This window comes from Cephaloticoccus capnophilus, assembly GCF_001580045.1.
GTDB classification, from domain to species: Bacteria; Verrucomicrobiota; Verrucomicrobiia; order Opitutales; family Opitutaceae; genus Cephaloticoccus; species Cephaloticoccus capnophilus.
Window position 1 is genome coordinate 57,101 of the sequence record NZ_LSZP01000059.1, and the last position, 41,364, is coordinate 98,464.

Annotated in this window: 33 protein-coding genes and 1 tRNA gene; 23 read left to right on the forward strand and 11 right to left on the reverse strand. The window is 60.9% G+C overall.

Features of this window, described 5'->3' with window-relative positions; genetic code table 11:
• Positions 1-85 precede the first annotated feature (85 nt).
• Complete coding sequence (locus tag AXK12_RS07500) at positions 86-1,216, reverse strand: TerC family protein (protein ID WP_231863593.1); 1,131 nt, start codon at positions 1,214-1,216, stop codon at positions 86-88.
• Here AXK12_RS07500 and mgtE point away from each other — a divergent pair.
• From mgtE to AXK12_RS07520, 4 genes are all read left to right on the forward strand, one after another.
• Positions 1,216-2,610 carry a magnesium transporter gene (mgtE, locus tag AXK12_RS07505; RefSeq protein WP_068713043.1) on the forward strand — a complete coding sequence of 465 codons (1,395 nt, stop codon included), beginning with the start codon at positions 1,216-1,218 and terminating at the stop codon, positions 2,608-2,610. The two genes, AXK12_RS07500 and mgtE, sit on opposite strands and share 1 nt — an antisense overlap.
• Positions 2,611-2,724: 114 nt before the next feature.
• The gene (locus AXK12_RS07510; RefSeq protein ID WP_068713045.1) at positions 2,725-4,596 is read left to right on the forward strand and encodes an ABC transporter ATP-binding protein; all 1,872 of its coding nucleotides are present in this window, start codon (positions 2,725-2,727) and stop codon (positions 4,594-4,596) included.
• Positions 4,593-6,470 carry an ABC transporter ATP-binding protein gene (locus tag AXK12_RS07515; RefSeq protein WP_068713047.1) on the forward strand — a complete coding sequence of 626 codons (1,878 nt, stop codon included), beginning with the start codon at positions 4,593-4,595 and terminating at the stop codon, positions 6,468-6,470. The genes AXK12_RS07510 and AXK12_RS07515 overlap by 4 nt, the downstream gene beginning before the upstream one ends.
• 320 nt (positions 6,471-6,790) lie before the next feature.
• Positions 6,791-7,024, forward strand: coding sequence for an SWIB/MDM2 domain-containing protein (locus AXK12_RS07520; protein WP_197457022.1), 234 nt, complete (start codon positions 6,791-6,793; stop codon positions 7,022-7,024).
• Positions 7,025-7,305: 281 nt separating this feature from the next.
• On the opposite strand, the gene AXK12_RS07525 is transcribed toward AXK12_RS07520, so the two are convergent.
• The 3 genes from AXK12_RS07525 to AXK12_RS07535 form a co-directional block, all read right to left on the reverse strand.
• Complete coding sequence (locus AXK12_RS07525; RefSeq protein WP_068713051.1) at positions 7,306-7,980, reverse strand: hypothetical protein; 675 nt, start codon at positions 7,978-7,980, stop codon at positions 7,306-7,308.
• A gap of 90 nt (positions 7,981-8,070) precedes the next feature.
• Positions 8,071-9,381: a M48 family metallopeptidase gene (locus AXK12_RS07530; RefSeq protein ID WP_068713053.1), complete on the reverse strand. Its 1,311-nt coding sequence runs from the start codon at positions 9,379-9,381 to the stop codon at positions 8,071-8,073.
• 407 nt (positions 9,382-9,788) lie between these two features.
• Complete coding sequence (locus AXK12_RS07535; protein WP_231863594.1) at positions 9,789-11,909, reverse strand: protein-disulfide reductase DsbD family protein; 2,121 nt, start codon at positions 11,907-11,909, stop codon at positions 9,789-9,791.
• Between the two features lie 205 nt (positions 11,910-12,114).
• On the opposite strand from AXK12_RS07535, the gene guaA reads away from it, so the two are divergent.
• From guaA to hisH, 6 genes are all read left to right on the forward strand, one after another.
• Positions 12,115-13,656 (forward strand): glutamine-hydrolyzing GMP synthase, encoded by a 1,542-nt coding sequence (gene guaA, locus AXK12_RS07540; protein WP_068713107.1) that lies wholly within the window; start codon positions 12,115-12,117, stop codon positions 13,654-13,656.
• An 80-nt stretch (positions 13,657-13,736) separates the two neighbouring features.
• Positions 13,737-14,498: a hypothetical protein gene (locus AXK12_RS07545; protein ID WP_068713057.1), complete on the forward strand. Its 762-nt coding sequence runs from the start codon at positions 13,737-13,739 to the stop codon at positions 14,496-14,498.
• A 230-nt stretch (positions 14,499-14,728) separates the two neighbouring features.
• The gene (gene hisD / locus AXK12_RS07550) at positions 14,729-16,036 is read left to right on the forward strand and encodes a histidinol dehydrogenase (protein WP_068713059.1); all 1,308 of its coding nucleotides are present in this window, start codon (positions 14,729-14,731) and stop codon (positions 16,034-16,036) included.
• Positions 16,037-16,048: 12 nt separating this feature from the next.
• Complete coding sequence (locus tag AXK12_RS07555) at positions 16,049-17,266, forward strand: pyridoxal phosphate-dependent aminotransferase (protein WP_231863595.1); 1,218 nt, start codon at positions 16,049-16,051, stop codon at positions 17,264-17,266.
• Positions 17,248-17,844, forward strand: a complete 597-nt coding sequence (gene hisB / locus AXK12_RS07560) for an imidazoleglycerol-phosphate dehydratase HisB (protein WP_068713061.1) — start codon at positions 17,248-17,250, stop codon at positions 17,842-17,844. Before AXK12_RS07555 ends, hisB begins: the two co-directional genes overlap by 19 nt.
• A gap of 5 nt (positions 17,845-17,849) precedes the next feature.
• On the forward strand, positions 17,850-18,644 hold the full coding sequence (gene hisH / locus AXK12_RS07565) for an imidazole glycerol phosphate synthase subunit HisH (protein ID WP_068713064.1): 795 nt from the start codon (positions 17,850-17,852) through the stop codon (positions 18,642-18,644).
• Between the two features lie 89 nt (positions 18,645-18,733).
• On the opposite strand, the gene AXK12_RS07570 is transcribed toward hisH, so the two are convergent.
• Both AXK12_RS07570 and AXK12_RS07575 read right to left on the reverse strand, forming a co-directional pair.
• On the reverse strand, positions 18,734-19,705 hold the full coding sequence (locus tag AXK12_RS07570; protein ID WP_068713067.1) for a tyrosine-type recombinase/integrase: 972 nt from the start codon (positions 19,703-19,705) through the stop codon (positions 18,734-18,736).
• On the reverse strand, positions 19,677-20,405 hold the full coding sequence (locus AXK12_RS07575; protein WP_068713070.1) for a MazG family protein: 729 nt from the start codon (positions 20,403-20,405) through the stop codon (positions 19,677-19,679). The genes AXK12_RS07570 and AXK12_RS07575 overlap by 29 nt, the downstream gene beginning before the upstream one ends.
• Positions 20,406-20,592: 187 nt before the next feature.
• Here AXK12_RS07575 and trpC point away from each other — a divergent pair, with 187 nt between their 5' ends.
• The 3 genes from trpC (at position 20,593) to AXK12_RS07590 (ending at position 23,013) form a co-directional block, all read left to right on the forward strand.
• Positions 20,593-21,396 (forward strand): indole-3-glycerol phosphate synthase TrpC, encoded by an 804-nt coding sequence (gene trpC, locus AXK12_RS07580; RefSeq protein WP_068713072.1) that lies wholly within the window; start codon positions 20,593-20,595, stop codon positions 21,394-21,396.
• A 44-nt stretch (positions 21,397-21,440) separates the two neighbouring features.
• Positions 21,441-22,304: a 16S rRNA (adenine(1518)-N(6)/adenine(1519)-N(6))-dimethyltransferase RsmA gene (gene rsmA, locus AXK12_RS07585; RefSeq protein WP_068713074.1), complete on the forward strand. Its 864-nt coding sequence runs from the start codon at positions 21,441-21,443 to the stop codon at positions 22,302-22,304.
• A gap of 94 nt (positions 22,305-22,398) precedes the next feature.
• Positions 22,399-23,013, forward strand: coding sequence for a hypothetical protein (locus AXK12_RS07590; RefSeq protein WP_231863596.1), 615 nt, complete (start codon positions 22,399-22,401; stop codon positions 23,011-23,013).
• Between the two features lie 117 nt (positions 23,014-23,130).
• Here the strand turns inward: AXK12_RS07590 and AXK12_RS07595 are convergent, their stop codons facing one another.
• Together AXK12_RS07595 and xylB are read right to left on the reverse strand one after the other, a co-directional pair.
• On the reverse strand, positions 23,131-24,681 hold the full coding sequence (locus AXK12_RS07595; protein WP_082782736.1) for an alpha-glucosidase/alpha-galactosidase: 1,551 nt from the start codon (positions 24,679-24,681) through the stop codon (positions 23,131-23,133).
• 95 nt (positions 24,682-24,776) lie between these two features.
• Positions 24,777-26,324 (reverse strand): xylulokinase, encoded by a 1,548-nt coding sequence (xylB, locus tag AXK12_RS07600; RefSeq protein WP_068713078.1) that lies wholly within the window; start codon positions 26,322-26,324, stop codon positions 24,777-24,779.
• Between the two features lie 227 nt (positions 26,325-26,551).
• Here xylB and AXK12_RS07605 point away from each other — a divergent pair, with 227 nt between their 5' ends.
• From AXK12_RS07605 to AXK12_RS07615, 3 genes are all read left to right on the forward strand, one after another.
• Positions 26,552-28,780 (forward strand): NADP-dependent isocitrate dehydrogenase, encoded by a 2,229-nt coding sequence (locus tag AXK12_RS07605; RefSeq protein WP_068713080.1) that lies wholly within the window; start codon positions 26,552-26,554, stop codon positions 28,778-28,780.
• Positions 28,777-29,070 carry a DUF3817 domain-containing protein gene (locus AXK12_RS07610; RefSeq protein ID WP_068713082.1) on the forward strand — a complete coding sequence of 98 codons (294 nt, stop codon included), beginning with the start codon at positions 28,777-28,779 and terminating at the stop codon, positions 29,068-29,070. Before AXK12_RS07605 ends, AXK12_RS07610 begins: the two co-directional genes overlap by 4 nt.
• A gap of 101 nt (positions 29,071-29,171) precedes the next feature.
• Positions 29,172-29,255 (forward strand) — tRNA-Leu (locus AXK12_RS07615).
• Positions 29,256-29,314: 59 nt separating this feature from the next.
• Here AXK12_RS07615 and ptsP read toward each other — a convergent pair.
• Entirely contained in the window at positions 29,315-31,117 is a 1,803-nt protein-coding gene (ptsP, locus tag AXK12_RS07620; RefSeq protein WP_068713084.1) for a phosphoenolpyruvate--protein phosphotransferase, read from the reverse strand.
• Positions 31,118-31,229: 112 nt separating this feature from the next.
• The gene (gene ispE / locus AXK12_RS07625) at positions 31,230-32,201 is read right to left on the reverse strand and encodes a 4-(cytidine 5'-diphospho)-2-C-methyl-D-erythritol kinase (protein WP_068713113.1); all 972 of its coding nucleotides are present in this window, start codon (positions 32,199-32,201) and stop codon (positions 31,230-31,232) included.
• A gap of 93 nt (positions 32,202-32,294) precedes the next feature.
• Between ispE and pyrF the strand changes: the two genes are divergently transcribed.
• From pyrF to AXK12_RS07645, 4 genes are read left to right on the forward strand one after another with little or no spacing between them, the layout of a single operon-like run.
• Positions 32,295-33,032, forward strand: a complete 738-nt coding sequence (gene pyrF / locus AXK12_RS07630) for an orotidine-5'-phosphate decarboxylase (protein WP_068713086.1) — start codon at positions 32,295-32,297, stop codon at positions 33,030-33,032.
• Positions 33,029-33,712, forward strand: coding sequence for a 2-C-methyl-D-erythritol 4-phosphate cytidylyltransferase (gene ispD, locus AXK12_RS07635; RefSeq protein ID WP_068713088.1), 684 nt, complete (start codon positions 33,029-33,031; stop codon positions 33,710-33,712). The genes pyrF and ispD overlap by 4 nt, the downstream gene beginning before the upstream one ends.
• Before the next feature lie 4 nt (positions 33,713-33,716).
• Positions 33,717-34,268 carry a 2-C-methyl-D-erythritol 2,4-cyclodiphosphate synthase gene (gene ispF / locus AXK12_RS07640; RefSeq protein WP_068713090.1) on the forward strand — a complete coding sequence of 184 codons (552 nt, stop codon included), beginning with the start codon at positions 33,717-33,719 and terminating at the stop codon, positions 34,266-34,268.
• A gap of 8 nt (positions 34,269-34,276) precedes the next feature.
• On the forward strand, positions 34,277-35,890 hold the full coding sequence (locus AXK12_RS07645) for a peptide ABC transporter substrate-binding protein (protein ID WP_068713091.1): 1,614 nt from the start codon (positions 34,277-34,279) through the stop codon (positions 35,888-35,890).
• 40 nt (positions 35,891-35,930) lie between these two features.
• Here the strand turns inward: AXK12_RS07645 and hemN are convergent, their stop codons facing one another.
• A complete protein-coding gene (gene hemN / locus AXK12_RS07650) occupies positions 35,931-37,355 on the reverse strand; it encodes an oxygen-independent coproporphyrinogen III oxidase (RefSeq protein ID WP_068713093.1) in 1,425 nt (474 codons plus the stop codon).
• A 154-nt stretch (positions 37,356-37,509) separates the two neighbouring features.
• On the opposite strand from hemN, the gene AXK12_RS07655 reads away from it, so the two are divergent.
• The 3 genes from AXK12_RS07655 to AXK12_RS08610 all read left to right on the forward strand — a co-directional run.
• The gene (locus AXK12_RS07655; protein WP_068713095.1) at positions 37,510-39,261 is read left to right on the forward strand and encodes a SulP family inorganic anion transporter; all 1,752 of its coding nucleotides are present in this window, start codon (positions 37,510-37,512) and stop codon (positions 39,259-39,261) included.
• Between the two features lie 109 nt (positions 39,262-39,370).
• Entirely contained in the window at positions 39,371-40,861 is a 1,491-nt protein-coding gene (gene melA, locus AXK12_RS07660; protein WP_068713097.1) for an alpha-galactosidase, read from the forward strand.
• 311 nt (positions 40,862-41,172) lie between these two features.
• Positions 41,173-41,364 (forward strand): family 4 glycosyl hydrolase (locus AXK12_RS08610; protein WP_484481985.1); only part of this gene is annotated, 192 nt, incomplete at its 3' end.

A 41,364-nucleotide genomic window follows, 5' to 3' on the forward strand; every position in this document is an offset into this window, starting at 1 on the left:
CATCGATCCGTGAAAACGAATTAGCGATGCGTGAGGACATAGCGGCATCGGCGGGCCGCCTTGCTTCGTGCGTTTCAGTCCGAGGTTACGGCTTCCGCTCCGGTATCAGTAGCGAAGCGACAATTGCCGTGCCGAGGACGCTGGCGATTACGGTGAGCGAGGCACCGATCCCGATATGAATATCAGCCATCTCTATAAGCATTTTTACGCCGATGAAGCACAGCACGAGGGCGAGTCCGACTTTTAGGTAACGGAACAGCTCCATGATGCCGTTTAGCGCAAAGTAGAGCGAGCGCAGACCCAAGATAGCAAAAACATTGGAGGTGAGCGCGATGAAGCCGTCGCGCGTAATCGCTAAGACTGCCGGGAGCGAATCGAGTGCGAAAACGAGGTCGCTCGTTTCGATAACGATCAGGACAACAAAGAGCGAGGTCGCTACGCGTCGCAGCTTGCGGCTGCCACCCGCCTCTTCACTGCGTTTCTCTTTTATGAAAAACTGCCCGTCGTGTGGCTTGTCGCTGATCGGAAAGAAGCGGCGAAAGAGTTTTACCGTAAAACTGTGCTCGGGGTTGACGTCGGCCTCGGCCTTGCTGGGTAGGGCCATTTTGATGCCCGTATAAATGAGGAAGGCTCCGAAGAGGTAGAGCACCCAGTGGAAGCGCGCGATGATACTCACGCCGACCAAGATAAACACCGCGCGCATGACGACGGCTCCGACGATCCCCCAGAAGAGCACGCGGTGTTGGTAACGCGTCGCAACCTTGAAGGAGGTAAAGACGAGGATGAACACGAACACGTTGTCTATGCTCAGCGAGAGCTCGATGAGGTAAGCCGCCAGAAACTCCTGCGCGGCGGCTGCACCGCGCCACCACCAGATTAGGCCGTTAAACGCCAGTGCCAGCGTCACCCACACCGCGCACCAGCCGAGTGCCTCCTTCATTTTTACCTCGTGTGCCTTGCGCTGAAAAACCCCGAGGTCGATTGCCAGCATCGCTGAGATAAACAGGAAAAATCCGCCCCAAGCCCACCAAGGTAGGGCGGGGAGAGGATCCACGATTGCGAAAAAAGGAATGGCCGATTCGACGGCAGTGCTAGGCATCACAGGCATGAGTGCGGCCAGTGTGGGTGTGCGGATTCTGCCTTCGAGCGTTTTATTTTTGGCGTAGGTTTTGAGGACTCGCCAAAACGGGTTTTCGTTTGGCAGCGTCGCTCCCAATGTCAGGTTCTGGAAACACTGCCGAGCTAAGAAACCAGTTAATCGCGCTGCTGCGCGCACACGACACGGCGGGCCTGCGCGCGACGCTCAAACCTTGGTTGCCCGTCGACCTCGCCCCAATCATCGGCGACTTGCCCGTAGAGCTGCTTGCGCAACTTTTCCGCACGACCTCGCGCGATCTCGCGGCGGCCACTTTTCCTTATTTGGAGCACGAGTCGCAGCGGCATTTGCTCAAACTGATGACGCCCGAGCAGAGCGCGGCCCTGCTCAATGCGCTGCCGCCTGACGACCGCACGGCCTTTCTCGACGACCTGCCGCTGGAGCATGCGATGCAGCTGCTCTCCCTGCTCACGCCTGACGAGCGCGAAATCGCCAAGGCCCTACTCGCCTATCCCGAGCACAGTGTGGGCCGAATGATGACGCTCGACTACGTGGCGGTGCGGCCCGAGTGGAGCGTTTCCGAGGCGCTCGACTACATTCGCACGCACGGCTACGACCGCGAGACGCTCAACGTCGTTTACGTGGTCGATGAGCACGGGCGGCTTATCGACGACGTGCGCGTGCGGCGCTTCCTTCTCTGCACGTCCGACCAGTCCGTGCGTGATTTGATGGATGGTAATTTCTCCGCGCTCTCGCCCTACGATGACCGCGAGACCGCACTTGAAGTCTTTCGCAAATACGACCGCGTAGCCCTTCCTGTGGTGGGTGAGGGGAGAAAACTCATGGGCATCGTCACGGTCGACGACATGCTCGACGTCGCCGAAGAAGAGGCCACCGAGGACATCCAAAAGCTCGGCGGTAGTGCCGCCTTCGACGAGCCCTACACGACCACTCCTTATGTGCAGATGCTGCGTAAGCGCGCGCCCTGGCTCGCGCTGCTCTTAGTCGGCGAGATGTTTACGGCGACGGCGATGGGCTACTTCGAGGAAGAGCTTTCCCGTGCGGTCGTCCTCGCGCTGTTTATCCCGCTTGTTATCAGCGCAGGTGGAAATGCCGGCTCGCAGGCGGCGACACTCATTATCCGCGCGCTCGCGCTGGGTGAGTTTACGCTGCGCGAATGGTGGCGGGTGATGTATCGCGAATTGTTCGTAGGCGCATCCCTGGGCGTGATTTTGGGAACGATTGGGTTTTGCCGAGTCGCACTCTGGGAGCTCGCCTCACCCGGGATTTACGGCGAGCACACGATGCTGATCGGGGTGACGCTCGGCGTCGCGCTTTCGGGCATTGTCCTTTGGGGGTCGCTCGTGGGGTCGATGTTCCCGCTGCTGCTCAAACGCATCGGGCTCGACCCAGCCACATCGAGTGCGCCCTTCGTGGCGACGATGGTCGATGTGACGGGACTCGTGATTTACTTCAGCGTGGCCTTTGTCGTTCTGCGCGGCACGCTCCTGTAGCGCGAGCAAGTGTTGTGAGCTTGCTGCGTCCTGCCGGGTGGTTTTGTGCATCATCACTTTTGCCTAAAAAAACCGTGCAGTGCCCACAGCGGACACTATTTTCCGTCCCCAATCATGGCTGAGCCCGCCCCAAGCAACGCCGCTCCTCCGCTCAAAAACAGCGCGCTCATTCGGCGGCTCTTCGGTTTGGCTTGGGCTTACCGCTTGCACTGTGTGCGGGTGCTTTTTTTGCAACTGGTCTTGCTCACGATCGGGATTGCGGGGCTTTCGTTCACGGGGCTGGGGATCGACTACATCCGCTCGCATGTGGAGGGCGTTTCTTTTGATGCGACGGTGTTCGGACTTGTGCCACCGGCAGCATGGCCGCCGCTGTATGTGCTCGCTGCGCTCGCGTGTGGGGTTTTGCTGCTCGCGCTTGCCCGCGCCGTCCTAAACTTCCTTTACGCGGTCTCTATCAACAGGCTCGTGCAACAAAAGCTCGTCGTCGATTTGCGCGCTGAGGTTTACGATAAGCTCCAGCGGCTATCCTTCCGGTTTTTCGACGCAAACAACACAGGCTCGATCATCACGCGCGTCACGGGCGACGTGCAGGCGGTGCGGATGTTTGTCGATCAGGTGCTGATGCAGAGCGTGATCATGGTGATCTCGCTCACGGTTTACGTGGCCTACATGGTGCATCTGCACGTGGGGCTTACGCTGGCCTGTCTGGCGACGACGCCGCTGCTCGCGTGGCTCTCCACTTGGTTTTCAAAAAAAATCGAGCCCGAGTATCGGCTCAATCGCACGCTCTTCGAGCGCATGATCCAGAGTTTTTCCGAGAGCATCCAAGGGATAGGAGTGACCAAGGGCTTCGGACGTGAGGCTGAGGATCGCGAGCGTTTCGGCCGCGCTAACCGCGCCGTCTACGAGCAGCAGCGCGGGATTTTTTGGAAGGTGAGCCTCTTCTCTCCTGCCGTGGGCGCACTGACGCGGATCAACATGGTCGTCCTCCTCGGCTACGGCGGCTGGCTCGTGATCGATGGGCAACTCCCACTCGGCACGGGGCTAATCGTTTTTGCCGGACTGCTTGAGCAATTTTCCGGCCAAGTGAACAGCGTGGCGACGCTCGTAAACAGCGTGCAGCAATCCCTTATTGGTGCACGCCGTGTGTTCGAAATCTTGGACTCACCTGTCGAGGTGCAAAGCGCGCCCGATGCCGTGCGCTGCGGACGGCTGCGCGGCGCGGTGTGCTTCGAGCGGGTGAGTTTTGCCTACACAGGCATCACGCCGGTGCTGCGCGATATCGACCTCGAAGTCGCCCCTGGCCAATGTGTCGCGATCCTCGGCCCCACTGGCGCGGGTAAGAGCGTGCTGATGAGCCTCATCCCGCGCTTTTTCGACCCAGTCTCGGGACGGCTCCTCATCGATGGACTCGACGCGCGCGACCTGCATCTCGACGACTTGCGGCGCAACATCGGGCTCGTTTTTCAAGAGAGCTTTTTGTTTTCCAACACTGTCGCCGCGAACATCGCCTTTGGCTGTCCGGATGCGACGAGCGCGCAAATCGAGAAAGCCGCCAAAATCGCTGCTGCGCACGACTTCATCATGGCCCTGCCTCAAGGCTACGACACGGTCCTCGGCGAGAGCGGCAGTGGCCTCTCCGGCGGGCAACGCCAGCGCTTGGCAATCGCGCGGGCCGTCCTCCTCGAGCCGTCAATCTTGCTTCTCGACGACCCGACTGCCGCGATCGATAGCGAGACCGAGCACGAGATTTTTGAGGCACTCGACCGGGCGATTGCAGGGCGCACGACGTTCATTGTTGCGCACCGGTTGAGCACGCTGCGTCGCGCGGATTTCATTATCGTGATGGAGGAGGGGCGCATCGTGCAGCGCGGCACGCACGCCGAGTTGATGCGCCAACCCGGGGCTTACCGTCGCGTCGCCCAACTCCAACTAATCGACGGCGCCGCTTTGCACGAAGAGGCAGAGGGGAGGGGATTGGTATGAGCACTGCGAAAACCAAAGTGGCGGAAAGCGCGCAAACGCCGCCACCGCCCGCGAAAGAAGCCCTTACGCTCAACGATACTGACCACGAAAACGAGGTGCAGTTTAAGCCGCTGGAGTGGGGCTTGATTCGGCGACTTTTTGGCTATGCGAAACCGGTTAAGGGCAAGGTCGCTTGGCTCGTAGCGCTCACGCTCACGCGCTCCGTGCAATTGCCCATGATTACTTGGGCAGTCAGCCTCATCATCTCGGGCCCGATCGCCGGACACGATACGCAGATGCTGCTTTGGGCCTTGCTCGGCTACCTCGTGCTCGCACTCAGTACGGACGGGATTTTTCACTTCCGCATGCGCTTCGCGCTCGAAGTCGGCGAGTCGGTCGTTAGCGGCTTGCGCACCGAGATTTTTGAGAAAGTGCAACGCCAGCCGATGGGCTTTTTCCATCGCGTGAAGCTGGGCCGCGTCCTCGGGCGGGTGACGAGCGACGTCGAGTCGCTGCGCGTGGGAATCCAAGATGTGCTCTTCGTCACTATCACGCAAGGTGGCCAGCTTATCGTCGCCGCCATCATTATGGCGTTTTGCGACTTCGTGCTTTTCCTCGTTGTGGTGGGCATGGCACCGATCCTCTGGGGCGTGAACCGGCACTTCCGCATGCGGCTGAGTAGCGAGTCGCGCGCCGCGAGCGAGAGCTTTAGCCGCGTGACTGCGACGCTCGCCGAATCGGTCAACGGGATTCGGGTGACCCAAGGCTTCGTCCGCCAGGAAACCAATGCCGGCCTCTTCCGCAATCTGCTCAACACCCATTCGCGCTTCAACTTGGCCCTCGCTCGCACCTCGGCGATTCTCATCCCGATGCTGGAGCTCAACAGCCAGTTCTTCATCGCGATTCTGCTCATGGTCGGTGGCTGGCGCACCTTTCACGACTTGATGACGATCGCCGACCTCATCCAGTTTTTCTTCCTCGCTAACCTCTTCTTCTCGCCGCTCGCCACCCTCGGAGCCCAATACAACAACGCCCTCGTTGCGATGGCCGGAGCCGAGCGCGTCTTCTGGCTGATCGACCACAAGCCCGACTGGGAAGATGCGCCAGATGCGCAGCCCTTACCCGACCCGCGCGGGCAGGGTGCGGCGATTACCCGAGGCGCGCGCGTCGAGTTTCGCAACGTCACCTTTGGCTACGATCCGCAGAAACCGGTGCTCCACGACATCAACTTTACCGCTGAGCCCGGCCAAACTATCGGCCTCGTCGGTCACACCGGTAGCGGCAAAAGCTCGATCATCGGCCTCGTTGCCAAGTTCTACCTGCCCACGGCGGGCGAGGTCTTTGTCGACGCGCACGAAGTCCGCACGATCACGAGCCACTCGCTGCACCAGCAAATGGGCATCGTCCAGCAGCAGAACTTCCTCTTTACCGGCACGGTATTGGAAAACATCCGCATGAGTCGCCCCGAGGCGAGCGATGACGAAGTGCGCGAAGCCGCTCGCCGGCTCGACTGCCTAGACATCTTTGAGGCCTTGCCTGACGGACTTTTAACCGAAGTCGGCGAGCGCGGAAGCGGCCTATCCGTTGGCCAGCGGCAACTCATCTGCTTCACTCGTGCGCTGCTCGCTGACCCGCGCATCGTTATCCTTGATGAGGCGACCAGCTCCATCGATGCGATGACGGAGGCACGGCTGCAAACCGCCCTCGTCGAGCTTCTGCGCGGACGCACCAGCTTTATCGTGGCGCACCGGCTCAGCACGATCCGCCACGCCGATCAAGTGCTCGTCCTCGACCAAGGCCGCATCGTCGAGCGCGGCCGGCACGAAGAACTCGTCGCGCTCGGTGGCCGCTACAACGAGCTCTACTCCCAGTTCGTCCAAACGGCGGGGGACTAAGGGGCAGCGACCACGAACCAAAGCGCGCACCTCGCCGTTCACGGCGAGGTCAAGCGAGGCCATCGTCATATGGAGCCGAAGGCTCCCCTAGCTTGTGGAGGAGAAGCTCCGACCGCAGGGTCGGAGTTCTTCACTGAGGCGAGCCACCAACGCTCGCTCGCCAAAATAGAAGGGGCACTGCCCCCCAGATTTTCCTAGGCAAGCGCGGAAGGCTGCGCCTAGATAAGGCGTTGCTTTCAGAGGAAAGCGCACCCTAACTAAAAATTCCTATGGCAAAAAAAACTGCACCTGCACCCGCCCGTAAAGCTAACGCCGCTTTCATGAAGCCCGTCACTCCAGACGCAGCGCTCGCCGCTGTTGTCGGCTCTGCTCCGCTTCCCCGCACAGAGCTCACCAAGAAGCTCTGGGATTACATTAAGAAGAACGGGCTCCAAAACCCGAAGGCCAAAACCGAGATTATCGCCGACGACAAGCTGAAGGCCGTCTTCAATGGTAAGGCCAAGGTCACCATGTTCGAGATGACCAAGCTGGTCTCCGGCCACGTCTCTGCCTAACACGCGCTTTCCTCCCAGCGGAAACTTTTCCCCTTTTTAAAATAAAACGCCCGCACGGGATTTCCCGTGCGGGCGTTTTGGTATCTAGATGCGTTTTACTAGCGAGCGGCTCGCGTCGGCTCGGTGAAGGGGTGAGCCCTTCAATCTCGCGGCGCACTTGTTGGCGACCAGTGCGCGAGGGCCTGTTTCCGTTTCAACCGCGAGCCGCTGCGCGGCGCAACGCCGCGTTTGGTTCTGGGGCGACTGGGCCTTTCCGATCAGCGCCCGAACGGGAAGGCAGCTTAAGCCTGCCCTAGCTCGGCGAGGCGGTCTAGTGCGTAGGATTGGGCGCGGTATTGGCCGATAAGATTCGCGACTTTCTTCGACGAGGGCGATAGGCCCACCGCGGCCGCGAAGACTTGGTTTTTCTTGGGCTTATACTTTAGCCCGTGAGGCTTTTTCGCCGGCCACTCGAAGGGCTTGCCCGGTGTGAGGTCGAAGCTCACCTGCGCCGCGATGGTGATAAACCCGTAGTAGGTCGTTACGTTGACCAGGTAGTTATCGACCTGTGCCCACGGAGTCAGCGTTTCGCAGCCGCGAAACTGCACTCCGGCCAGCGAGAGCGTGAAGAGTGGCGTCTTCCAATACCGGATAATTTTATAGCTTCCGTAGAGCATCAGCCCGCCGAGGCCCAAGCTGATTATGACGACTGTGATTTCGCCTGAAGAGAAAGAACCGTTATGAAGGGCCACTTGGAAGACGCCGAGTCCGATAGACAAAAGAAGTCCTCCCACTAGCAGGAGCAGCAGTGAGGTGAAAATGCTGCGGGCGTAGACGGGCGTCGTCTCGGGGAGCGTTTCCTTGAGGATTTCGTGCAGCGCAGCGGTTTCTTTCGCAGCACTGGCTTGCGCTTGCTGAGTGTAGTCTTGCTCAAGGCTGCCGAGCAGGCTGCCGGGGGCTTGTTCGTTGGAGGGCATGGGTTTTGTGGTGCTTGTTTGTGTGTCTGAAAAAAGCGAGAGAAGGGCGGGGGAGCGCGCGTAGGCCTGTGTCTGGCACGGCGGCCGCACTCAACGCAGCCCGAGTTCTTCCAGCAGTCCGCTGGGCTCGCGACTGCTGGCGGAGAGCACGAGGTCGGCGTTGAGCGCGACGCCGAGTGCTTCGATTCGTTGTTGGGTGGGCGGGTGGCTTTCGCGCGGGTGCGGTTGGCTTTCCTCCAAGTGCTTGAGTGGGTCGAGTTCCGGTGCTTGGGCGACTGCCTCGAGTACGCTTGCGAGGAGCCCGCCTGGATGCGAGCTGCGCCCGCCGTTGTAAGCAAACGTGTGTAACACTGGTTCAATTACATGGGCGAGCGTTGTCGTGCGCATGAGTGCGATCGCGGCGGCAGCGGGGGAGGGCGCGGCGGCGGCCCCTACAGCGTCGGCCAAGAACTCGCGGTCGCGGCTCCAGTGCTGCACCGCGAGGTCGAAGTTGCTCAAGAAATACGCAACGAGCGCACGTGCTGGAGCAGTTAGCCAAGGGGGGCCTTTCCTGCTGTCGTTTTCATTTTCGTCTAGATCCATTGCCTCGTAGTGCTGATGGGCGCGTGCGTAGATGCGGGCGAACTTGAGCGTGTATTCGGTATCCGCACCGGTGAAGTGCGCGAGCTCGTGCCCGATGACGACGGCGAGCTCGTCGCGACTCATAAAGGCCATGTAGGGCACGGAGAGGAAGAGGCTGCGGCCGGTCACGGGCTGGGTCGCGCCGCTCAAGTATAGCGCCGACTCGGTCGCGTAGAAACTCGCATCAAGCCCGATAATGATGTTATCGGGCATGACGACTCGCGCCCGAGTGCTGACTTGCTCGACGAGTTCCCAGACTTTTGGCGCTTGTTCGCGTGTGATTGCGCGACCCGTTACCCGGCCTGCACCGTCCGGCAAAGGCCGCCTGAGCATCGGGTAGACGTGGCGAAACAACGACCACAGCCCCATCGGCACCAATATGATCACAACGCCAACGCAGTAGAAGAAGCCGCGTCCACCTATAAACGGGGCTATCGTAATGACTGCCGAGCCCCCACCAAGGAGGAGCAGTACGGCGGATATCATCGTGTTGCGCGGCAAGATCCGCTCCACCTGCTCGAAGCCGCTTAACAGTGCCTCGCGCGACTTCATGGCCTCTTTCCCCATACGCTGAATCATGCGCAGGGTCGTGTAGCTGAGTGCGGCTGCGGGAGCGCAACAGGCTAAGGCCGCCCAAGCGAAGTAATAGATGAATGCCAAGTAGCCTTCGCCCCAAATAAGGCAGAGCACCAGCAGCGGAGGCAGCGCAATGACGATCGGGGTAGCGAGCGCGATCCAATATTGCTTGCGGGAGAAAGCGTCTTCTTTCGTCGGGGGCATACGGAAAACTGCGGAGGCTGCACCGCTTACCCCTGCGGACAACAAGAAAGCAGTACACTCCACCGCGTAAACTGCGCGTGAGGTCCTTTCCCCCTGCGCGTGGGGCGGCGGTCAGTGACCGCTTCCATTTAATTTGGGATTTCGCATCGCGCTATCGCGCGAAAGCGAAATCCCAAATTTGAAAGCACTCTCCCTGTCGCGTTGCGACAGGGAGAGGCGTGGAAAGTAGAGTGATAACCCGTTTGGGCGATGTGGGAAAAATCACCAGTAACCCTTCGCCTCCAAACTTGGGTTCCTTTTTACAAAGCCGCTTGGCTGCCGCGTCTGACGGGCCGCCAACGAGCGGCCCGCCAAATAAAACAGCCTACGGCTGCGCTCCACGCGTAGTGGAAGCTCAGAGAGAGCGGTCAGTGTCCGCCGCGCTTTAGGGCTTCTAGCACGATTCCTGGGGTGAGCAGCGAGGGCAGTTCGCGCGGGCTTGGCTCCCCGGGCAGGTAGACGAGGTTAAAGGGAATCGCGCTCTTCTGGTATTTCGCCAGTGCGGCGGTGATTTTTGGGTCCTTGCTCGTCCAATCGGCTTTTAGCGCGGCAACATTTTTGTCGGCGAAGGTTTTGAGGACTTCGCCCGAACTGAAGACCAGTTTCTTGTTGGTTTGGCAGGTCGCGCACCACCGCGCCGTAAAGTCGAGATAGATGGGGCGGCCCTCGCGTTGGTATTTAGCAACGAGTTCCTCGCTCCACGGCTCCCACACGACCTCGGTCGGGGCGGGAGCTTGCGGCCAGCCGAGCCAAAGCCCGCAGGCGAGTAACGCTGCCCCTCCGAGGAGTCCGGCGCGCGCCCGGCCTGCCGATGCGCCCGGAGCCTGGAGCCGCCCGTAGCACCAGAGCCCGAGCGCGATTACGACCAGTCCGAAGAATATGAGCAGTAGCGCGTTCTCGCTCGCTTGTCCGGCAAGCACCCAGAGCAGGTAGCCCACAGTCGCATAGAGCGGGAAGGCCATGAATTGCTTAAAGGTCTCCATCCATGCGCCCGGTCGCGGCAACACGCCGACCGCTTTCGGAAAAATCGAGAGGAGGAGGTAAGGCGTTGAAAGCCCGATCGCGATTGCCGTGAAAATCAAAAACGACTCGCTGACCGGCATTGCCAGTGCGGCCCCTAGGGCAGGCGCGAGAAAGGGTGCTGAGCAGGGTGTCGCGACGACTGTCGCGAGCACGCCGGTGAAAAACGATCCGCTAAGTCCGCTCTTCGTTTGCAGCCCCGCACCGAGTCCAGTGGCCCCAAGCCCAAACTCGAAGGCACCGCTCAAATTCATCGCGAAGACGAGCAAGAGCACAGCCAGCCCGAAAACAAACTGCGGCGACTGAAGTTGAAAGCCCCAGCCAAGCTGCTCACCGCCCGCTCGCAACACCGCGAGCACGCCGGCCAGAGTCCAAAACGACAGCAACACGCCGAGCGTGAAAACCAATCCATGCGCGACGACCTTTCGCTTTTCGCTGCCTGCTTGGTTTACGAAGCCCAAAATCTTAATCCCTAAAACGGGGAACACGCAGGGCATGAGGTTGAGAATCAGCCCGCCGAGGAAGGCGAGGGCAGCAGTCGCAAAGAGCCCAGCACTGCTAACCGAAGACGACATGCCGACCAACGAGCCCGATGCCGCAGCGGCTTTCTCTAGTGGCACATCTATCCGCAGCCCGGGCAGCGAAGAGTCCGCCAGCCAACTATCCTCCGCGAGCAAAACGCCCGTGAGTCGCTCGACCGACTCCTCACGCATTTCGGGCGAGACCGTCAGGGCGAGGATGTAGCCGCCCCGACCGTCAGGCGCGGGCGCGATCTGTTGAGGGAGATCGTAGCCCACCAAGTTATCCTCTGCGAAAAACCACTGCGGGCGCACCGGGCTTACGTCTCCGGCGTTTGCCGTTGGCAAGACCGTCAGTGTAATCGTATCGCCACTACGCACCGCACTCACTTGCCACTCATCGGGCAGCTTGGGCAGCTCGGCGATCGCTTTGCGGATTTGGCTCTCCCAGCCGCTCAGTCGCACATTGTCCGCGCCCGGCTGTGCGACCCGCAGCACAAGCTCCAACGCGGCGCCACCCGGGATGCACACCTCGTCGCACATCAGCCAGTCTGCCGCCGCGTGCAGTGTGACCCGTGAACCGCGCTCCAGATTTTCCGGCGGAGTGATTTTTACCGGCAGGAGCACTTCGCCCTCGTAGCCGTTACCAATGATCTCGCCTTGCCGGTCGCGCAGCACGGTCGGTGCGGGCCACTCAATCTCTCCCGCGGTGAAGCCCTCTGGCAGTTCCCACTCGATACTCGTCGCAAGCCCCGTGCCCGGGTTCACCCAATACGTATGCCAGTGGCCCTGGTGCTCGAGTCGCAACGCCGCGTAAAACGGCTGCCCAGGCTGGATGTGCTCCACCTCGGCGATCAGCGAAGCGCGCACTTGGGCTAGGGCCGTGGTCGTGGAGAAGACGCTGCCAGCGAGCGCGAAGACGAGGAGCGAGAGTAGTCGTAAGAAAGTCACAGCGGGAATGGATAGTTAAAATTGGGCTCTGCGCAATTCTTCGGAGCGCACGGTGACTCGGTAGAGGCTGCGTAAGTTCCGTAGGAAAAATAGTTCTGCGAAAAAAGACGCTGTGCGTCTAAAACGGATTGCTGCTTGGTGGCTTTTCCTCGTGACTGCGCGGTTTTCGCTCACCCGACCCACCCGCTGTCAGCCCGCACTGCCCATGCCTCAGACGATTGCCGTCCTCGATTTCGGTTCCCAATACACGCAGATCATCGCGCGCCGTATCCGCGAATGTGAGGCTTATTCGCGGCTCTATCCTTATGGGACGAGTGCCGAGCAGCTTCGCGCCGACGGTGTTATCGGCATCATCCTTTCCGGTGGGCCGAGCAGCGTGTTTGCAAAAAACGCACCGCTGCCCGATCCGAAAATCTTCGAACTCGGCGTTCCGGTTCTGGGGATTTGCTACGGCGTGCAACTGATGGGGCGGCTCCTTGGCGGTGCCGTCGCCAAGAGCAAGGAGCGCGAATATGGCCACGGCACGCTCTCCATCGCCAAGCCGGGCCGCCTGTTTAATAAACTGCCGCGCAAGCTGCGCGTGTGGAATTCCCACGGCGACAAACTTACCGCGCTGCCACCGGGCTTTGCGGCCATCGGCACTACCGAAAACTCGCCCTACGCGGTCATCGAAGACCGTGCGCGAAATTTTTATGGCATCCAGTTTCACCCCGAGGTGTTTCACTCCGAGCGCGGCAGCGACGTCCTCAGGAACTTCCTCCTAAACGTTTGCGGCGCGACGCAGGACTGGACGACGAAGGACTTTATTAAGCACGCGGTGAGCGACATCCGCCGCACGGTTGGCAAGTCGCGCGTGCTGCTCGGCCTTTCGGGCGGCGTGGATTCGTCGGTGGCCGCCGCGCTGCTCCATCGCGCCATCGGCAAGCAACTGACTTGCGTGTTTGTGGACAACGGGCTGCTCCGCGCGGGTGAGCGTGAGGCGGTCGAAGCACTCTACGGGCGCCATTTTAAAATCGACCTGCGCGTAGTCGATGCGTCCGCACTTTTCCTTCGCCGCTTAAAGGGTGTTTCCGAGCCCGAACAAAAGCGCAAAATCATCGGGCGCACCTTCGTCGAAGTCTTTGAAAAATCGCTCAAGCAAATCGGCAAAGGGGTCGATTACCTCGCCCAGGGCACGCTCTACCCAGACGTGATCGAGTCGGTCGCCATCGACAACAACCCCGCCGCACTCATCAAAAGCCATCACAACGTCGGCGGGCTACCCGAGCGGATGAAGCTCAAGCTCCTAGAGCCGTTGCGCGAGTTGTTTAAGGACGAGGTGCGTGCCGTCGGCGAGGCGCTCGGACTGCCGCGCGAAGTCGTCTGGCGGCATCCGTTTCCCGGGCCCGGGCTCGGCGTGCGCGTCCTCGGTGAAGTGACACGCGACAAGCTCGAAGTCCTCCGCCAGGCCGACACCATCCTCCTCGAAGAGATGCGCAAAAGCGGCTGGTATGCCAAAGTCTGGCAAGCCTTCTGCGTGTTTCTGCCGGTGAAGTCGGTCGGCGTTATTGGCGACGAGCGCAACTACTCGTGGGTTATCGCGGTGCGCGTGGTCGAAAGTATCGACGCGATGACTGCGGACTGGACGCGACTGCCCTACGACTTGCTTCAACACATCTCGAATCGGATCACCAACGAAGTTCGCGATGTCAGCCGCGTCGTCCTCGACATCAGTTCCAAGCCGCCTGCGACCATCGAGTGGGAGTAGCGCGCGAGTCCTCAGCCGGGTGTTAGCCACCCACGCTTCACCTTATTCACTCTTCCTGTAATTTCCCAAAAGCCCGAATCATGAAACCTAAGCTCCACCGCTCCCTGTTTACCGCCCTGCTCGCATTCACTGTGTTCGCCGCCACTGCCGCGCACGCTGCCGAGCTACCCATTATTACCAAAGCCCGCGCCTACCTCGCCAAAGACCCGGCACTCGACGCGGTTAAAAACCTACAAATTTACGGGACGCTCGACCTCGGCAGCGCGGGGGCCGACTTGAAGGAGCCGATCACGGTCGAGATCACCTTTGAAAAGCCCTACCGCCAACGCAGCGTCATTCGCAGCGAGCGCGGCGTCGAGGTCACGGTGCTCGACGGCTACGATGCGTGGCACCACGTCGTCCCGGCTGCCGACAAAAACCAGTGGAGCCTCTCTGTTCTCCAAGCGCCGCAAATCAAAAACCTCCGCGCTAACGCCTTTGAAAACCTCTCGTTTTATCGCGGGCTCGAATCCGCCGGAGGCCGGATCGAAGACCAAGGTAGCGCCACGGTCGATGGCCAACCCTGCCGAAAAGTCGCCTTCATCCATGATCGCGACATCGTTTTTTACCGCTATTTTAACCAAGTGACCGGTCGGCTCGTGATGACCGAGACCGCGCGCGGCGAGACGATTCGCGAAAGCGGCGTCATCGAAACCGCGGGCATTAAGTTTCCGCAAAAGCTGACCACCACGGCCCCGCTCCCCGACGGCAGCCGCCAAATCACGGTGATCAATTTCGACCGTATCGTGGTAAACGGCCCGATCGCAGCCGATGCGTTCGAGACGCCCTCGTTGGTGGATTGAGAGGCGCTGAGCTGGGGGCGCTCCCACGCTAACTCCGCCTATCGCTTCCGATTTTTGGGATAAAGCGAGTAGGGCGCTCCTGTCGTTCCCTAAAATGTCGTTGAGGGCAGTGCTCTGCTCGCTGCGTTCCTTGAGCTAGGGCAGCCCAATGTGGAGCCAACCCGGTCATATCCGGCTGGGCGTGAGAAGACGATTGCGGAGGGCGGAGGCGGGCGCGTAGCTCTTCGGTCGTGCGCCTTTTAACCACTAGCTCCGAAGACTTTGACCGCGAGTTGGCCGCGTTTTGCCGCGAGGCGGCCGTGCCTGCGCAAATCACCGAATCGGTCGCCGCTATCCTCGCCGACGTCCGCGAGCGCGCTGATGTAGCGGTCGCCCACTACGCCGAAAAGTTCGATGGGGCGCGGCTTGCACCGAGCGAGTTTCGCGTTTCGCCCGAAGGGCTCGCCGCCGCTTACGCGCGCTTGCCAGTTGCGGAGCGCAGCGCAATCGAGTCCGCACATGCGGCCATCCTCGCTTACAATCGCGAAGGGCTCGCCCAGCCGTGGCAGCACAAAAACCCACATGGCGCGACGGTCGGCGAGAAGTTTGACCCGATTCGCCGCGTGGGGCTTTACGTGCCGGGCGGGCAAGTGCCGCTGGTCTCCACCGTGCTGATGACCGCCACTCTGGCGAAAATCGCAGGCTGCCCAGAAATCGCCGTCTTCACGCCTTCGGATGCACAGGGGCGCGTCGCCGATGGGCTGCTCGCGGCGCTGCATTTCCTCGGGATAAGCGAGGTCTACCGAATCGGCGGTGTGCAGGCGATTGGCGCGATGGCGTACGGGACGGAGACGATTCGCCGCGTCGATAAACTTTTCGGCCCGGGCAATGCCTATGTCTGCGAAGCCAAGCGGCAGGTGTTTGGGACGGTCGGTGTCGATTCGCTGCCGGGCCCGAGCGAGCTAATGGTCGTCGCCGACAAGACGGCGCGCGCGGATTTTGTGGCGAGCGATTTGCTGGCGCAGGCAGAGCACGGCTCAGGGCGAGAAAAGGTTTACTTGGTCGTCACGAGCGAGTCGCTTGCCAGCGCGATCGAGTCCGAAATCGCCGCCCAGGCCCGGACACTTAGCCGCTCCGAAAAAGCGCAACGCGTCCTCGACGTGGGTTTTTTGATCATCGTCGTAGCGGGTTTGGACGAGGCCGCCGCAATCGCCAACACCGTCGCGCCGGAGCACTTGGAGCTCATCGTCGAGCCCGATGCTGAGGCCGCGCTCTTGAAAAAGATCACCACCGCCGGAGCGATTATGATTGGGAATCATACGCCGACCGCACTGGGGGACTTCACTGCAGGGCCGAGCCATGTGCTGCCGACGGGCGGCAGCGGTCGCTTCTTTAGCGGCTTGCGTGTGGCGGATTTTGTGCGGCGGACGAGCCTCGTCCGCTACGACCGAGAGAGCGTCGCCAAGGCAGAGCCGGTGGTCGCTGCCTTTGCCGCCATGGAGCAGCTCGACGCACATGGTCGCTCCGTCTCAATCCGCGTCGCGCCACAACAGGACTAACTTTTCCGCACCGTGCCTTCGCCCAACACCACTCCTTCGGCTACGGCCTCCACGCCGCCCGATTTCGACTCGCTCGCGCTGCCGCATGTTGCCGCGCTTCACGCCTACACGCCCGGACTCCAACCGACCGAGCCCGGCTGGATAAAGCTCAACACCAACGAGTGCCCGTATCCGCCGAGCCCGGCGGTCGCTAAAGCAGTCGCGGCTGAGCTCGGCGCAGACGGCGCGGCGGGGGAAGTCGGCGCGGCGCTGCGGCTTTATCCCGAGCCGACGAGTGCCGTGCTGCGCGCCGCGATTGCCGCGCATCACAACACAACGTTGAGCGCAGCGGGGATAAATGGCACGAGTGCGCTTCGTGTGGCAAACGTCTGCGTGGGCAATGGCTCGGACGATATTCTCAACCTGCTTGTCCGCTGCTTTTGCGCGGAGGGCGCAGGGCAGGGGAGCGAGAGTGGCCGTGCCGCTGGGTTTACGCTGCCGAGCTACTCGCTGTATCCGGTGCTGGTCGGAATCGCCAACGGGCAAAGCATCGAAATCAAGTTTGACCGCTCAATGCGTTTGCCGCTTGAGCAAATCGCGAGCTCGGGCGCGGCGATTTTTTTCCTCACTTCGCCCAATGCACCAACTGGAGTCGGGTTTAGCGCAGCGCAGATTGAGGCGCTGCTCGCGGCCTACGATGGGCTGCTTGTCGTGGACGAGGCTTACGCGCCATTTGCACGCGAAGATGCGGTGGGGCTTTTGGCGCGTTACCCGCGCCTCATCGTGGTGCGCACCTTTTCAAAAGCCTACGCGTTGGCGGGAATTCGTGTCGGCTACTGTCTCGCGCACGAACGCGTCATCGCGCTGCTCGACCGCGTGCGCGACAGTTACAACGTCAACCGGCTCTCCCAAGCCGCCGCGCTCGCCGCGCTCGGCGACCCGCAGTATTACGCGCACGTGATAGCGCGGGTTTGCGCGACGCGCGATGCGGCCCTCACACGTTTCGCCGAGCAGGGCTGGTTTTGTTACCCCTCACAGGCGAACTTCCTGTTTGTGGAGCCGCGAAATGGGCGCGGCGAGACAGGGGCGGCGGTCGCGCAGGCGGCCTACGATTTCCTCCGTGAGCGGCGGATCCTCGTGCGCCACTTCCCAAGTCCCTTGACCGCGCCTTTTCTGCGAATCACGGTCGGCACCGACGAGCAAATGCTCACACTCTGGCACACCCTCCAAGAATGGCTTCACCACGCATAGCAACGCTCAGCCGCAAGACGGCGGAGACGGATATCCAACTCACGCTCGGGATCGACGGCAGCGGTACTTCGCGAGTCGATACGGGCATCCCATTTTTTAACCACATGCTGGAGCTCTTTGCGCGGCACGGACTCTTCGATTTGGAGGTGAAGGCCGTGGGCGATGTCGAGGTGGACTACCACCACACGGTCGAGGACGTGGGGCTCGTGCTGGGCAACGCATTTCGCGAGGCCGTGGGCGATAAACTCGGCATCCGCCGCTACGGGTTTTTCCTGCTGCCAATGGATGAGACGCTCGCGCGGGTGGCCGTCGATTTGAGCGGGCGCGCCTGCCTCGCGTATGACGTAGCCGCGCCCACGATGTTTGTGCGCGATTTTAACCTAATCTTGGTCAAGGAGTTTGCGCGAGCCTTCAGCAACGCGCTCGGCTGTAACCTGCATGTGACACTGCTCTACGGAGAGGAGCCGCACCATATCGCCGAGGCGATTTTTAAGGGACTCGCCCGCGCACTTGATGCCGCGACGCAGATTGACCCTCGCTCGGCCAACTCACTCCCCAGCACGAAAGGCGCGCTGTAAAAACGATGAGCGAAGGCAAAAAATCGGCACCGGAGTTGGCGGTGATTGATTACGGGATGGGCAACTTGCGCAGCGTCGCCAAAGCCTTGGAAGCGGTAGGCGCGAGGGTGCGCGTCGTGACGCGCCCCGAAGAGCTTCGCGCGGCTCGCGAGGCCACTGTGGGCGTGACCCGCAACGCGGATGACGCTGCGACGGCAGGACTCGTGCTCCCCGGGGTGGGCGCACTGGCCGATTGTATTTCCGCGCTGCGCGCGAGCGGTTTTGACCAAAAAATCCGCGAGTGGATCGCCGCTGATCGGCCTTTCCTCGGGGTCTGCCTCGGGATGCAGGCTCTGTTTGAATCATCGGAAGAAGGGCTCGCAGAGTCTGCCTTTTTGCACGGCGGCGCGATCGCAGGCGAGGCCGCTGCGTCTGCCGTTGGCGCAAACGGAGAAGCACTAATCGAAGAAAATTTGCTGACGCCCGGGCTGGGGGTTTTTCCCGGCACGGTGCGCCGCTTTCGTCTTCCGCCAGACTACAAAGTGCCGCACATGGGCTGGAACACCGTGCGCTTCACTCAGCCGAATTCGCCACTCCTCGAAGGACTCGAAACGGAGGGCGAGGCATTCTACTTTGTGCACAGTTACTATTGTGCGCCGAGCGACCGTAGCCTCGTGCTCGCCGAGTGCGACTATGGAGGCGCATTCACTGCGGCGATTGCGCGAGGGAATTGCTACGCCACGCAGTTTCACCCCGAAAAAAGCCAAGCTCGCGGGCTCCAGATTTACCGGAATTTCCTAAACCTCTGTGCCAAGCCATAGATAGGGTGGAGCCGCGGTCATTTTTTGAACCTTCATTGATTAAACATAATGATGATTGTTCTCCGCTCAGGCATGCCACCAATCAGACCCTAGGAACGCGGATGAGCTTTGGCGTAGATTTCTTGGAGGCGGGCCACGCTGACGTGTGTGTAAACTTGTGTGGTCGCGAGTTCCGCATGGCCGAGCAGTTCTTGGACGAGTCGCAGGTCGGCGCCCGCGTTGAGCAGATGTGTCGCGTAGCTGTGCCGGAGTTTGTGCGGGCTGATCTCCAGCGGAAGTTCTGCGAGCGCGAGGTAGCGCTTGAGGAGTTTTTCGACTTGGGCTACGGAAACGCGCGCGTGTTCCGGCGTTACGAGCACGGGATCGCTCGGGCCAGTAAATCGCGCAAAATCGCGGCGGAATTTTTTAAGCACCGTGAGAGCGACCTTTCCTATTGGGCAAAGCCGCTCTTTGCGGCCTTTTCCCAAGACGCGGGCGATTCCATCGTTCAAATTGAGCATTCCATAATTGAGGCTGACGAGCTCGCTCACACGTAGCCCTGCCCCATAAAGCAGCTCCATCGCCAGCCGGTCGCGCCACGCGAGGAAAGGCTCGATTGCTTCGTTTTCGAGGAGTCGCTGCGGGCCAAGAAGAAGCCGCTTCATTTGATCCTCCGTCAAAAATTTGGGCAGCGTTTTCTCAAGTTTGGGTAGCGGCACTCCGAGAAACGGATCGCGGCGGATGCGCTCGCGGCTCAGCCAGAATTTAATCAGCGAGCGCAGCCCAGAGACGTGATTGTGAAGCGTGCGCGCACTGTAGCGGTGCTGCGCCTCAATCACGAAGTCGCGCATATCGCGCGGGTCGAGGCCTTCGAGTCCGTCCTCCGTCCAAAGTCCGGCGGCGTGCAGCCACCAGTAAAAATCCTCAAACGCTCGGGCGTAGTTGCGAATCGTATACGGTGAGTAATGTCGCTCTTTTCCCAAAAAATCGGCAAACGGCATCCACCAGCGCGCGAGGACTGCCGACGGGATTTCCGCCTCCGCTTCTGCGTGTTCAGTTTCCGTTTTCGGATTTTGCGGCATGGGCGTTGGCGGCAGGGCTGCTGACAGCTTCAGCGTGATCGACCAGTTGGCTTGTCCAGCGGCGCAACGCATCCTCGGGGTTGAGCCCGGCCTGTTGTGCGGCGGCACAGAGTTCAAAGAGCGCACGGCCAAGCTGGGCTTCGTCTAAACCTTCGGCGCGTTGCGCGATCTGGGCGACCTCCACCGGAAGCGCAGATGTTAGGCTCTGCTTTCGGGCTTGTTTCCAAACGCCTTCGGCAAACATCAGCGCGGGCAGTCGCGGTGGCTGGGCTTTAAAAAGCCGAGGCTGGGCGCTGGCATTACTCACCCCTCTCGCGGCCTTTTCTTGTGCCTTAATTGCATCCCATTGGACGAAGAGTTGCGCGGTATTTTCGACTGCTGTGCGCGCGGCGCCTTCACCGAAAACATGGGGATGGCGGCGGATGAGTTTGGCGTTCACTTCGCGAGCGACGTCGTCGAGGTCGAAGTGACCTGCCTCCTCGGCGAGCTGGGCGTGAAAGACGACTTGGATTAGCACATCGCCGAGTTCTTCGCGCATGTGCGGCATGTCGGCTTGGTCGATTGTCTCGATGAGTTCGCTGACTTCGTCGATGAGGCAGCGCACGAGCGACTCGTGCGTTTGCTCTTGATCCCAAGGGCAGCCGCCCGGGCCGCGCAGGCGGGCGATTGTGCGGCGAAGTTCGTCGATGGCTTGGCTCATGAGTCGTGCGGCAAATTATGCCGAAGTTTTGAAAAAAACGGCAAAGCCAAAAGGGCCTGCGCCCCGTTTCATTGGCCCTGCGCGTGTTTGCGCACGGTGTGGGCTTCCCCTGCCTTTGCGAAAGCGTCCCACATCTTATGGGGTTGATCCCAGATGCCTGTAGAGAGAGAAGACATCCACTATCAATATGTCCGACAAGCTTTTGGAAATCATGGCGCACAAGCGGCGCGAAATCGCCCCTGTCTTGCGGGAGGTCCCGCTCGACGAGTTGCGCGAACTGGATGCTTCGCTCCCCCGCCCGCCTTCTTTTGCCGAGGCACTGCGACGGCCCGACGACGACAGGCTCGCCGTGATTGCGGAAATCAAACGCCGCTCGCCCTCGGCGGGCGCAATTGCCGAAAACGCAAGTGCGACTGAGCAAGCGCGCCGTTACCAAGCCGCCGGAGCCAGTGCGCTTTCTGTTTTGACCGATAACAAGTATTTCGGCGGTGAGCTCGGCGACCTGCGCGACGTAGTGGAAATGCTGCGACGCGAACCGCCTAGTGTTCCGTGTTTGCGCAAGGACTTCATGCTGCACCCGACTCAGGTACGTGAGGCGCGCGAGGCCGGGGCGAGTGCGATTTTGATTATCGTCCGTGCACTTGATGACCCGACGATTGCCACGCTCTACGCGGCGGCGCAGGCAGCAGGGCTGGACGCCCTTTTTGAAATCCACGAAGAGCCGGAGTTGGCGCGGGCGCTGGCCCACGGCGCGAAGATCATCGGCGTGAACAACCGCGATTTGGCGGTGTTCAAGACGGATCTCGCTTTCAGCGAGCGGCTCATCCCGCGTTTCCCCAAAAATGTAATCGCGGTGAGCGAGAGCGGAATTGCGACCGCCGCCGATGCGGCGCGGGCGCGGGCCGCCGGTGCGCATGCGATCCTCGTTGGCGAGTCGTTAATGCGCGCACCCGATCCGCAGGCACTGCTCCAATCGCTCGCAAACGCCTAAAGAGAGCCGCACGGCGCGAAGCGCGAAAACACAGAAAACGGGCCATGCCGCTCAGCTACACCGCGACGCGCGACCTACTCGCCCAGCTCGGGCACAACCCGAAACGGTTTCTCGGGCAGAATTTTTTGGTCGATGGGAATATTGTGCGAAAGTCGCTCGAGCTCGCGCAGGTCGCGAGTGGCGACCGCGTGGTGGAGGTTGGCCCGGGCTTGGGGACGCTCACACGCGCGCTGCTCGCTACGGGCGCGGAGGTCTGGGCCGTCGAAAAAGACAGGCGACTCTGCGAACACCTGCGCGAAACCCTCGGTGCCTTGCCGGGACTGCACCTTATGGAAGGCGACGCGGTGGAGCATCCGTTGGCCGGACTGCCGGAAGAGCTGGCTGCGACCGCAAAGATCGTCGCTAACCTGCCCTATGCGATTTCCACCCCGTGGATGGTTGGCGTGCTGAGTGGACTGGCTTTGCCCAAGCGCGCGGTCTTGATGCTCCAGCTCGAAGCGGCGGAGCGTTACGCGGCGCAGCCTGGGACGAAGGCATTTGGGGCGGTTTCGATTTTCCTACAATCGGCCTACGAAATCGCCCCCGGGCATCGGGTCGCTGGAACTTGTTTTTACCCGAGGCCTGACGTGGATTCATACCTGCTGCACCTCGTGCGCCGTGAGCGGCCCTTCGTGTTTTCGACCGAAACGCAGGCCGTAATTCGTGCCTGTTTCCAGCAACGGCGGAAGCAACTCGGCAGTTTGCTGCGCGGCGTGAGCGGCGGCCCTTTGCCGCAAAATGCGGCGGCTAACTGGCTCGACGAGCTGGCTGCAGCGGGCTTTTCGCCTAAAACGAGGCCCGAGGCCGTGCCGATTTCCCTTTGGCAAAAACTAGAGGCACACTGCATACGCCCGCTTGAAACTAGATAAGGCTCTCCCCTACTCTCGCCCCACGATGTCGCGCTTATCCTCTCCCCTTATCGCGCTGTGCCTCGCAGCTACTGCTTTCTTTGCCCCTCAAACTGTGCTCGCCCAACAATCTCGCTCCTCTGCTCCAACTCAGAGAGTGGTCGGGCGCATTGAGGGCGATCACTACGTCGCCCCCGGCGGGCTCTATCGCGTAAAGATTCCCGTGCTCCTGCAGCTTGGTGGCACGATTTCAGACACGGGAAATGTAGTCGTTTTTCGTGACGACTACTCCGTGCACGTCAGCATCGGCGCCTTTGAGCTGGATGCGACGCAGCGTTGGGAACTCTCGACGATGGAGCGCGAGGACTATCTCAACGCATTTTTTACGACACTGGTGATGCCGGACTTCGCGCGAATGTTTCCCGGCTCGCAGATTGAGGCCACACAGTTTGATGCGGGGCGGCTCGGAGGCGTGGTGTTTTGCGTTACGCTACTGCCCGGAGGCAGCATGTTTCCCACGCCCTTTGCCGAGGCGCGCGCGGCACTGCCCGTCGCCAAACGAGGCAACCTCATCTTTGCGCAAAACGGCGTCATCTACGTCTTGAGCACTGAGTTAAGCGAGCGCCTCGGCAAGGCCCACAAGATGACTGCCGAAGAAGAAAACGCGCTCCTCGCGAGCCGACTCGACGCACTGCTCGCAACGATGCAATTCGCCGAGCCGAGGCGCTGAGAAGCGCAGGATAAGCTCCCCTTCCGACTACAAGATTTAGCTGCGAAAAATCCTGCCCCGTCTCTTCGGGCTGCGCCGTAAGCCGCAGCGCGGCCGCGTTTGAAACGGGAGTAGGCCCTAGCTGAACTTGGGTAAAAACCGTTTTTCGGCCTTAAAGAGTTTGAGGGTCATTTCTTTAATTTCGGCGGGGGAGCAGACGGCGGCAGTTAGCGGATCAAGCATCAACGCGTAGATCGCCTTTTCGATCGAGTGCTCTACGCAGGCCTGTGCGCCCAGATCGATCATCGACATATTTGAGGCGCAGAGCGCGGCCATGTGTGCAGGGAGCGCACCGTAGCGAGTCGGGTGAATCCCGCCGCGATCCACCATGCAGGCGACTTCTACACAGCCGTCGCTAGGAAGGTTGGTGATGAGTTGTCCGCCCGCCCCGCCGCTACCCGATCCAGCCCTAGGATTCGCCGCGTTATTCATCACGTTACCGTGTATCCGAATCGGCGTGTCCTTCTCCCGCGCCTCAATAATCCAACTCGCGTATTCCCAACTGCGCTCCCACTCCATCGGCTCTTCCCCTGCTAGCCACCGGTCACGCTGCGCGTCGGCTAGTGTGCGCCACGTTGGCCAGTTGCTCGCGTAGAAACGGCTACCGCCATCGTAGCCTTCGCGAGCATACTTTTGCACAAGGTCAGGCCGTTTCCGGTAGTAGGGTAAATACTCGGAGAGGTGGCCGCTGCCTTCGGTAATAAAAGCGCCGAAGTGCAGCATCATGTCTTTGCGCACGATGTCGCGATGCCACTCGGCCGCTTCCCAAGCGCTCGGACTCGTGCGCTGCGGGTTCTTCGGTCGCCCATCTTTAAACGCACGTTTGAGCTCTGCCTCGGCCTTCCGTTTGAGCAAGGGGTAAAGATCGCGCCCGCCGTGCTCAAACTTAGTGAACCAAGCGAGGTGATTGATCCCCGCGCATTCCCACTCGATCTCGCTAAGCGGCACGCCTGCCCGCTCCGCCAAAAGCTGGCTTGTCCCTTGCACCGAGTGGCAGAGCCCCACCACCTGCATCGGCGAAGTTCGCCCCGCCGCAAGGCACATCATCCCCATCGGATTCGTGTAATTGAGGACTATCGCCTGCGGGCATAGCTCCTCCGCATCGCGCAGCACATCGAGAAACACGGGAACCGTCCGCAATGCCTTAAACAGTCCGCCCGGCCCAAGCGTGTCGCCGATACATTGGTCGATTCCGTATTTGGCCGGAATATCATTTTCGTAGTCCACGCAGTCCGTGCCGCTGACCTCGATACAGTTGATGAGGTAGTCAGAGTCGGCCATCACTTCGCGCCGTTGCGCGGAGCCCACAATCGCCCAGACCCCTGCTCCACCGAGCTGCTCCACCAATCGCTTAATCAGTTTCACCATCGTGGAGAGCCGCTTGGCGTCGATGTCGACGAGTGCAATCGTCCCGCCTCGATTGCCCGGGATGCGCAAAATATCGTTTATGAGGCGAGGCGTGAAGCCGCTGCCCGCGCCGAGGAGCGTGATCTTGATCGGACGCAGACACTCGCCAGCTAATCCGTGCGTTTCGGCGTCCTGCGTGTGCGAGGTGTGCCCGATCGATTTCGGCGCGCGCGATCGATTCGCAGGCTTACGGGGCAAGGTCGGTTTTTTAGCGGCACTCATGGGCTCGGAGGTTCGGGGATTCGCGTTGAGCGGGTGAAGCTGAAGCGCAGCGGATGATGCTGCGCGTAAGCGAGAGTTGGGCGCTTGGTCTGGGCTCAGGAGGCCAGAGCGCGCTGCCGCGCGAAGACCTCGCGAAGGCTTGTGCTCAACTTGTCCTGCACTGCCTGGATCTCGCAATAGATCGCGTGGCGCGTTTTGTCCGGACGGCAGGCACGGGCTTCATCTACGGCGACGAGCGAGTCGGTAAGCGCGGTGATTTTTGCTTTAGGGTTACTTTGCCGCTCAAGCGCCCACGCCGCTTGAATCGCGCCGCCGAGTGCCGCGCCTTCGTCTTCCAGCATTGGGACGACGCGCGCGCCGAAGACATCGGCCATGATTTGGCGCCACGCGGCCGAGCGTGCGCCGCCGCCAGTCACGCGAATCTCCTTTGCGCTCACGCCGAGCTTGGCGAGGCGGCGGAGTCCGTAATTCATCCCGAGCGTCACGCCCTCCATCGTCGCGCGGGCCAGGTGCGCTTGACTGATAGTTTGGGCTGTGAGCCCGAGGAAAACGCCCGAGCCATCCGGCACGTTGGGCGTGCGTTCGCCTGCGAGATAGGGCAAGAGCAGGAGGCCGTCCGCGCCAGCAGGCACACTTGCAACCGCCGCATCGAAGGCGTCGTGGTCTTTACCGAAGAGGTTACGCACAGCTTCGGTAGCGGTGGTGACATTCATCGTGCAAAGCAGCGGCAGCCAACCGTCGGTCGAGTCGCAGAAGGCGGCGATTTCGCCTTCGGGATCGACGATCGCACTCTGCGAATAGGCGTAGATAGTGCCGCTGGTGCCAAAGCTCGCGCTGATGACGCCGGGGCGGACGTTACCCGTGCCGATCGCGCCCATCATGTTATCGCCGCCGCCCGCCGAAACGATGCAGTCGCTCGAGAGCCCGTACTTGGCGGCGATTTCAGGAAGCAGCGTTCCTACAATTTCGTCCGAGCGAGAAAGCGGCGGGAGCACCTCGGCGAGGCGCGGGTCGATAGCGTCAACTGCGGCGCGCGACCATTGGCGGCGGCGCACATCCATGAGCGCAGTGCCCGAGGCGTCGCCGTATTCCATAAACGCGCGGCCCGTGAGGTAAAAGTTAAGGAAATCGTGCGGCAGGAGGACTTTCCCCCGTGCGCCTTTGCCTTTGCCAAAGAGGCGGCGGAAGTTGGCGGGCTCGTTGCGCTTTAGCCAGAGGAGTTTGGGGGCGGTGTAGCCGGGCAGAAAAGGGATGCCGGTTTTGCGCAGGACGGCTTTTGCGCCGCCCAGCTTGGCCGTCAGCAATTCGCACTCCTTAGTGGTCGAGGTATCGCACCAGAGTTTTGCGGGGCGGATGGGTTGGCCTGCAGCGTCGAGAACGACGAGTCCATGCTGCTGGCCGGAAATGCCGATGCCGCGCACTTGTTTGGCGCGGCGTGCGCCGATTTTTGCGACCACGGCGGCAATCACGGTATCGAGCGCCGCACACCAGTCTTGCGGGTGCTGCTCCATGTGGCCAGCGGGCAGACCTTCGATGAGGTGATGCGGGGCTTGAGCGCGCGCGAGTGTTTTGCGTTGCGCGAGGTCGAGGACGATTGCCTTGGTGCTTTGCGTGCCGGAATCGATGCCGATAAACAAACTCATGGGGATTAGGAACTGAGGTTGAGGGGAGACGGGAAGAGGCCGGCATTGGCGCACAAATGCCCAGAACTGTGAAGCCACGCTTTTATAAAAAAGACTGCCTGTATTTTGCGCACTGATAGCTGCGGAGGCGGGAGGGCTGTATGCGAATTGACCTTTGACCGCGCGCGCCTCGCGACCACGCTCTGCGGTTTTTTACCAGCCTCAAAACACAGCATCAGCCACGATCCATGTCTAAGCCCACGATCATCTACACAAAAACCGACGAAGCCCCCGCCCTCGCCACCTACTCGCTGCTGCCCATCGTGCAGGCCTTCGCGAAGCATGCGGACATCGCAGTCGAGACGCGCGACATCTCGGTAGGCGCGCGCATCCTCGCGCAGTTTCCCGAAAAGCTCAGTGACGCGCAGCGCGTGGGCGATGCACTCGCCGAACTCGGTGCACTCACGCTCAAGCCCGAGGCCAACATCATTAAGCTGCCCAACATTTCCGCCTCGCTGCCCCAACTCAAAGAAGCGATCGCCGAACTCCAAGCGCACGGCTATGCAGTGCCCGACTACCCGGAAAATCCGACCAACGACGCCGAGCGCGACGCCAAGGCCCGATACGACCGCGTAAAAGGCTCTGCGGTGAATCCGGTGTTGCGCGAGGGCAACTCTGACCGCCGTGCGCCCAAAGCGGTAAAAGACTACGCCCGCGCTCACCCGCACTCGATGGGGGCTTGGTCGCAGGACTCGAAGACGGCAGTCGCGTCGATGTCGGGTGACGATTTTTACGCCAACGAGAAGTCCACCACGCTGGCCGCTGCGACGACTGCGCGTATCGAGTTTGCGCCCGCCGCTGGCGGCGCGCCAAAAGTGCTCCTCGAAAAACTCCCGCTGCTCGCCGGCGAAATCATCGACGCCACCCGGCTCAGCAAACGTGCGCTTGTGGCGTTTTACGAAGCGCAAATAACCCGCGCAAAGGCCGAGGGCGTGCTCTTCTCGCTACACCTTAAGGCGACCATGATGAAGGTCTCCGACCCGATTCTCTTTGGCCACGCGGTGCGCGTTTTCTTTAAAGACCTGCTCGTAAAACACGCCGCCGCCTTGGCCAGCCTTGGCGTCGATTTGAACAACGGACTCGGCGACCTTTTAGAAAAAACTAAAACCTTACCCGCTGCCGAACGCAGCGCGATTGAGGCCGATATCACTGCCGCGCTCGCCAGTGGCCCCGCTGTCGCGATGGTCAATTCTGACCACGGGATCACCAACCTGCACGTCCCCTCCGATGTCATCGTGGACGCCTCCATGCCGGCCATGATTCGCGCAGGCGGAAAAATGTGGAACGCCGAGGGCAAGCCCCAGGATGCCCTCGCTGTCATCCCCGACCGCTGCTACGCCGGGATTTACCAAGCGGTCATTGATTTCTGCAAAACGCACGGCGCGCTCGACCCGCGCACGATGGGCTCCGTCCCCAATGTCGGACTCATGGCGCAAGCCGCCGAAGAATACGGCTCCCACAACAAAACCTTCGAGGCTCCCGCCGACGGCACGATTCGGATCGTCGATGCAAACAGCGCTGCCGTCCTCCTCGAGCACCGCGTCGAAGCCGGCGACGTATGGCGCGCGTGTCAGACCAAGGATGCGCCCGTGCGCGACTGGGTAAAGCTCGCCGTCACTCGCGCCCGCCTCTCCAACACGCCCGCCGTGTTCTGGCTCGATAAAGCTCGCGCCCACGATGCGCAGATTATCGCCAAGGTGGAGGCGTATCTAAAAGACCACGACACGAGCGCGCTGGACCTGCGCATTCTACCGCCCGCCGAAGCGTGCCGCTTCAGCCTCGAACGCATCGTGAAAGGCGAAGACACGATTTCCGTCACCGGAAACGTGCTCCGCGACTACCTGACCGACCTCTTCCCCATCCTCGAAGTCGGCACATCCGCCAAAATGCTCTCCATCGTCCCGTTAATGAACGGCGGCGGGCTCTTTGAGACCGGTGCGGGCGGCTCCGCTCCGAAACACGTCGAGCAATTCCTCGCGGAAAACTACCTGCGTTGGGATAGCCTTGGGGAGTTTTTCGCGCTGGCGGCCTCGCTCGAACACCTCGCGCTCACCTTCAAGCACCCGCGCGCAAAAGTCTTCGCCGATGCACTCGACACAGCCAACGGCCGCTTCTTGGAAAACGACAAATCGCCCGGCCGCAAACTCGGCACCATCGATAATCGCGGATCGCATTTTTATCTCTCGCTTTACTGGGCACAGGCGCTCGCCGAGCAAAGTGCAGATGCTGAGCTCGCGGCAACCTTCAGGCCCATTGCCGAGAAACTTGCTGCCTCAGAGTCGCAGATTTGCGCCGAGCTTCTCGGTGTCCAAGGCTCGCCCACCGACATCGGCGGCTACTACCAACCGGACGACGCGCGCGCTACCGCCGCGATGCGCCCGAGCGCGACCTTTAACGCTATCCTCGCCTCACTATGAGCTTCCTCCGCGCCATAGTTCTCGCGGAGGCGAGTTCCTTCGCCCTGCTCCTCGGCGTCGCCATGCCGCTCAAATACGCGGCGGGCTTACCGCAAGCCGTGCGCATCGTGGGGATGCTCCACGGCGTTCTTTTCCTGATTCTGTGCTGGGCTCTACTCCAAGCGTGGATGAGCGAAAAGCTGACGGCCAAGCGCGCCCTCGCCGTCTTCGGCATCACCTTCATCCCACTCGCGCCCTTCTTCTTCGACAAACGGCTAAAAGAGTGGGAAGGCGGCGGGCGCAACGCGTAGTTGTCTTAAAACTTCAAACGCGCTGTCGCGAAATTTTCGTGGACTTTACCGACAAGTTACGCGCTTGTCTTCGCTTCCCTCTTTCGAGAGGGGAGCCCTTTGCTCGGGTGGTGGAATGGCAGACACGAGGGTCTTAGAAGCCCTTGCCGTAAGGCGTGAAGGTTCGAGTCCTTTCCCGAGCACCATCGCAAGATGGGTTTTATATGTAGCCCCTTTTTGTTGGGCGCGCGTTTGCCGGCAGGCGCTACCAGACTTCGCAGCCGGCTTGGCTCATATGGTCGCGGTAAAAGTCGAGGCATAGCGCGTGAATCGCCTTGGGGTCACCTAGCGCGAGGGCGCGGTCGGCGAGTTCACGCGCTTGTTGCATGGTAAGGTTACGCACGACGTAGCGCACCGCGGGGATGAGCGGCGGGGTCATGCTGAGGGAGTCGATCCCCAGCCCAATCAAGAGCGGTGCGAGGACAGGATCGCCGCCAACTTCGCCGCACAAGCTCACAGGGAGTTTCGCGGCGTGCGCCTCATCGATTACGCGCCGCAGCGTGCGCAGCACTGCCGGATGCGTCGGCTCGTAGAGGTGGGCGATGCGGTCGTTTACTCGGTCGATCGCGAGCAGGTATTGGATGAGGTCGTTTGTCCCGATGCTAAAAAATGCACAGCTCTGCGCGAGAACATCGACGGTCATCGCAGCGCTAGGGATTTCGATCATCGCGCCGACCGGAAGGGCCTCGTCGAAGGGGACGCCCGCTGTGCGTAGCTCGGCCTTACACTGCTCTAAGAGAGCGTTAGCGCGGGCGAGTTCTTCGGCCCCGCTAATCATCGGGTACATGAGGCGGACATTGCCGTGCGCACTGGCCCGCAAAATCGCGCGCAACTGGTCTTTAAACATCTCGGTATATTCAAGGCACAGCCGTATCGCGCGAAACCCGAGGAAGGGGTTTTCTTCCTTTTCCTTGTGTGAGGCGAAGAACTGGAGTCCCCCGCCCCCGCCGCCGATCAGCTTATCGCCGCCGAGGTCGAGCGTGCGAATCGTCACCGGCTGCGGTGCGAGGGCTTCGGCGACGCGGGTGTAGGCGAGCGTTTGCTCCTCCTCTGTCGGGATACGCCCAGTGTCCAGGAATAGGTATTCGCTGCGGTATAGGCCTACGCCCGCCGCATTATAGTCGCTAACGAGCGTGGCCTCGTCGGCCCGCTCGATGTTCGCAAGCAAAGAGACAGACACGCCATCGGCGGTGAGCGCGGGCTCGCGGTTGGCCGTGAGGAGCTGCGCTTCGAGCGTTTTCTTGTGCGCTTTGATTTTTTGGTAACGGGCGCGGGTCTCCTCGCTGGGGTTTAGGATAACGAGGCCCGCGTAACCATCGACCACAGCCCAATCGCCATTACGCACGCGCCGAGTGAGGTCGTGCATGCCGACGATTGCGGGCACCTTCATTGAGCGGGCGACGATGACGGCGTGGCTCGTTTTACTGCCCGAGTCGGTGACCACTGCGAGCGCGGTGCTGCGGTCGAGTGCAGCGGCATCGGAGGGCGAGATGTCACTGGCGACGAGGATCCGCTCACCTGCCAGCTTGCTGAGGCTGGTGTCGGCTTGGCCGAGTAAGTTTTGGAGGACGCGTTGAGCGACATCGCGCAAGTCGCTCGCGCGTTCGCGTAGGTACTCGTCGTCGATTTCGCCAAAGGCCTTAATGTAACGCGTGGAGACGCGGTTGAAGCAGGCGGCGATGTTGAGCCCCGTGGTCTCGAACTCACGGATTGTCTCGCCGATGAGTGCTTGGTCTTCGAGCACCATGAGGTGCGCATCGAAAATCCGCGCCTCCTCTTGGCCGATGTTGCGCTCCACTTGCGCCTGAATCTTCGAGATTTGCTGGCGGGCCTGCACTAAGGCCCGCTCGAAACGCGCTTCTTCGTCGCAGCGTTTGGCCGCATCCACTACGTAGATCGGCACCTCTACGAGATTTCGCGCGAAGAGGAAAATCTGCCCACAAGCGATGCCCTCGGATGCAGGGATACCGTGGAGCGTGGTTTCGGTCTTTTCTGAGTTATCCGCCATAGAGTTTTGCGGCTGAGCTAGGGGCGGCCCAGCGGCACAGACTCACAATAACGGGTGCCGACCATGACGCGGTCAACGTATTTACGGACGGAGGAATTTTACGGAGTCGTTTTTACGCGCCTGTTCTCACGCGCACGACTCGGCTAAACGCACTCGGCCCCCAAAGCTCGCGTACGCACTCGCTGAGTTGCCGAACAAGGGCGGTATTTGCGGCGGCATCGCGCGTTTCTTTGGGTAAAAAGGCAAAGCACGCGCTGCCGCTACCGCTCATGCGCAAGATGAGCCCAAATCGTTCGCGGAAAGTCGCTGCGAGCACGGGTAAGGCCGGATATTTTCTAAAAACGACTGACTCCATGTTGTTGAATGTCAGTGACTCCAGCGGCTGCTCGGCCCCTACTCCACTTGTTAACCACTGCCCGCAGAGTCGCTCCGCTTCGGCCTCGGCGACATAATAATCTCCTCCCTCTACCGAGGCCGCACGCGTGGCCATCTCCCCATAGGCCCAGGCCGTACTCACTCCGAACGCAGGCTTGCACACGAAGAGCGAGCCCCCGCCCAGCCGCTTGGCCGCAGCTTCGTTTAATGGCTCAATACGCTCCCCTCGCCCGCGCATAATTGCTGGCTTCCCGCAGGCAAAAAACGCGCAATCTGCGCCAAGTTTTGCGGCAAGTGCGCAAAGCGTTTTTTCATCCAACGCGCACTCGTCTTTTGCGGCCAAAGTGTTGAGCCCGCGTAGCGCGGCCACCGCATCGCTGCTGCCGCCCCCAAGCCCTGCGCCGACTGGTACCCGTTTTTTCAATACAAACTCGACTGGCCGCGCAAACCCGCTCGCCTCGCGAAAGGCGCTGGCGGCTCGCAGTACTAGGTTATCCGGGCCGCTCGGGACCTCGGCTGCGCTTGCCTCGCCCTCAACACGAAGTCGCGTGTCGCCCGTTTCCCTATCCGTGATCCGCAGCTCCAGCTCGTCGCCAAAATCCAAGGGTACCGCGAGTGACACAAGGGAGTGAAAGCCGTCGCTGCGACGCCCCGTAATTGCGAGGAAGAGGTTAAGCTTAGCGGGTGCATGGAGGCAAAGGGGCATCATGGTGTATTCCGAGAAAATCGCGTGTAAGCGCGGGGCTCCCAAGCGGAAGTTTTCTTGCAAATCAAGCTCTGCGCCGCCGCGCTCTCTCGCCCTATGTCCTCCGCTCCCTGCGAACTGATTCTCGCACTCGACGCTCCTCGCCCCGCCGACATCGCGCCCGCGCTGCGCCAGCTCCAAGGCACCGTGCTCTGGGCCAAAGTCGGGCTAGAAATGTTCACCGCTTGCGGGCCGGACTGCGTGCGCGAAATCGCCGACCTTGGCTACAGGGTTTTCCTCGATCTCAAACTCCACGACATCCCGAACACCGTCGCACGCGCGGTCACTTCCGTCGCTTCGCTCCCGATCGGGATGCTTACGCTCCACACGAGTGGTGGGCGCGAAATGATGCAATGGGCCGCGCGAGCTCGGGCCGAGCATGCGCCAGAGCTATTACTGCTCGGCGTCACCGTCCTCACCTCGACCAGTGCAAGCAGCCTCCATGAAACCGGCGTCGCCGCCAGCCCTGCCGATCAAGTGCGGCGACTCGGCTCGCTCGCTGTCGAAGCAGGCTTGGGCGGACTCGTGTGCTCGCCCTTGGAAATCGCACTCCTGCGCACGGCGCTTGCGCCGAGCGTTACGCTTGTCACGCCCGGGATTCGCCCGAGCGGCACGGCGACCGACGACCAAGCGCGCATCCTCACTCCGGCCCAAGCTGCGGCTGCCGGTGCAAACTTCCTCGTCGTAGGCCGCCCTATTTTTAATGCGCCCGACCCAGTCGCTGCCGCCAAGCTTATCGCGCAGGAGGCAGCTCACGCGTCGTCGGCTAAACTTTCTTCCCACGCCGCACAATGAGTCGCAGTGCTGCCATTCTCCTTGCGGCGGGCAGTGGCCGCCGAATGCGCGGGTCGGTAAGCGATAAGGTGCTTGCCCCGCTCGCGCAGCGTCCGGTCTTCACGTATTCGGCGGCCGCTTTTGCGGCGAGCGGTGTTGCCGATTACTACGCGGTCGTTTACCGCGATCGCCAGCAACTCACGGCACTCGCTGCGCATGCGCCCACGCCTTCCGTTTTGGTGAAGGGCGGGCGCACTCGCCAAGACTCGGTCATGAACGCGCTCGCCGCGCTGCCCAGCGACATCGAGTTTGTATTTATCCACGATTGCGCGCGGCCACTCATTCAGCCCGATCAACTCCGCGCCCTGCACAAGATCGTGCGCCGCGAGTCTGCCGTCATCCTCGCCCACCGCGTCGCGGATACTGTGAAAGAGCGCCGCGACGGCGACCGCTTTCGCACGCTTAAGCGCGATGCGCTTTGGGCTGCCGAGACGCCGCAGGTTTTCTCACGCGAATTGATCGTTCGTGCCTATCAACGCGTCGCCGACCGCGAACTCCTCGTCACGGACGACGCGGCTGCCGTAGAGCTGCTCAAGCACCCGATAGCTATTTTAGAAAACACTCAGCCCGCGCCCAAACTCACTACTCCTGCTGACCTAGCTTGGCTCGAATACCTCCTCACGCGTTCGCCAATTGCCTAATCCTATGTCCCGTCCCAGCACCACCACGCCGCTCCGCATCGGTCACGGCTACGACATTCATCGGCTCGTTAAACTCGACGGCACGAGCCCCCGGCCAGATGCCGCCCCGCCCCGCCGCCTCGTCCTAGGCGGCGTCGTCTTTGAGTCGGACTGCGTGCTTGATGGGCACTCCGATGCGGATGTGCTCACGCACGCCATTTGCGACGCGCTGCTCGGCGCGGCGGGCTTACCCGACATCGGGCACTTTTTCCCCAACACCGATCCTGCCTTCAAAGGGATCGACTCCCAAAAACTCCTCGAAAAAACCTGTGCCGAGCTGCGCCGCCGTTCTTGGGAAATCGTCAACATCGACACCTCACTTGTCGCCGAGAAACCGAAGATCGCGCCCGCGCTCGCTGCTATGAAAGCGCGGCTTGCCGAGTCGGCGAACATCGACGCCGACCGCATCGGAATCAAGGCGACGACCAATGAAGGCGTGGACGACATCGGACGCGGGCTAGCGATTACTGCGCACGCCGTCGCGCTTATCGAGAAACGCCAAATCCCTCTCGGCTGAGCTTACTGATGTTCGCGCGCGCCTTTCTTTCTCTATTTGCACTTACGCTCCTCAGCGCGTGCTGGCCACGAGAGTCAGCAGTCGAGCGCGGAAACCGCACTCAAACGCTGCACCGCAGCCTCAGTGCCGATGTCGCCGAGCTCGACCCACACTTGGTCACAGGGCTTCCCGAAATCGCAGTCGTCACCGCGCTCTTTGAGGGACTCATCGGCGAAGACCCGCACGACCTAAGCCCCGTGCCGGGCGTCGCCGAGCGTTGGGAGGTCTCGGACGACGGGCTGCGCTACACGTTTCATCTGCGCGCAGACGCTCGGTGGTCAAATGGCGCGCCGCTGACTGCGCAGGACTTTTTGGCGAGCTACGCACGCGTCCTCTCTCCCACTCTTGCCGCCGACTACGCGTCTTCGCTCTACCTCATTCAAAATGCACAAGCGTACCACCGCGGACTGTGCGATTTTAACGATGTCGGCCTCTCTGCGCCGAACCCGCGCACCCTCGTCATCACACTCGACCACCCCGTCCCACACTTCCTCACGCTCCTCACCCAGCCGATCTGGGTTCCCATTTATCTGCCCGCGCTCGAAAAAACCGGCCAAGCGGACACGCGCGGGAACCCTTGGACACGGCCCGAAAACTTCGTCGGCAACGGCCCCTTCGTTCTCAAGCAGTGGAAGCCTGACCGCCGCATTGTTGTCGAACGCAACCCGCACTATTGGGACGTCGCTAGCGTAAGGCTCAGCGCGATACACTTCCATCCCTCCAGCAGTGTCGAGGCTGAGGAGCGCGCCTTTCGTGCGGGGCAAGTCCACCTGACCGAGAGCCTACCGCTCAGCAAAATCGAGCGCTACGCCCGCGAGCATCCCGACCTGCTGCACGTAGCTCCGTTTCTGGACACGTACTTTTACCGGCTAAACGTCACACGGCCCATCCTCAACGAGGTAAAAGTCCGCCGCGCGCTCTCGTTGGCAATCGACCGCGAAGCGATTGTACGACTCACCGCCGGACGGCAACGCGTCGCCACGAGCTTCACCCCACCGGGTCTCGCAGGCTACACAGCACCGCAAAGCACGGTCCGCCATGATCCAGTCGCTGCGCGGGCACTCCTCGCCGAAGCCGGCTACGAAGCCGGGCGTGGGCTCCCGACGCTCGAACTCTTAATTAACAACTCGGGAAACCACCGGATCATCGCCGAGGCCGTGCAGGCCATGTGGCAGCGCGAACTCGGACTGCGCGTCAGCATCGTCAACATGGAGCAAAAGACGCTACTCGCGCAGCGCCGCGCGCTCGACTACCAACTGCTCCGCTCGGATTGGGCGGGCGACTACCTAGACCCGATGACCTTTTTGGAAATTTTTAGCAGTACTTCGGGCAATAATCATACCGGTTGGAGCTCTGCAGATTACGACGCGCTACTGTATCGAGCCGGGCGTACCTTGGACGCAAATACTCGCTACTCACTCCTCGCCCGAGCCGAAGAAATCCTGCTCCGCGAAGCGCCGATAATCCCAATCTACTATTATACCACCGTGCGACTGATCTCGCCGAGCGTGCGTGGCTGGTACCCCACTCTGCTCGACCGCCATCCGTATAAATACCTGTGGCTCGACGCGGGCGAGGAATAGGACGAGCTAGCATCTGACCTTTCCGCGAGGGCAGCAGCAGCTAAATGATTTTGGAAAACTGCGTGCCCGAGCTCGCTCTTCCCGGCTGAAGGTAACGGTCAAACTGCATCGCGACTGCGCGCACGAAAAACCAGCCGAGAGCCGTGAGCGTGAAGCCGCTCGCCGTGCCGCTCTCCTCTTTAAGAGTCACCAGTCCTTGTGCCGCTAGGTCGCACAGTGCCCTTAGCTCCGCTGAAAAGGTTTTAGGGAAATCCAGTCCGGGCCAGTCGCGCTCAAAGGCCGCGAGGTCCACTCGCCCTTGGCACATGATTGCCATAATCACTGCGCGCCGGAGCCGGTCTTCCTCCGTTAATACTAGGCCGCGTACGGTGGGTAATCGCCCGGCATCAATCGCTGCGTAGTACTCGGCTAGGGTCTTTTCGTTTTGCGCGTAGCAGCTTCCGACCTTCGCGATTGCCGAGAGGCCGAGCGCCAGCAAATCGCAGTCCGGCTGCGTGCTGTAGCCTTGGAAATTTCGGTGCAGCGTCCCCTTACGCTTCGCCGCCGCGAGCCCGTCATCTGGCAGCGCGAAATGGTCCATGCCGATATGGACATAGCCCGCCGCGCTCAGCGTGTTAATCGCATTGGCGAGGATCGCCAGTTTCTCGCGCCCGACTGGCAAGTCTTCACTCGCAATGCGCTGTTGTGGCTTAAACCGCGCGGGCAAATGCGCGTAAGCATAGAGCGCAATCCGGTCGGGCCGCAGCGACTGGATTTGCCCAAGCGTGCGAGCGAAAGATGCGCGGCTTTGCTTCGGCAGTCCATAAATCAGGTCCACATTGATACCGCGAAACCCGAGTTGGCGTGCCGCCTCGACCAACTCGAACACTTTTTCTGCCGGCTGCACGCGGTGAACGGCCACCTGTACCTCGGGATCAAAATCCTGCACCCCAAACGAGAGCCGGTTAAATCCTATTGCCCGCAGCACGGCCAGGCGCTCGGGGCTGACCGTGCGTGGATCGACCTCGATCGAGTACTCGCCTTCGTCGAGTAACTGAAATTGCTGACGAAGCATTGCCATGAGTCGGCTAAGCGCCTCGTCGCTAAAGAAAGTCGGCGTGCCCCCGCCTAGGTGCAGCTGGCTGACAGGCAGTCCCGTACCGCATTGCGCAATGTTCAGCGCGAGCTCTCGCTCCAAATAATCGAGATACACGGCGGCCTTCCCGTGCTGGCGAGTGAGGATTTTCGTACACGCGCAGTAGTAACAGAGCTGCTCGCAAAACGGGATGTGCACGTAAACAGAGATCGCGGCCGAAGACCTGTTTAGTTTGCGCGCGAGCGCCTTCGCCCCCCGGCCCATCTCTCGCAGTGCAGCCGCGTAGTCTGCCTCAGCAAAGCTTGGGGTAAACCGGTCGGCAGTCGGGTAAGACGTGTAGCGCGGCCCTACGACATCGAAGCGTTGCAGCAGCTCTGGGGAGATAATCATACGCTGCGCCTCTTTGGGAACCAAGGCGCGTACGCGCAACGCTTGACGCAGCCCAGTCGTTGCTTCGCAGATAAGCTTCAACTACCAATAAAAGTGGCGCGCAAATGAAGAGGCGTTCGGCTTGCCTCGCGCAGTTACTAATAGGTCGAAACCCATGCCCCTTCCCTCTTTTTCCGAACTCTCTGCTGCGTTGCGCCGCAAGTTTCGCCCGCGGCTTTTCACGCTCCCGCGCTCGACTTATAGCCAGGGGCAGCTCGTCACCGATTCGCTCGCGGGCGTCACGGTCGCGCTGATTGCGCTGCCGCTCGCACTCGCGCTCGCCGTTGCCAGTATCCCTGCGGGCATTGCAACACCGCTTCCGGTTCCCGCGATTGGGATTTTTACGGCGATCATTGGCGGTTTCCTCGTTTCGTTTTTCGGCGGTAGCCGCGTGCAAATCTCGGGGCCCACGGCCGCCTTCGTCACCGTCATTCTCCTGATTATCGACAAGCACGGTTACGACGGGCTCTTGCTGGCAACAATCATGGCGGGGGCGATGCTCGTCCTCATGGGGCTGAGTGGACTGGGCACGCTGATTAAGTTCATTCCCTATCCGGTCACGAGCGGGTTCACGACAGGCATCGCGATTGCCATCATTGTGGGGCAAGTGCCGGGCTTTATCGGCCTACCCGCCGAAGCCACGCCGCCGCGCGAGTTTTTCGAAAAACTGCCTTGGCTCTTCGCTCACTTGCCCGGGCTCAATTGGCGAACGCTCCTTGTCGCCGCGATCTCCGCCACACTCATTTTTCTGTGGCCGCGCTATGCGGCACGGTTTCGGGCGGAGCGGCTGCCCGCGCCCATCGTCGCCATCGTCGTCGCTGCGGGCTTGGTCGTACTGCTCAATTGGCAGGAAAGCGCGGGCGTAGCGACCATCGGCTCGCTTTTCGGCCCCGACGCACTGCCGCGCGAGTTGCCGCCGCTGACCTGGCCTGAAATCTCGCTTTCGCGCATCGGCGAACTCATGGGCCCGGCGATCACCATCGCACTGCTCGGCGCAATCGAGTCGCTGCTGTCGGCAGTCGTCGCCGACGGGCTTGCCAACGACCGGCACGACTCAAACACCGAGCTCGTCGCCCAAGGGCTCGCCAATCTCGTCTGCCCTTTTTTCGGCGGGATACCGGTAACGGGGGCAATTGCCCGCACCTCCGCCAATGTAAAGGCCGGCGCACGTACACCGATCGCGGGACTCGTCCACGCACTCACGCTGCTCCTCATCGTGCTCTTTCTCGCGCCGTTTGCTCAATACGTGCCCATTGGCGCAATCGCTGCGGTCCTCATCTTTGTTGCGCTGCGGATGGGGAATTGGCGCGAACTCGCCCGCCTGCGCAAAATGCCACGCAGCGATGCGCTCGTGCTGCTGACTACCTGCTCGCTCACCGTGGTCTTCGACCTCGTGGTCGCCGTCGAGGTCGGGATCCTCCTCGCCGGGGTGCTCTTCATTAAACGGATGGCGGAGACGACCGAGATCAGCCGAGTAACCGCGCACGACGAGCTCGAAACTCCCGAGCAAGTCGCCCACGGAAAGCCCATCCCCGAGGGCGTCGTGGTATATCGGATTTTCGGGCCCTTCTTTTTTGGTGCCGCCGAGAAGATGGAGACCGCATTACTCAGCTCGGGGGCCCCACCGCCGCGCATTCTCATCTTGCGCATGCAACTGGTGCCCGCGATGGACGCCACGGCGCTCAATGCGCTCGAATCGATTGTCGAGCGGATGCAGGCCAGCGGTGGCCAAGTGGTTTTGAGCGGCCCGCACCGCCAGCCCTTAGAAATGATGCGCAGAGCCGGTTTCCTCGAAAAGCTGGGCCGCGCCAATATCCGCCCGCACTTCGACGCCGCGCTTACTCGTGCGAACGAGCTACTGCGATAAGAGTGCTCCCCGCCGAAAATAGAGCACACAAGTAAATGCACAATAAATGCACACTGTGGGTAATTTTACTTGCATGCTTAGATAGTTAAGAGATTCCACCACCTCCGCTATGGCACCCCAAAAAATATCTCCCCTAAAGATAGCTTTCGTTGGCGCGGGCTCAATCGGGTTTACACGCAAACTTCTTGCCGACCTGCTGACAGTACCAGAGTTCGCCAATGTGGAGTTCAGCTTCACAGATATTAACAAGCGTAACCTCGACATGGTGGCCGAGATTTGCCGCCGCGACATCGCTGCCAATGGCCTAAAGGCAAAAGTCAGTGCGACTCTAAATCGGCGCACTGCGCTGCGCGGGGCGAACTACGTCTTCTGCGTGGTGCGCGTCGGCGGCATCGAAGCCTTTACTCACGACATCGAGATCCCACTCAAATACGGAATCGACCAATGCGTGGGCGACACGCTTTGCGCGGGCGGTATCATGTACGGGCAGCGTGGGATCGCGGTACTCCTCGACATCTGTAAAGACATCCGCGAAGTCGCCGCGCCGAACTGCCTACTCCTCAACTACGCTAACCCGATGGCGATGATGACTTGGGCGGCCACTGTCTACGGCGGGGTGCGCTGCGTCGGCCTTTGCCATGGCATACAACACGGCATGCTCGGGATTGCAGCAGCAATCGGCGCATCCGCCAAGGACCTTGATGTAATCTGTATCGGTATCAACCACCAGACTTGGTACACCCAAGTAAAGCACAACGGCGTCGATGTCCCGATGGACAAGATTCTCGCGGGTTTTGAGAACGACCCCGAGGCTTCCCGTGATGAAAAGGTGCGTATCGATATGATGCGCCGCTTCGGCTACTTCTCCACCGAGTCGAACGGCCACTTGAGCGAATACCTGCCTTGGTATCGCAAACGCCCCGCTGAGATTAAAAATTGGATCAGTAATACCGATTGGATTACCGGCGAGACTGGCGGCTACCTGCGCGTCGTGACCGAAGGTCGCCATTGGTTTGAAGAAGAGTTTGGCGAAGGCCGCTTGCCCACCACGGTTGAGTTTACTGCGGAGAATCGCAGTTCGGAGCACGGCAGCTACATCCTTGAGGCGATGGAGACCGGGCGCGTATATCGCGGCTTCTTCAACTTGGCAAATCGTAACACGATTTCCAATCTGCCTGCCGATGCGATTATCGAAGCCCCCGGCTTCGTTGACCGCTTTGGCTTCAATATGCCACAGTTTGGCGACCTACCCTTGGGTTGCGCAGCCGTGTGTAACGCGAGTATCTCTGTACAGCGCATGGGGGCAATGGCCGCCGCCACTGGCGACATCACTCTACTGCGCCAGGCCATGCTCATGGATCCGCTCGTCGGTGCCGTTTGTAACCCGCCCGAAGTGTGGCAACTGGTGGACGAGATGCTCGTCGCCCAAGCAGAGTGGCTGCCGCAATACAGCGAGGCCATCAAGGGGGCGAAAGCCCGGCTCGCCAAGGGGCCCTTGATCAAAACCAAGGCGAACAACAAAGGCGCGGCTCGAAAGAAAATCCGCACGACCGCCGAGATTCGCGCCCAAGAAAAGAAGAACCCGCGCGAAGGGCACTAAGGTCGCAGACCTTTTGATTTAGCGCGAAGGCCCCGAGTGATCATTTTCACTCGGGGCCTTTTCGTTTGCAAAAAACGAGCAAGCAAGAGGTGGCGGGAAGCGACATAATCGGGACCTACCTAATCATCAGGCTATGGGATTAGGTAGTCCACGAGGAGGGGCTCACTCCCTCAGTGACCGTGCTTGTGGAGTGCGACTTACCTCGCGTTACAGAGTGCTCTCCGACGGAAAATAGAGTACGCAAATAAATGCACGATGTAGGTAATTGTACTTGCATGCTTAGATAGTTAAGAGATTCCACCACCTCCGCTATGGCATCCCCTAAAACACCTCCCCTAAAGATAGCTTTCGTTGGCGCGGGCTCAATTGAGTTTACCCGCCGACTCCTTGCCGACCTGTTGGTAGTACCAGAATTCGCCAATGTGGAGTTCAGCTTCACAGATATTAACAAGCGTAACCTCGACATGGTGGCCGAGATTTGCCGCCGCGACATCGCTGCCAAT

Coding starts and splice junctions, on each gene's coding strand:
- mgtE (WP_068713043.1), top strand. CDS start 1,216: ATGTCAGGTTCTGGAAACACTGCCGAGCTAAGAAACCAGTTAATCGCG.
- AXK12_RS07510 (WP_068713045.1), top strand. CDS start 2,725: ATGGCTGAGCCCGCCCCAAGCAACGCCGCTCCTCCGCTCAAAAACAGC.
- AXK12_RS07515 (WP_068713047.1), top strand. CDS start 4,593: ATGAGCACTGCGAAAACCAAAGTGGCGGAAAGCGCGCAAACGCCGCCA.
- AXK12_RS07520 (WP_197457022.1), top strand. CDS start 6,791: ATGAAGCCCGTCACTCCAGACGCAGCGCTCGCCGCTGTTGTCGGCTCT.
- AXK12_RS07525 (WP_068713051.1), bottom strand. CDS start 7,980: ATGCCCTCCAACGAACAAGCCCCCGGCAGCCTGCTCGGCAGCCTTGAG.
- AXK12_RS07530 (WP_068713053.1), bottom strand. CDS start 9,381: ATGCCCCCGACGAAAGAAGACGCTTTCTCCCGCAAGCAATATTGGATC.
- guaA (WP_068713107.1), top strand. CDS start 12,115: ATGCCTCAGACGATTGCCGTCCTCGATTTCGGTTCCCAATACACGCAG.
- AXK12_RS07545 (WP_068713057.1), top strand. CDS start 13,737: ATGAAACCTAAGCTCCACCGCTCCCTGTTTACCGCCCTGCTCGCATTC.
- hisB (WP_068713061.1), top strand. CDS start 17,248: ATGGCTTCACCACGCATAGCAACGCTCAGCCGCAAGACGGCGGAGACG.
- hisH (WP_068713064.1), top strand. CDS start 17,850: ATGAGCGAAGGCAAAAAATCGGCACCGGAGTTGGCGGTGATTGATTAC.
- AXK12_RS07570 (WP_068713067.1), bottom strand. CDS start 19,705: ATGCCGCAAAATCCGAAAACGGAAACTGAACACGCAGAAGCGGAGGCG.
- AXK12_RS07575 (WP_068713070.1), bottom strand. CDS start 20,405: ATGAGCCAAGCCATCGACGAACTTCGCCGCACAATCGCCCGCCTGCGC.
- trpC (WP_068713072.1), top strand. CDS start 20,593: ATGTCCGACAAGCTTTTGGAAATCATGGCGCACAAGCGGCGCGAAATC.
- rsmA (WP_068713074.1), top strand. CDS start 21,441: ATGCCGCTCAGCTACACCGCGACGCGCGACCTACTCGCCCAGCTCGGG.
- AXK12_RS07595 (WP_082782736.1), bottom strand. CDS start 24,681: ATGAGTGCCGCTAAAAAACCGACCTTGCCCCGTAAGCCTGCGAATCGA.
- xylB (WP_068713078.1), bottom strand. CDS start 26,324: ATGAGTTTGTTTATCGGCATCGATTCCGGCACGCAAAGCACCAAGGCA.
- AXK12_RS07605 (WP_068713080.1), top strand. CDS start 26,552: ATGTCTAAGCCCACGATCATCTACACAAAAACCGACGAAGCCCCCGCC.
- AXK12_RS07610 (WP_068713082.1), top strand. CDS start 28,777: ATGAGCTTCCTCCGCGCCATAGTTCTCGCGGAGGCGAGTTCCTTCGCC.
- ptsP (WP_068713084.1), bottom strand. CDS start 31,117: ATGGCGGATAACTCAGAAAAGACCGAAACCACGCTCCACGGTATCCCT.
- ispE (WP_068713113.1), bottom strand. CDS start 32,201: ATGATGCCCCTTTGCCTCCATGCACCCGCTAAGCTTAACCTCTTCCTC.
- pyrF (WP_068713086.1), top strand. CDS start 32,295: ATGTCCTCCGCTCCCTGCGAACTGATTCTCGCACTCGACGCTCCTCGC.
- ispD (WP_068713088.1), top strand. CDS start 33,029: ATGAGTCGCAGTGCTGCCATTCTCCTTGCGGCGGGCAGTGGCCGCCGA.
- ispF (WP_068713090.1), top strand. CDS start 33,717: ATGTCCCGTCCCAGCACCACCACGCCGCTCCGCATCGGTCACGGCTAC.
- AXK12_RS07645 (WP_068713091.1), top strand. CDS start 34,277: ATGTTCGCGCGCGCCTTTCTTTCTCTATTTGCACTTACGCTCCTCAGC.
- hemN (WP_068713093.1), bottom strand. CDS start 37,355: ATGATTATCTCCCCAGAGCTGCTGCAACGCTTCGATGTCGTAGGGCCG.
- AXK12_RS07655 (WP_068713095.1), top strand. CDS start 37,510: ATGCCCCTTCCCTCTTTTTCCGAACTCTCTGCTGCGTTGCGCCGCAAG.
- melA (WP_068713097.1), top strand. CDS start 39,371: ATGGCACCCCAAAAAATATCTCCCCTAAAGATAGCTTTCGTTGGCGCG.